This window comes from Gordonia sp. GN26, from assembly GCF_054823965.1.
On the sequence record NZ_JSYC01000003.1, the window covers coordinates 1 to 57,457 of the forward strand.

Annotated in this window: 56 protein-coding genes, 1 tRNA gene and 1 other RNA gene (1 of these 58 cut by a window edge); 24 read left to right on the forward strand and 34 right to left on the reverse strand. The window is 68.0% G+C overall.

Features of this window, described 5'->3' with window-relative positions; translation table 11 throughout:
* The 4 genes from OK17_RS00475 to OK17_RS00490 form a co-directional block, all read left to right on the forward strand.
* Positions 1–308 (forward strand): AMP-binding enzyme (locus OK17_RS00475; protein WP_461416347.1); only part of this gene is annotated, 308 nt, incomplete at its 5' end.
* Between the two features lie 178 nt (positions 309–486).
* Positions 487–1,617 (forward strand): NDMA-dependent alcohol dehydrogenase, encoded by a 1,131-nt coding sequence (locus OK17_RS00480; RefSeq protein ID WP_232716655.1) that lies wholly within the window; start codon positions 487–489, stop codon positions 1,615–1,617.
* A gap of 48 nt (positions 1,618–1,665) precedes the next feature.
* Positions 1,666–2,484: a serine hydrolase domain-containing protein gene (locus tag OK17_RS00485; protein WP_232716656.1), complete on the forward strand. Its 819-nt coding sequence runs from the start codon at positions 1,666–1,668 to the stop codon at positions 2,482–2,484.
* Positions 2,485–2,611: 127 nt separating this feature from the next.
* Positions 2,612–3,130, forward strand: coding sequence for a DUF3145 domain-containing protein (locus OK17_RS00490; protein WP_005200180.1), 519 nt, complete (start codon positions 2,612–2,614; stop codon positions 3,128–3,130).
* Between the two features lie 229 nt (positions 3,131–3,359).
* Here OK17_RS00490 and OK17_RS00495 read toward each other — a convergent pair whose 3' ends face one another.
* The 6 genes from OK17_RS00495 to aceE form a co-directional block, all read right to left on the reverse strand.
* Positions 3,360–4,811 (reverse strand): acyl-CoA carboxylase subunit beta, encoded by a 1,452-nt coding sequence (locus OK17_RS00495; protein ID WP_006867895.1) that lies wholly within the window; start codon positions 4,809–4,811, stop codon positions 3,360–3,362.
* Positions 4,812–4,882: 71 nt separating this feature from the next.
* Entirely contained in the window at positions 4,883–6,151 is a 1,269-nt protein-coding gene (locus tag OK17_RS00500; protein ID WP_119032718.1) for a KasA/KasB family beta-ketoacyl-ACP synthase, read from the reverse strand.
* Entirely contained in the window at positions 6,151–6,453 is a 303-nt protein-coding gene (acpM, locus tag OK17_RS00505; RefSeq protein WP_006434904.1) for a meromycolate extension acyl carrier protein AcpM, read from the reverse strand. Before acpM ends, OK17_RS00500 begins: the two co-directional genes overlap by 1 nt.
* A 127-nt stretch (positions 6,454–6,580) precedes the next feature.
* The gene (locus OK17_RS00510) at positions 6,581–7,489 is read right to left on the reverse strand and encodes an ACP S-malonyltransferase (RefSeq protein ID WP_119032717.1); all 909 of its coding nucleotides are present in this window, start codon (positions 7,487–7,489) and stop codon (positions 6,581–6,583) included.
* 195 nt (positions 7,490–7,684) lie between these two features.
* Positions 7,685–8,959 carry a PucR family transcriptional regulator gene (locus OK17_RS00515; protein ID WP_119032716.1) on the reverse strand — a complete coding sequence of 425 codons (1,275 nt, stop codon included), beginning with the start codon at positions 8,957–8,959 and terminating at the stop codon, positions 7,685–7,687.
* A gap of 74 nt (positions 8,960–9,033) precedes the next feature.
* Positions 9,034–11,862: a pyruvate dehydrogenase (acetyl-transferring), homodimeric type gene (gene aceE, locus OK17_RS00520; protein WP_461416348.1), complete on the reverse strand. Its 2,829-nt coding sequence runs from the start codon at positions 11,860–11,862 to the stop codon at positions 9,034–9,036.
* 210 nt (positions 11,863–12,072) lie between these two features.
* Here aceE and OK17_RS00525 point away from each other — a divergent pair, with 210 nt between their 5' ends.
* The 3 genes from OK17_RS00525 to OK17_RS00535 all read left to right on the forward strand — a co-directional run bounded on the left by OK17_RS00525 (position 12,073) and on the right by OK17_RS00535 (position 13,775).
* Positions 12,073–12,693, forward strand: coding sequence for a hypothetical protein (locus tag OK17_RS00525; RefSeq protein ID WP_119032715.1), 621 nt, complete (start codon positions 12,073–12,075; stop codon positions 12,691–12,693).
* Between the two features lie 174 nt (positions 12,694–12,867).
* Positions 12,868–13,296 carry a DUF3052 domain-containing protein gene (locus tag OK17_RS00530; protein WP_119032714.1) on the forward strand — a complete coding sequence of 143 codons (429 nt, stop codon included), beginning with the start codon at positions 12,868–12,870 and terminating at the stop codon, positions 13,294–13,296.
* A complete protein-coding gene (locus tag OK17_RS00535; RefSeq protein ID WP_232716657.1) occupies positions 13,293–13,775 on the forward strand; it encodes a peroxiredoxin in 483 nt (160 codons plus the stop codon). The genes OK17_RS00530 and OK17_RS00535 overlap by 4 nt, the downstream gene beginning before the upstream one ends.
* 92 nt (positions 13,776–13,867) lie before the next feature.
* On the opposite strand, the gene OK17_RS00540 is transcribed toward OK17_RS00535, so the two are convergent.
* From OK17_RS00540 to OK17_RS00570, 7 genes are read right to left on the reverse strand one after another with little or no spacing between them, the layout of a single operon-like run.
* A complete protein-coding gene (locus tag OK17_RS00540; RefSeq protein ID WP_232716658.1) occupies positions 13,868–14,065 on the reverse strand; it encodes a CsbD family protein in 198 nt (65 codons plus the stop codon).
* A 32-nt stretch (positions 14,066–14,097) separates the two neighbouring features.
* The gene (locus OK17_RS00545) at positions 14,098–14,646 is read right to left on the reverse strand and encodes a hypothetical protein (protein WP_461416349.1); all 549 of its coding nucleotides are present in this window, start codon (positions 14,644–14,646) and stop codon (positions 14,098–14,100) included.
* Positions 14,643–15,227 carry a hypothetical protein gene (locus OK17_RS00550; protein ID WP_461416350.1) on the reverse strand — a complete coding sequence of 195 codons (585 nt, stop codon included), beginning with the start codon at positions 15,225–15,227 and terminating at the stop codon, positions 14,643–14,645. The genes OK17_RS00545 and OK17_RS00550 overlap by 4 nt, the downstream gene beginning before the upstream one ends.
* On the reverse strand, positions 15,224–15,673 hold the full coding sequence (locus tag OK17_RS00555; protein ID WP_461416351.1) for an Asp23/Gls24 family envelope stress response protein: 450 nt from the start codon (positions 15,671–15,673) through the stop codon (positions 15,224–15,226). Before OK17_RS00555 ends, OK17_RS00550 begins: the two co-directional genes overlap by 4 nt.
* On the reverse strand, positions 15,666–15,845 hold the full coding sequence (locus OK17_RS00560; protein ID WP_232716662.1) for a DUF2273 domain-containing protein: 180 nt from the start codon (positions 15,843–15,845) through the stop codon (positions 15,666–15,668). The genes OK17_RS00555 and OK17_RS00560 overlap by 8 nt, the downstream gene beginning before the upstream one ends.
* Positions 15,842–16,189 carry an Asp23/Gls24 family envelope stress response protein gene (locus OK17_RS00565; protein WP_461416352.1) on the reverse strand — a complete coding sequence of 116 codons (348 nt, stop codon included), beginning with the start codon at positions 16,187–16,189 and terminating at the stop codon, positions 15,842–15,844. The genes OK17_RS00560 and OK17_RS00565 overlap by 4 nt, the downstream gene beginning before the upstream one ends.
* Entirely contained in the window at positions 16,186–16,695 is a 510-nt protein-coding gene (locus OK17_RS00570) for an Asp23/Gls24 family envelope stress response protein (RefSeq protein WP_461416353.1), read from the reverse strand. The genes OK17_RS00565 and OK17_RS00570 overlap by 4 nt, the downstream gene beginning before the upstream one ends.
* 114 nt (positions 16,696–16,809) lie before the next feature.
* Here OK17_RS00570 and OK17_RS00575 point away from each other — a divergent pair, with 114 nt between their 5' ends.
* A complete protein-coding gene (locus OK17_RS00575; protein ID WP_461416354.1) occupies positions 16,810–17,448 on the forward strand; it encodes an RNA polymerase sigma factor in 639 nt (212 codons plus the stop codon).
* Positions 17,441–17,893 (forward strand): hypothetical protein, encoded by a 453-nt coding sequence (locus OK17_RS00580; RefSeq protein WP_461416355.1) that lies wholly within the window; start codon positions 17,441–17,443, stop codon positions 17,891–17,893. The genes OK17_RS00575 and OK17_RS00580 overlap by 8 nt, the downstream gene beginning before the upstream one ends.
* Positions 17,894–17,950: 57 nt before the next feature.
* Here OK17_RS00580 and OK17_RS00585 read toward each other — a convergent pair.
* The 4 genes from OK17_RS00585 to OK17_RS00600 all read right to left on the reverse strand — a co-directional run bounded on the left by OK17_RS00585 (position 17,951) and on the right by OK17_RS00600 (position 21,128).
* Positions 17,951–18,025: transfer RNA gene (locus OK17_RS00585), tRNA-Val, on the reverse strand.
* A gap of 240 nt (positions 18,026–18,265) precedes the next feature.
* Entirely contained in the window at positions 18,266–18,973 is a 708-nt protein-coding gene (locus OK17_RS00590; protein WP_232716702.1) for a CPBP family intramembrane glutamic endopeptidase, read from the reverse strand.
* A gap of 40 nt (positions 18,974–19,013) precedes the next feature.
* Entirely contained in the window at positions 19,014–20,090 is a 1,077-nt protein-coding gene (locus OK17_RS00595; protein ID WP_461416356.1) for an NAD(P)H-binding protein, read from the reverse strand.
* Between the two features lie 54 nt (positions 20,091–20,144).
* Positions 20,145–21,128 (reverse strand): helix-turn-helix transcriptional regulator, encoded by a 984-nt coding sequence (locus OK17_RS00600; RefSeq protein ID WP_461416357.1) that lies wholly within the window; start codon positions 21,126–21,128, stop codon positions 20,145–20,147.
* Positions 21,129–21,284: 156 nt separating this feature from the next.
* On the opposite strand from OK17_RS00600, the gene OK17_RS00605 reads away from it, so the two are divergent.
* The gene (locus OK17_RS00605; RefSeq protein WP_461416358.1) at positions 21,285–22,109 is read left to right on the forward strand and encodes a maleylpyruvate isomerase family mycothiol-dependent enzyme; all 825 of its coding nucleotides are present in this window, start codon (positions 21,285–21,287) and stop codon (positions 22,107–22,109) included.
* A 237-nt stretch (positions 22,110–22,346) separates the two neighbouring features.
* Here the strand turns inward: OK17_RS00605 and OK17_RS00610 are convergent, their stop codons facing one another.
* Together OK17_RS00610 and OK17_RS00615 are read right to left on the reverse strand one after the other, a co-directional pair.
* Positions 22,347–24,377 carry a protein kinase domain-containing protein gene (locus OK17_RS00610; RefSeq protein ID WP_461416359.1) on the reverse strand — a complete coding sequence of 677 codons (2,031 nt, stop codon included), beginning with the start codon at positions 24,375–24,377 and terminating at the stop codon, positions 22,347–22,349.
* Positions 24,378–24,481: 104 nt separating this feature from the next.
* Entirely contained in the window at positions 24,482–25,309 is an 828-nt protein-coding gene (locus OK17_RS00615) for a spermidine synthase (protein WP_461416360.1), read from the reverse strand.
* 40 nt (positions 25,310–25,349) lie between these two features.
* Between OK17_RS00615 and OK17_RS00620 the strand changes: the two genes are divergently transcribed.
* The gene (locus OK17_RS00620) at positions 25,350–26,327 is read left to right on the forward strand and encodes a cobalamin biosynthesis protein (protein ID WP_461416361.1); all 978 of its coding nucleotides are present in this window, start codon (positions 25,350–25,352) and stop codon (positions 26,325–26,327) included.
* Here OK17_RS00620 and OK17_RS00625 read toward each other — a convergent pair.
* Entirely contained in the window at positions 26,305–27,357 is a 1,053-nt protein-coding gene (locus OK17_RS00625; protein ID WP_232716672.1) for an SURF1 family cytochrome oxidase biogenesis protein, read from the reverse strand. The two genes, OK17_RS00620 and OK17_RS00625, sit on opposite strands and share 23 nt — an antisense overlap.
* Positions 27,358–27,393: 36 nt before the next feature.
* Here OK17_RS00625 and OK17_RS00630 point away from each other — a divergent pair, with 36 nt between their 5' ends.
* Positions 27,394–28,398, forward strand: coding sequence for a zinc-binding metallopeptidase family protein (locus tag OK17_RS00630; RefSeq protein WP_461416362.1), 1,005 nt, complete (start codon positions 27,394–27,396; stop codon positions 28,396–28,398).
* A gap of 27 nt (positions 28,399–28,425) precedes the next feature.
* Here the strand turns inward: OK17_RS00630 and OK17_RS00635 are convergent, their stop codons facing one another.
* Both OK17_RS00635 and OK17_RS00640 read right to left on the reverse strand, forming a co-directional pair.
* Positions 28,426–28,905, reverse strand: coding sequence for a low molecular weight protein-tyrosine-phosphatase (locus OK17_RS00635; protein WP_461416363.1), 480 nt, complete (start codon positions 28,903–28,905; stop codon positions 28,426–28,428).
* Between the two features lie 53 nt (positions 28,906–28,958).
* A complete protein-coding gene (locus tag OK17_RS00640; RefSeq protein WP_461416364.1) occupies positions 28,959–29,645 on the reverse strand; it encodes an HAD hydrolase-like protein in 687 nt (228 codons plus the stop codon).
* A gap of 30 nt (positions 29,646–29,675) precedes the next feature.
* Between OK17_RS00640 and cobC the strand changes: the two genes are divergently transcribed.
* The 6 genes from cobC (at position 29,676) to OK17_RS00670 (ending at position 35,338) form a co-directional block, all read left to right on the forward strand.
* On the forward strand, positions 29,676–30,770 hold the full coding sequence (gene cobC / locus OK17_RS00645; RefSeq protein ID WP_461416365.1) for an Rv2231c family pyridoxal phosphate-dependent protein CobC: 1,095 nt from the start codon (positions 29,676–29,678) through the stop codon (positions 30,768–30,770).
* Entirely contained in the window at positions 30,748–31,887 is a 1,140-nt protein-coding gene (locus OK17_RS00650; protein ID WP_232716677.1) for a Nif3-like dinuclear metal center hexameric protein, read from the forward strand. Before cobC ends, OK17_RS00650 begins: the two co-directional genes overlap by 23 nt.
* 102 nt (positions 31,888–31,989) lie before the next feature.
* A complete protein-coding gene (locus tag OK17_RS00655) occupies positions 31,990–32,727 on the forward strand; it encodes a zinc ribbon domain-containing protein (RefSeq protein ID WP_232716678.1) in 738 nt (245 codons plus the stop codon).
* Between the two features lie 5 nt (positions 32,728–32,732).
* The gene (locus tag OK17_RS00660) at positions 32,733–33,383 is read left to right on the forward strand and encodes a histidine phosphatase family protein (RefSeq protein ID WP_232716679.1); all 651 of its coding nucleotides are present in this window, start codon (positions 32,733–32,735) and stop codon (positions 33,381–33,383) included.
* 47 nt (positions 33,384–33,430) lie between these two features.
* Positions 33,431–33,846, forward strand: an RNA gene (rnpB, locus tag OK17_RS00665) — RNase P RNA component class A.
* Positions 33,847–33,919: 73 nt separating this feature from the next.
* The gene (locus OK17_RS00670) at positions 33,920–35,338 is read left to right on the forward strand and encodes an RNB domain-containing ribonuclease (RefSeq protein WP_232716680.1); all 1,419 of its coding nucleotides are present in this window, start codon (positions 33,920–33,922) and stop codon (positions 35,336–35,338) included.
* 175 nt (positions 35,339–35,513) lie between these two features.
* On the opposite strand, the gene OK17_RS00675 is transcribed toward OK17_RS00670, so the two are convergent.
* From OK17_RS00675 to panB, 3 genes are all read right to left on the reverse strand, one after another.
* Positions 35,514–37,007, reverse strand: coding sequence for a CYTH and CHAD domain-containing protein (locus tag OK17_RS00675; RefSeq protein WP_232716681.1), 1,494 nt, complete (start codon positions 37,005–37,007; stop codon positions 35,514–35,516).
* 72 nt (positions 37,008–37,079) lie between these two features.
* Entirely contained in the window at positions 37,080–38,045 is a 966-nt protein-coding gene (pip, locus tag OK17_RS00680) for a prolyl aminopeptidase (RefSeq protein ID WP_461416366.1), read from the reverse strand.
* A gap of 80 nt (positions 38,046–38,125) precedes the next feature.
* Positions 38,126–38,980, reverse strand: coding sequence for a 3-methyl-2-oxobutanoate hydroxymethyltransferase (panB, locus tag OK17_RS00685; protein ID WP_461416367.1), 855 nt, complete (start codon positions 38,978–38,980; stop codon positions 38,126–38,128).
* Between the two features lie 328 nt (positions 38,981–39,308).
* On the opposite strand from panB, the gene glnA (OK17_RS00690) reads away from it, so the two are divergent.
* The 4 genes from glnA (OK17_RS00690) to OK17_RS00705 all read left to right on the forward strand — a co-directional run bounded on the left by glnA (OK17_RS00690) (position 39,309) and on the right by OK17_RS00705 (position 45,361).
* Entirely contained in the window at positions 39,309–40,649 is a 1,341-nt protein-coding gene (glnA, locus tag OK17_RS00690; RefSeq protein ID WP_040536757.1) for a type I glutamate--ammonia ligase, read from the forward strand.
* Between the two features lie 66 nt (positions 40,650–40,715).
* On the forward strand, positions 40,716–43,727 hold the full coding sequence (locus OK17_RS00695) for a bifunctional [glutamine synthetase] adenylyltransferase/[glutamine synthetase]-adenylyl-L-tyrosine phosphorylase (protein WP_232716684.1): 3,012 nt from the start codon (positions 40,716–40,718) through the stop codon (positions 43,725–43,727).
* 27 nt (positions 43,728–43,754) lie between these two features.
* Positions 43,755–44,705 (forward strand): endonuclease/exonuclease/phosphatase family protein, encoded by a 951-nt coding sequence (locus OK17_RS00700; protein WP_461416368.1) that lies wholly within the window; start codon positions 43,755–43,757, stop codon positions 44,703–44,705.
* A complete protein-coding gene (locus tag OK17_RS00705) occupies positions 44,702–45,361 on the forward strand; it encodes a biliverdin-producing heme oxygenase (protein ID WP_232716686.1) in 660 nt (219 codons plus the stop codon). The genes OK17_RS00700 and OK17_RS00705 overlap by 4 nt, the downstream gene beginning before the upstream one ends.
* 22 nt (positions 45,362–45,383) lie before the next feature.
* Here OK17_RS00705 and OK17_RS00710 read toward each other — a convergent pair whose 3' ends face one another.
* Entirely contained in the window at positions 45,384–45,569 is a 186-nt protein-coding gene (locus OK17_RS00710; RefSeq protein ID WP_006867855.1) for a hypothetical protein, read from the reverse strand.
* A gap of 79 nt (positions 45,570–45,648) precedes the next feature.
* Positions 45,649–46,419 carry a TetR/AcrR family transcriptional regulator gene (locus OK17_RS00715; RefSeq protein ID WP_461416369.1) on the reverse strand — a complete coding sequence of 257 codons (771 nt, stop codon included), beginning with the start codon at positions 46,417–46,419 and terminating at the stop codon, positions 45,649–45,651.
* 97 nt (positions 46,420–46,516) lie between these two features.
* On the opposite strand from OK17_RS00715, the gene OK17_RS00720 reads away from it, so the two are divergent.
* Entirely contained in the window at positions 46,517–48,046 is a 1,530-nt protein-coding gene (locus OK17_RS00720; RefSeq protein ID WP_461416370.1) for an MFS transporter, read from the forward strand.
* A 13-nt stretch (positions 48,047–48,059) separates the two neighbouring features.
* Here OK17_RS00720 and glnA (OK17_RS00725) read toward each other — a convergent pair whose 3' ends face one another.
* Complete coding sequence (glnA, locus tag OK17_RS00725) at positions 48,060–49,493, reverse strand: type I glutamate--ammonia ligase (RefSeq protein ID WP_232716689.1); 1,434 nt, start codon at positions 49,491–49,493, stop codon at positions 48,060–48,062.
* A 324-nt stretch (positions 49,494–49,817) separates the two neighbouring features.
* Here glnA (OK17_RS00725) and OK17_RS00730 point away from each other — a divergent pair, with 324 nt between their 5' ends.
* Positions 49,818–50,321: an RDD family protein gene (locus OK17_RS00730; protein ID WP_461416371.1), complete on the forward strand. Its 504-nt coding sequence runs from the start codon at positions 49,818–49,820 to the stop codon at positions 50,319–50,321.
* 183 nt (positions 50,322–50,504) lie between these two features.
* On the opposite strand, the gene OK17_RS00735 is transcribed toward OK17_RS00730, so the two are convergent.
* The 6 genes from OK17_RS00735 to OK17_RS00760 all read right to left on the reverse strand — a co-directional run.
* Positions 50,505–51,248 (reverse strand): DUF4191 domain-containing protein, encoded by a 744-nt coding sequence (locus OK17_RS00735; protein ID WP_006867850.1) that lies wholly within the window; start codon positions 51,246–51,248, stop codon positions 50,505–50,507.
* A gap of 66 nt (positions 51,249–51,314) precedes the next feature.
* Positions 51,315–52,427: a lipoyl synthase gene (lipA, locus tag OK17_RS00740; protein ID WP_232716691.1), complete on the reverse strand. Its 1,113-nt coding sequence runs from the start codon at positions 52,425–52,427 to the stop codon at positions 51,315–51,317.
* A complete protein-coding gene (lipB, locus tag OK17_RS00745; RefSeq protein WP_461416372.1) occupies positions 52,424–53,140 on the reverse strand; it encodes a lipoyl(octanoyl) transferase LipB in 717 nt (238 codons plus the stop codon). Before lipB ends, lipA begins: the two co-directional genes overlap by 4 nt.
* The gene (locus OK17_RS00750; protein ID WP_461416373.1) at positions 53,137–54,033 is read right to left on the reverse strand and encodes a TIGR01777 family oxidoreductase; all 897 of its coding nucleotides are present in this window, start codon (positions 54,031–54,033) and stop codon (positions 53,137–53,139) included. The genes lipB and OK17_RS00750 overlap by 4 nt, the downstream gene beginning before the upstream one ends.
* Before the next feature lie 33 nt (positions 54,034–54,066).
* Entirely contained in the window at positions 54,067–55,818 is a 1,752-nt protein-coding gene (sucB, locus tag OK17_RS00755) for a 2-oxoglutarate dehydrogenase, E2 component, dihydrolipoamide succinyltransferase (protein WP_461416374.1), read from the reverse strand.
* 219 nt (positions 55,819–56,037) lie between these two features.
* On the reverse strand, positions 56,038–57,457 hold the 3' portion of the coding sequence (locus OK17_RS00760; RefSeq protein ID WP_119032672.1) for a leucyl aminopeptidase. Its footprint extends 134 nt past the window's final position; 1,420 of the gene's 1,554 nt are visible here — the last part of the coding sequence; the start codon falls outside the window, past its right edge; it ends in the stop codon at positions 56,038–56,040.

Sequence of the window (57,457 nt, forward strand, 5' to 3'; positions counted from 1 at the left end):
AGAACATCTACTGCGCCGAGGTCGAGAACGCGCTGTTCGGACACCCGAGCATCAGCGAGGCCGCCATCATCGGACGTGCGCACGAGAAGTGGGGCGAGGTCCCGGTCGCGGTCGTCGTCCTCGCCGAGGGGGTCGCCGACCTGACCCTGGCCGACCTCGAGCCGTACCTGAACGAGAACCTGGCCCGCTTCAAGCACCCCAAGGACCTGGTCATCGTCGACGAGCTGCCGCGCAACGCCGGCGGCAAGGTCGTCAAGCCGACCCTGCGGGCGAGCTACGGCTCCAAGGACGCCGGTCTGGCCGACTGACCCGGTCGCGGTGTCGCGGCGCCGGATTCGGAGATGCGCCGTGTGAGCCGACCGATGGAACACAGACTAGAACACGTTTCACTTTTGTGATTGAGTGACTACAGTCACAAGCGGCGGCGACGTCGCTCGATGGACTTCCCGGGGCGAGATTGTTGCCGGGTTCGAACGGAGGAGACCAGTGAAGACAAAGGGCGCGCTACTGCGCGAGCACAACAAGCCGTGGGCGATCGAGGAGATCGAGATCGGCGACCCCAAGGCGCACGAGATCAAGATCAAGATGGAAGCGGCGGGCATGTGCCACTCCGACCATCACTTGATGACCGGCGGCATCCCGATGGCCGGCTTCCCGATCCTGGGTGGCCACGAGGGCGCGGGTGTCGTGGCCGAGGTCGGCGAGGGCGTCACCGACTTCGAGGTCGGCGACCACGTTGTGCTGTCGTTCATCCCGTCGTGCGGCAAGTGTCCGTCGTGCCAGTCGGGCATGGCCAACCTGTGCGACTTCGGCGCCATGCTGCTGCAGGGCGAAGCGGTGTCGGACAACACCTTCCGCATCCACACCGCAGCCGGTGAGAACGTCTACCCGATGACCCTGCTGGGCACCTTCGCGCCCTACATGGTCGTCCACGAGGCGTCGGCGGTGAAGATCGACAAGGACATCCCGTTCGAGATCGCGGCCCTGTGCGGTTGCGGCATCCCCACCGGTTACGGCTCGTCGACCCGCAGCGGTGACGTCCGTCCCGGCGAGGACGTGGCGATCGTCGGCGTCGGTGGCGTCGGTACGGCAGCCCTCCAGGGTGCCGTCATCTCGGGTGCCCGCAACGTGTTCGCCATCGATCCGGTGGAGTGGAAGCGCGAGCAGGCGCTGAAGTTCGGTGCCACCGCGGCATTCGCGTCGATCGAAGAGGCCGCCATGGCCATCGCGGAGACCACCCACGGCGGTATGTGCCAGAAGGTGGTCGTCACCGTCGGTGAGGTCCACGGCAAGGACGTCGACTCGTGGATGGGCATCACCGCCAAGGGCGGCACCTGCGTGCTGACCGGTATGGGCAACATGCTCGAGAGTGACGTGACGCTGAACCTCGCGATGCTGACGCTGCTGCAGAAGAACCTGCAGGGCTCCATCTTCGGCGGCGCCAACCCGAAGCTCGACATCCCGCAGCTGCTGTCGATGTACAAGATCGGCAAGCTCAACATCGCCGACATGATCACCCGCCAGTACCGCCTGGACCAGATCAACGAGGGCTACCAGGACATGCTGGACGGCCGCAACATCCGTGGCGTCATCCGCTACACCGAAGAGGATTGGTGAGCCCTGTGCCCACCGGCCGGCACGCGTGCACGGGTAACGTGACCCGATGTGTCGGTCCTTGAATCTCTGACTGAATGGCCCGTCGACAATGTGTCGGCGGCGATCATCACCCGCGACGGGGTCGCCGAGGAATTCGGCGACCCCGTTCGCGTCTACGAACTCGCCTCGGTCACCAAACTCCTGGTCGCCGAGGCGATTCTGGTGGCCGTCGAAGAGGGGGCCGTCGAACTCGACGATCCGGCCGGGCCTCCCGGGGCGACCATCCGGCATCTTCTCGCCCACGCGTCTGGACTCGCCTTCGACTCGCGAGACATCGAGGCCGGGGTGGGGGAGAAGCGCATCTATTCGAGCGCGGGTTTCGAGATCCTGGCCGAGACGGTGGAACAGGCCGCGGGCATCGGCTTCGCGGAGTACCTGGCCGACGCCGTCTGCGCGCCGCTAGGCATGGAGTCCACCGAGCTGTACGGGCCTGCCGGCCATGGGGCGCGGTCCACTGCCGCCGATCTGGCGCGTTTCGCACAGGACCTGCTCGAGCCCCGACTGCTTGCAGCGGAGACCCTCGCCGATGCGACATCGGTCCAGTTCCCGGGACTCGACGGCTTTGTGCCGGGCTACGGCAGGCACCGCCCCAACGATTGGGGACTCGGATTCGAGATCCGAGCCGAGAAGTCCCCGCACTGGACCGGTACGGCGAACTCGCCCCTGACCTTCGGCCATTTCGGTCAGGCCGGCACCTTCCTCTGGGTCGATCCGGAACTGCAGGCAGCATGCGTCGTCCTCACCGACCGTGCTTTCGGACCGTGGGCGAAACCGCTGTGGACCGAGTTCAATGACCGAGTCGTCAGTGAACTTTCGTCACAGAAATGAACCTTTCTCGCACGAGAAACTAGCGCAACACGCGCATCATGGGGCACAATGAATCCCACGAGTGTGATATCCGAAGTCGCGAGGTGTGTTGGGGAAGACGTTCCTCGTCGACAACGGAGGTGAAAAGGTGCGCAATCTGAACCAGTTTGCGGACATGACAACAGGAGTGGTCTACATCCACTCGGCGCCGGTGGCGCTGTGCCCGCATGTGGAGTGGGCTCTGTCGTCGACCCTGAATGCACGCGCGAACCTGAAATGGTCGGCACAGGACGCCGAACCGGGTATGCAGCGTGCGACTGTCGACTGGGCAGGGCCGGTCGGGACGGCGGCACGTCTGGTGACCGCTCTGCGTGAATGGTCGGCGCTGCGTTTCGAGGTCACCGAGAACCCGAGCGAGGGCGTCGACGGTGAGCGCTACAGCTACGTGCCGGGTCTGGGACTCTGGCGCGGATCGACCAGCGCCAACGGCGATGTCATCATCGGCGAGAACCAGCTGCGTTCGATGATCGAATCCCAGCCCGACAGCGCCGGTCTCGCCGGCGAACTCGAAGCCGCTCTCGGCACGGCCTGGGATGACGCCCTCGAGCAGTACCGCATGGGCGGTGCCGGGGCCGAGGTCACCTGGCTGCAGCAGCGCGTCGGTTAGTGCTCCGGTCGCTCCTCGGGGAGCGTGATGACGTTACCGAGGAGTGAGGAGCGACACGCTCGGCAGGCGCGCGACGCGGTTTGGCCGAGGCGAGAAGTGGGAATCCTCCTGACGCTGCGGAGAATACAGACTTCCCAGGGAGCGCGGTGAACAGTCCCGCGAGCTCAGGGACACACGAGAAACGCCACCGGTGAGAACCGGTGGCGTTCTTCGTCTGGACGTCCGCTGATCAGAGCGGGATGTTCTTGTGGCGGCCGCGTCGGGCGGGTGCGGCCGCAAGTGCTTCGGCGATGATGCTGCGTGTGCGGGCCGGGTCGATGATCTCGTCGACGACGCCGATCGACTGGGCGCGTCCCACACCGCCGGCGATGGCCTCGTGTTCGGCGGCCAGTCGGTCGTGGAGGGCTTCGCGCTCGTCGTCGGGAGCGGCGGCGAGGGCCTTCTTGTGCAGGATGCCGACGGCGGCCTTGGCGCCCATGACGGCGACTTCGGAACCGGGCCAGGCGAACACGGCGGTGGCGCCGAGCGCCCGCGAGTTCATGGCGATGTAGGCGCCGCCGTAGATCTTCCGGGTCACCAGGGTGACGCGGGGGACCGAGCACTCGGCGAAGGCGTGGAGGAGCTTGGCGCCGCGTCGGACGACACCGTTCCACTCCTGTCCGACGCCCGGCAGGTAACCGGGGACGTCGGTGAGGACGATGAGGGGGATGCCGAAGGCGTCGCAGAGGCGGACGAACCGGGAGGCCTTCTCAGCGCTCTCCGAGTTGAGGCAGCCGCCCATGCGCAGTGGGTTGTTGGCGATCACGCCGACACTGCGACCGGACAACCGGCCGAACCCGATGACGATGTTCGGCGCCCACTTGGCCTGCAGCTCTTCGAAACTGGAGATCTCGGTCTCGCCGTCGGCGGCAAGAGCGGTGTCGAGCAGCTTCTCGACGACCGGGTGGACGTCGTAGGCGCGGCGGGCGGATTCGGGCAGCAGGGCCTTGAGGTCGGTGTCGCCGGCGGCGGCCAGCTCACGGTTGAAGTGGCCCTGCCGGCTGAACGTCGAGACGAGGCGTCGTGCGCGCCACAGGGCGTCGGGCTCGGAGTCGGCCACGATGTGGCAGACACCGGACTTCTTGCCGTGGGTGGTGGGGCCGCCGAGCGACTCCATGTCGACGTCCTCGCCGGTGACGCTGCGGACCACATCGGGTCCGGTGACGAAGACGCGACCGGCCGGAGCCATGATCACGATGTCGGTGAGGGCGGGCCCGTAGGCCGCGCCGCCGGCGGCGAAGCCGACGACCACGGAGATCTGCGGGATGTATCCGGAGGCCCGGACCATCGCCTCGAAGACCTGACCCACGGCGTGCAACGCCTCGACACCCTCGGCGAGGCGGGCGCCACCCGAGTGCCAGATGCCGATGACCGGCGCCTGCTCGGAGATGGCGGTGTCGATGGCGTTGACGATGTGAGCACACCCGACGACACCCATGGCACCACCCATGACGGTGCCATCGGTGCAGTAGGAGACCGTGCGAACGCCGTTCACCAGGCCGACAGCGGCCTGGACACCGGACTTGTCGCGAGGATGCAGCAACGACATGGTGCCTTCGTCGAAGAAGTTCGTCAGCCGCAACAGTGGGTCGCGGGGATCGGCGGCTTCTTCGTGGCCGGCCATGGGGGCCAAGGTCGTCATCGCAGTCTCCTACCAGGGTGTCGGGGCGTGGTTCGTCTCAGGCACTACCGAGATCGGCGAAAAGCCGACGCTCAGTAGCGACCGAAGGCGAGCGCCACGTTGTGCCCACCGAAACCGAACGAGTTGTTGATCGCGTAGTCGATCTGTCCGTAACGGGGTTCACCGTGGACGACGTCGATGTCGCATTCCGGGTCCTGGTTCTCGAGGTTGAGGGTCGGCGGGATGACGCCTTCCTCGACGCTCTTGATGGTCAGGACCGACTCGAGCGCACCCACCGCACCGATCGAGTGTCCGAGAGCGGACTTCGGCGCATAGATCGCGGCGTGCTGACCGATGGCGGCGGTGATGCCCGCTGCCTCGGCGGTGTCGCCGATCGGGGTCGACGTCGCATGCGCGTTGATGTGGGTGATGTCGGACTTCTGGAGACCGGCGGTCTGCAGGGCCCGCGTCATCGCGCGAGCGTTGCCCTGACCGCTGGGGTCCGGGGCAACCAGGTGGAAGCCGTCGGAGGTGATGCCGGAACCGAGCAGGCGTGCGTGGATGTGCGCACCGCGGGCCCGAGCGTGCTCCTCGCGTTCGAGGATGAGCATCGCGGCACCTTCGCCGAAGACGAAGCCGTCGCGGTCCTTGTCGAACGGACGAGAGGCGGCAGCGGGGTCCTCGTTGCGGGTGCTCATGGCACGCATCATCGAGAACGCCGCGATCGGCACTGCGTCGATGTGTCCCTCGACGCCACCGGTGACGACCATGTCGGCGTCACCCATGACGATGTGGCGCCATGCGTGTGCGATCGCCTCGGCACCCGACGAGCACGCCGAGACCGGGGTGATGACGCCGGCGCGGGCGCCGATGTTCAGGCCGACGACGGCAGCCGGGCCGTTGGGCATGGCCATCGAGACGGCCAGCGGGGACACCTTGCGGTAGTTGCCGGTGCCTTCCATGGCCTTGACGGCGTCGATCATCGCGTCGCCGCCACCCTGGCCGGTGCCGATGACGACGGCCAGACGGTCGGGATCGACCTCGGGCTCGCCGGCCTGCGTCCAGAGACGCTTGCTCAGCACGTGGGCGATGCGCTCGACGTAGGCCATCCGACGAGATTCGACTCGCGTGACCTCTTCGGACGGATCCTTGAGCAGTCGACCGCCGATGCGCACCGGCAGGTTGTACTTGGTGATGAACTCGTCGGTCAGCTCGCGGATGCCCGACTCACCCGCCAGCAGGTTTTTCCACGTCGAGTCGAGATCCTCGCCGAGCGAGGTGGTCGCCACCATGGAGGTGACGACCACGCTCGGGAAGTTCCCACCCAGCGTCGAGTAGTCGCGGAGGGAGGGGGAGCTCATCAGTTCTGGTCTGCCTCGACCTGGGCCTTGATGGCAGCCGCAGCCTCGGGGTTCTCGCTCTCGAGCTTCTGGATGTACGAGACGGCGTCGCCGACGGTGCGCAGACCGGCGAGGTCCTCATCGGGGATCTTCACGCCGTACTTGTCCTCGGTCTGGACGGCGATCTCGACCATGGACAGCGAATCGATGTCGAGGTCGTCGACGAACGACTTCTCGAGGGTCACCTCGGACGGCTCGATGCCGGTGACTTCCTCGATGATCTCGGCGATGCCGGCAATGAGTTGTTCCTGGGTGGCAGCCACTGTGTGGTTCCCTTTCGTGTTCGGGTTGATGAATTCCGGAGCGTCTGACGGACCGGGTCGGTCCGCGCGCTTGGACAGATCGGCGTCGGGCACCGATCTTCCGGGGGTCGCGGACTAACCGCGACCGCTATCCAAGTTCTGCGATCTTCGCGATGTCGCCGGGCTCCTTGAGAGCCAGCGATGGGGTGCCCTTCAGCTCACGCTTGGCGATCCCCACGAGCGTGCCCGCCGGCGGCAGTTCCACGACGGCGGTGGCCGAGTTGTCCCGCAGGTACGCCGAGCAGAGATCCCAGCGGACCGGCCTGGTGACCTGGCCTACCAGTTTTGTCAGTGCATCGGCGCCATTCGTTACAGGCTGACCGTCCGAATTGGACAGCAGCGTGCGATTCGGGTCGGCCGGCGTGATCTTCGCGGCCGCGGCGGCGACCGAGTCCTGCGCCGGGGCCATGAAGTGGGTGTGGAAGGCGCCGGCGACCGCGAGCTTGCGGATACGGGCCTTCTCCGGCGGGTTGGCGATGAGCTCGTCGATCTTCTCGACGGCGCCCGCCGCCACGATCTGGCCGACCGCGTTGCGGTTGGCGGGGACGAGTTCGAGTTCCTCGAGGCGTGCGAGCACGGCGGCTTCGTCGCCACCGAGGACGGCGGCCATGGTGGTCGGCACGAGCGCGCAGGCCTTGGCCATCTCCGCGCCGCGGATGGCGGCGAGGGTGACGGCCTCGTCGGCCGAGATGACGCCGGTGATGGCGGCGGCGGCGAGCTCACCGACCGAGTGGCCGGCGACGACCGCGTCGGCGGGCAGTTCACCGTTCTTGCGGACCTCGTCGAAGGCGAGGAGGGCGGCGACGACGACCAGCGGCTGGGTCACCGCGGTGTCGGTGATCTCCTCTGCGGTGGCGGTGGTGCCGAGTCTTTCCAAGTCCAGTTGAGTGAGCTTGGACCACGTGGCGATCTGATCACGGTTGCCGGGCAGGTCGAGCCACGGCGTGAGCATGCCGGGTGTCTGGGAACCCTGGCCGGGAGCAAGCAACGAAAGCACGTGACCAGAGAACACCCTTTGCTCGCCCTATGTGGGTGTAGAGAAGCATGAACCTTGTCGCCGGGTTTTGTGGGGTTCCCACAAACTTGACCTCAGTGTCACCTGCTTCGTCATCAGGCTGAGATTCGTTACCGAAACGTGCTCTTAAGGCTCCTATCAGCATAAATCCCGAATCGGACATGTGGCGCGTGTGACTCATGGTGCAGGAGAGTCCGTTTTGTGCCGTAAGTGTGTCAGACGACCGACAGTCGTCGCGATCCGTAGTACATACGCATCTCGTGGATTTGTCGGATCGCGTCGTGTGATTTCCGCAATTTTCTTCAGTCTGTACCGGACAGTATTTGGATGTATGTACAGAACGCGCGCGCAGGATTCGACCGATCCGCCAGAGTCGAGGTAGGCCTCGAGCGTCGTGGTCAGCGTGGTGCCCCCTGCGGAGAGCGGACGGACCACCGATTCGACCAGTGCAGCGACCGCCGATTCGTCACCGTTGAGGGCTCGTTCGGGTAGCAGTTCGAGGCTGTGGACCGGGCGGGGTGCACTCGGCCAGCCCACCACCGCCTCGATCGCCGCCATGGCCTCGGCCGCGCTGGCATGGGCGCTCCCGAGGTTCGGCATGGTCGGTCCGATGACCACCGGCCCGTCGGCGAAGTGGGAGAGAAGAGCCGAGACGAACTTCTCCGTGGGGCGGGCGGGACCGCTGACGATGGCGACGAGCACCGAACCCTGGACCACAGATAGAGCCGACCGGTCGAACTGACGGGCCGTGTTGTGGATGGCCAGCGGCACCGACACGTTCTGCTCGGGCGGCGGGGTTCCGACGATCACGGTCGCCGGGGCGTCGGAGTCCCAGTTCAGGGCTGCCGCGCGGGAGAGGAGCTGAGGACCGGTGTCGCCGCGGACCACGGCGTCGACGACCAGGGCCTCGAGTCGGGAGTCCCAGGCGCCGCGGGATTCCGCGGCCGATGCGTAGATCGCGGCGGCCGCGAAACCGATCTCTCGTCCGTAGCGCAGGACCGACTCGGTGAGCGCTCGGAGCTGGGCGTCGTTGCGGGCGAGCAGCGGCAGCCATTTCTCGAAGAACTCCATCGCCACGCGGACCATCTCGACGGTCTGCAACAGCGTGATGCGTCGGGCGAGGTCCTGCGGCACCACCTGGAAGGCCTGGACCGTGAACTTCACGTTGCCCTCGGGATCCTGGATCCACTCGACGAAGTTCACCACCGCCGTCTGCACGACGAGCTGAACACTCGCGCGCTGCGCGGCGTCGAGGTCGCCGAAGTAGGGCAGCTGATCCTGCATGGAGTGGACCGCCTCGGTGGCGAGGCGGCCGCTGTACTGCTTGACCCGACGCAGGAGCGTGTCCGGTAGCGCGTCGTGCACGGTGGCGGGGGCCGGTACATGGGCACCCCGCTCACCGAACACGTCAGCCGGTGGTGTTGTGGGCTGATTCACTCGCGCGTCGGACACGCTCTCAATCTAGTCCCCGGAAACCGCCGCGCCGGGATCGTCGGTCTCCCCGGGTGCGGCGGTTCGGTGTCGGACTAGGCCACGCCGGGATCGCCGGTCTGCTCCGGAGCGGCAGCGACGTCGTCGATCTTGTACTTGTCCGCGGCCTGCTTGGCCACCGACATGTCGATGTGACCGTCGCGGGCGAGCGCGACCAGCACCGCGACCGCGATCGACTCGGCGTCGACGTTGAAGAAGCGGCGTGCCGCCGGCCGGGTGTCGGAGAAGCCGAACCCGTCGGTGCCCAGCGTCAGGTACGTGCCGGGCAGGTAGGCGCGGATCTGCTCCTGGACGCCGCGCATGTAATCGCTGACGCCGACGAACGGTCCGGCCGCGTCGGCCATCAGCTCGGTCAGGTAGGCGGGCGCGGGCTCGCTACCCGGATCGCGCAGTGCCTGCCGGTCGGCGCGGATACCGTCGCGGGCCAGCTCGCTCCACGACGTCACCGAGTACACGTTGGCGCCGACGTTCCACTCCTCGGCTAGCAGCTCGGACGCACGCAGTGCGTCGGGCATCGTGATGCCGGAGACCAGGATGTTGGCCGGGTACTCCTTGTTCTCCGGTGCCTTCTGGAACAGGTATCCGCCCTTGACGATGCCCTCGTGGTCGACGCTCTCGGGCTTCGCCGGTTGGCTGATCGGCTCGTTGTAGACGGTGATGTAGTAGAAGACGTTCTCCGGGTCCTCGCCGTACATGCGCGTCAGGCCGTCGTCGATGATGTGGCCGAGTTCGTAGGCGAACGCCGGGTCGTACGCGACGACGGCCGGGTTGGTGGCGGCGAGCAGCGGCGAGTGGCCGTCGGCATGCTGCAGACCCTCACCGGTGAGCGTCGTACGTCCGGCGGTGGCGCCGATGACGAAGCCGCGCGCCATCTGGTCGGCGGCCGCCCAGAAGCTGTCGCCGGTGCGCTGGAAACCGAACATCGAATAGAAGATGTACAGCGGGATCATCGGCTCGTCGTGCGTCGAGTACGACGTGCCGACGGCGGCGAAACTGGCTGCCGAGCCGGCCTCGTTGATGCCCTCGTGCAAGATCTGGCCCTCGGAACTCTCCTTGTACGCGAGCATCAGCTCGGCGTCGACCGAGGTGTAGAGCTGTCCGTTGCGGTTGTAGATCTTCAGGGTCGGGAACCACGAGTCCATACCGAAGGTGCGGGCCTCGTCGGGGATGATCGGCACGATCCGCTTGCCGATCTCCTTGTCGCGCAACAGATCCTTGAAGACGCGGACCAGTGCCATGGTGGTCGCGACCTGTTGTTTGCCCGAACCCTTCGCGGTGGCCTTCAGCGCCGAGGAGGTGTCGGCCTTGAGCACCTTGGACTCGGTGCGCCGGCTCGGCAGGAAGCCGCCGAGGGTCTTGCGGCGGTCCAGCATGTACTGGAGCTCCGGGGAATCCTTGCCGGGGTGGTAGTACGGCGGCAGGTACGGATCCTTCTCGAGCTGCTCGTCGCTGATCGGGATGCGCGTGCTGTCGCGGAAGGCCTTGAGGTCGTCGAGCGTCAGCTTCTTCATCTGGTGGGTCGCGTTGCGGCCCTCGAAGTGCTTGCCGAGCGTGTAGCCCTTGATCGTGTGCGCCAGGATGACCGTCGGCTGGCCCTTGTGGGTCATCGCGGCGGCGTAGGCGGCGTGGATCTTGCGGTAGTCGTGGCCACCGCGCTTGAGGTTCCAGATCTCGGCGTCGGAGAGGTCTTTGACGAGTTCCTTGGTCCGCGGGTCGCGGTTGAAGAAGTGTTCGCGGACGAACGCGCCGTCGTTGGCCTTGTAGGTCTGGTAGTCGCCGTCGGGCGTCGTGTTCATCAGGTTGACCAGGGCGCCGTCACGGTCGGCGTGCAGCAGTGCATCCCACTCGCGGCCCCAGATGACCTTGATGACATTCCAGCCGGCACCGCGGAAGAACGACTCCAGCTCCTGGATGATCTTGCCGTTGCCGCGCACCGGACCGTCGAGGCGCTGCAGGTTGCAGTTGATGACGAAGGTCAGGTTGTCGAGGCCCTCGGTGGCCGCGAAGCTGGCGAAGCCGCGCGATTCCGGCTCGTCCATCTCGCCGTCGCCGAGGAACGCCCACACGTGCTGGTCGGAGGTGTCCTTGATGCCGCGGTCGTGCAGGTAGTGGTTGAAGCGCGCCTGGTAGATCGCGTTCATCGGGCCGAGGCCCATCGACACGGTCGGGAACTCCCAGAAGTCGGGCATCAGGCGCGGGTGCGGGTACGACGGCAGTCCGCCGCCCTCGCCGGCGTGGCTGTGCTCCTGACGGAACCCGTCCATGCGGGCCTCGTCGATGCGGCCCTCGAGGTAGGCGCGGGCGTAGATGCCGGGGGAGGCGTGGCCCTGGATGAAGATCTGGTCGCCGCCGCCGGAGTGGTTCTTGCCGCGGAAGAAGTGGTTGAAGCCGACCTCGTACAGCGACGCCGACGACGCGTACGTCGAGATGTGGCCGCCCACACCGACTCCCGGCCGCTGGGCGCGATGCACCATGATCGCGGCGTTCCAGCGGATCATCTGACGGAAGCGGCGCTCGACCTCCTCGTCACCGGGGAACCACGGTTCCGCCTCGGTGGGGATGGTGTTCACGTAGTCAGTGGAGGTGAGTGCGGGGATCGAGACCCGCTTCTCACCGGCGCGCTCGAGCAGCCGCAACATCAGGTAGCGGGCGCGGCCGGGGCCGGCGGCGTCGAGCAGGGCGTCGAACGAGTCGAGCCACTCGGCGGTCTCGTCGGGGTCGATGTCGGGCAGATAGGACGCGACGCCTTCGCGGATGACGCGGACGCGGTGTCCGCTTCGTCCGGCAGCACGTCCGTTGGAGCCCGGGCCGGCGTGCTCGCTGGGAATCGTGTCCTGCGTCGCCTGGTCCATCTGGTCGGTCACGGTGATGCCTACTCCCTCTGACAGGCCGGACTCGGGGGTGGTGGTCCGGCTGCATGGTGTACGACACCGCAACTCCTTTTGTTGTGCGGTGTCACCCCTCATCGTGCCCCATGTGAGGTGGCTTGGCACCGGGCGGATCCGGGTAGGCTGCCGCGACCGGAAAGGTGCTGTAGCTTCCTTGCAGCGTTACTGACGAGTAGGGGGAGGACGATGCTGGGCACAGGGGAGGCCGGGCCCGGCCGCACAGGACACAGGGGTGTCCGGACGAGCGTGATCGTCGGCATGGCATTCGGGGGAATCATGTTGTCGGCGTGTACGTCCACGGTCGGGGGTACGGGTGTCGCGGCACCCGGTGAGGTGGCGATCTATCGGTCGGAGGTGTCGGCGTCGGCAGCCGCGCAGGTGCGGACCGAGGGCGTCGAACTCTGTCGGGAGTCGATGTCGTCGATGGTCGTGATGGTGCGCGGCTACAACACCTTCATCAAGCGGCTCAACACGACGCATTCGTATCCGGAGGTCGGGGATCTCGCCGACAAGGCGCGGGCGAGCCTGATCGCCGGTGCCGATCAGATCCGTCCGAAGATCACCGAGAGTGCGCCCGTCGACGTCGCGACGCCGGCGCGGACGTTCCTCGACTCGACGGCGCGGCTCGAGAACGCGATCCGCAAGGAGCAGCGCACCGAACTCAACCCGGTGTCCGGGCAGTGGACACGTGACAAGGCGCGTCTGCTCGAGGTGTGCGGTGAGTACACGCCGGTGCCGGCGGCGTCGTCGGCGACGCCCCGTTCCTCGGTCACCACCACCCCGGCGCCGACGAGCCCCGGGCGTTGAGCGATTTCCGGTGGTGCGGTCGGTGAAAAAGAAACGCCCGAAATCGAGTGACGTAGGTCGGCTTGCAATGTGAGGCTCTAGGCTGTTGCCTATGCTGACAAGCGAGTTGGCGTACACCGATGTACACAACGGCGACGGAAAGAACGTCCCATCACCCTCAGGAGGTCACGCGCGGTGGTAGCCGCCACAGACGGTACGGGCAGCAACGCCCAAAAACTGGGCTTCAAGGCCGGCTTGGTCGTGCAGGAAGTCGGCTGGGATGAGGACACGGACGACGAGCTCCGAGCCGCCATCGAGGACGCAATCGATGCCGAGATGGTCGATGAGGATGCCGACGACGTCGTCGACGTCGTCGTCCTCTGGTGGCGCGAAGGCGACGGAGACCTCGTCGACGCGCTGATGGACGCCATCGGACCGCTTGCCGAAGACGGATACGTGTGGGTGTTCTCGCCCAAGACCGGGCAACCGGGATACGTGGATCCGAGCGAGATCGCCGAGGCGGCCCCCACTGCGGGCCTCACCCAGACATCGGCGATCAGCCTGGGGGATTGGTCGGCAGCCCGACTCGTCCAGCCCAAGGCACGCTCGGGCAAGAAAGCATGAGCGATGCTCTGCCCACCGCGCCGCTGAGCGTCGGTGACCAGGCACCTGATTTCGAACTCCGGGATCAGAACAACCAGCTCGTGTCCCTGAGCGCGTTGCGTGCCGAGCGCAACGTGCTCGTGGTCTTCTTCCCGCTCGCCTTCACCGGCACCTGCCAGGGCGAGCTGGGCTACATCCGCGACCAGCAGCCACGTTTCGAGAACGACGACGTGACCACCGTGACGATCTCGGTGGGTCCCTCCCCGACGCACAAGGTCTGGTCGGCGGCACAGGGCTTCCTGTTCCCGCTGCTGTCGGACTTCTGGCCGCACGGCGAGGTCGCCAAAGCCTATGGCGTGTTCAACTCCGATCGCGGGTACGCGAACCGCGGCACCTTCCTCGTCAACCGCGAGGGCGTCATCGTCTACGCCGACATGGTCGGGCCGGGCGAGGTGCGGGAGAACAACGTCTGGGACAAAGCTCTCGGCGCTGCCGGCTGATCTCGATTCACAGCTCCCAGTCGCGCTGGGCGCGGGTGGGGCTATGAAAGTGCCGGGCCGCCCGTAGGCGACCCGGCACGGTTGCTGGGGAGTCAGTTGCCGGTCAGTTTGTCCTTGATGTTCTCGGCGGCGTCCTTCACCTTCTCGGCGCCGTCCTTGACCGCGGCCGAGAGCTGGTCCCCTTTGCCCTCGTTCTTCAGCTGATCGTCACCGGTGACGTCGCCTGCCGCCTCCTTGGCCTTGCCGCCGAGGTCCTCGACCTTGTTGCTGACCTTGTCGTTCAATCCCATTTCTCTCTCCTTCTCTTTGTTGATCGGCTTCTTCACTTCTCGAAGTGGACGAACGCCTGCACATGCACGTCCGACCTTCCGAGAGCTGTGGTGATCGAATCCACGGCCGCCTCGACCGGAGCGTTGATCTCGTCGTAGGAGCGGTTGGGCCGGGCGGTGACCACGACCCGGATGATGCTGCGGGCACGATCGTCGATCGCCGTGGCGGACACCTTGTTCAAGAGGGGGTTACCCTCCAGCTCGGCGGTGACCGCGGACGCGATCAACTTCGGTGCGATGGTGAGGACGCCGGTCTCGTCGGAGTCCGGGAGTTCGATGTCGTCGACCGCTCGCGGGGCGATGTTGGTGGAGATCAACAGCAATCCCCACCCCAGCGCGACGACCGCCACCGCGACGAGCACCCACAGCCACCACGCTTGTTCGGTGGCACGCTCGATCGCGGTCTCGTCGACCCGGTCGATCCACTCGTGCACCGGGTCGATGTCCGTGCGCCAGGCGATCGCGCCGCCGCCGACAGCGATCATGGTCAGCGCGACGAGCGCCACCGACAGACGGTGTAGAGAAGCCGGTAGCCGGTTCATCGGACCTTCCTCCCGTCCCGAAGTCGAAGGCGTACAACGACACGAGGTGGCGACTCGAGGACGGACACGACGTCTTCGAGTGTCGAGGCGATCAGGTCCCGGTCGGCGACCGAGGAACGTCCCTGAACGAGGGCCTTCACCTTGCGGCGGGTGACGATCGTGTCGGCGTCGTAGACGCCGGGTAGTTCGGTCACCGCCGCACTGCATCGGCGGGCCAGGTCGCTCGGGCGGGTCCACAAGCCGGGAGCGGTCAGGCGCAGATGCGATCGCTGCCGTGGCTTGACGGCGATCCAGACCAGTGCCAGTCCGACGACGAGAAGACCTGCCGCCGCCGGCCACATCCAGTCCTGCCAGCTCAGCTCGGCGATCCAGTCCGCTGCGGTGCGCGACCACTGCTGCCCGTCGAGCAGTTCGGCTTGCACCGCGATGTCGCGGATCGCGGTGACGCCCACTCCGATGAGTGCGAGTCCGAGGACGGCGCCGGCGATTGCCGCGCCGGGATGCCGTGCGGGAGTAAACGGGTGCGTCGCGGTCTCGGATTCGGCCCGATGCGATTCGGTCTGTGTGCTGGTCTGGGTCACGACGGCACCGCCCCTTCGCTCACGGGTTGTTCAGGTGACGCGGGTAGGTCTATGAACCCGCTCTTGCGGCGTTGCACCTCGCCGCGAGGGACCAGCTGACACACGGTGACGTCCACCCGTACCGGCCTTGTGCCGGTGAGCCTTTCGACCTCGTCGATGACATGGTCGCGTGTACGGCGGCTCACGTCGGCGACCGCGCATGGCCATACGAGGGCGATGTCCAGGGAGATCCGCAGCGCAGTACCGGAGGACCGCAGTGTCGCGCGCGGAAGATCGGTGCCGAGGATCGAGCGACCGGCCGTCGAGCCGAGTAGCGAGCCGACGGTGCCCTGATGCCTTGTGGCACCGGGGATGTCGAGGACCGCGCGGGTGGCGATCCGTTCGATGACCCGGTCCTCGATCGTGAGGGTGCCGGCCGGGCCCGCGGGCGCCGTCAACTCAGCCACGTCCTCGGCTCCGCAGCAGCGCACCCAGGTCGATGGTGCCGTCGCGGTTGAGTCCGAGGACGAGTCCCAACGCACCGAGCGCGAGGGCGAGGAGGAACCCGGCGAGGCCGCCGGCGACCGCCGCGAGTGCGAGCAGTAGTCCGACGAACATCCCGATGATCGCGTTGTTCACTGTGCGTCACCTTCTTTCGATGTTGGAGTGGGGCCGGTCGCGATGTCTTCGACAACGACGGCAAATGTGCGTCCGGCGATGCGTTCGGCGGTGTCTCGCACAGTGGCGGCCACGGTCTGCAGATCGAAGGACATGTCGGCGACGATGTGCACTTCGCCGATGTCGGCGTCGAGCACGATCCCGGCGACGCGTCGCCCGGGCAGATAGGTGGCCACTTCGCCGAGCAACCCGCCGTGGAGTGCTGCCACCCCGGGGACGGCAAGGACCGCATCGGCGAGGTCGTCGACGGGGTCTCGTGGCCTCGAGTTCTCCGCGTGTGCCTCGGGGAGATCCCCGGTTGTCACTGGACCCGGGGGGCGTCGTCGGTCTGTTCGTCGTCGTCGAACGCGATGTCGTGGACGGTGACGTTGACCTCGGTCACCTCGAGACCGGTCATCTGCTCGATCGCGGAGATGACATTGCGGCGGATCGCGGCGGCCAACTGGTGGATGGCGACGCCGTATTCGGCGACGATCGAGACGTCGACCGCGGCCTGACGTTCCCCGACCTCGACCTCGATGCCCTGAGTGGTGCTCACCGAGGTGCCGGGCAGGACGTCGCGCACCTTGCCCACCACGCGCTCGGTGGTCCCACCCAGGTCGTGGACGCCGTCGATCTCACGTGCGGCGATCCCGGCGACCTTGGCGACGACGACGTCGGCGATCGAGGTGCGGCCGCGGTCTGCGGTGGTGTCGCGTCGGGCCAGGGCGCGGCCGGTCGCCGCGTCGGCGTCCGAGGACACGGTGGCCTTGCGTGCGTCGCCGTCGGTCGGGGCGTCCTTGGTGGCCGTTCCGGTCGAGTTCGCAGCCATGTCGTTCTCCTTCGGTCGAGGTTCTCGTGGGCGAACCGCACCGATGCGCTATCGCAAAGGTTCTGTGCAATCCGTCTGTAGGGTGAGTCGGGTGGGACGGGGGGAGTTGCACGCATGAACTGGAGTGATTCGGCTCACAGAGAGTCGATCGACCTGGACGACCTGGGCGACGACGAGCTGGCCGGGGCGGCTGCGGTCGGGGACACCGAGGCATTCGCGGTGCTCGTTCGCCGAGTGACGCCGCCATTGGTCCGGTACCTGGGGCGAATGGTCGACGACCCCCAGACCGCAGAGGACCTCACGCAGGAAGCGCTGCTTCACGCGTGGAAGGGCCTGCCGAACTTCGCGTTCCGCAGTACGTTCCGGACCTGGGTCTTCACCATCGGACATCGAAAGGCGGCTGACCATCACCGACGTCGCCGGGATACGCCGTTCGACGACGAGCGCTTCGCAGATCTCGAGGCCGCGGGCCCGCTTCCGGTGGAGGAGGCCGAGCGGCAGGAGTTGATCGACGCGCTACGCGCCGAACTCGACAACCTGCCGTCCAATTCGAGAGCCGCCTGGTGGCTCAAGGAAGTGGAGGGCCTTACCCTCGAGGAGATAGCCCAGGTGCTGCGCATCAGCACGGGATCGGTTCGCGGGCACCTGCAACGGAGCCGCAAATTCCTCCACACCCGCCTGGCGCCGTGGGACCCTGGAAAAAGATCATCGAGGCCGAACTCGGACGAGCGGGAAGGAGAGGTCCATGCCTGACGCACACGACCTCACCGATGCCTGGCTCGTCGACGCCACCCGGCAACTCGCCGATCCGCCCGGCGACGTCGACAGGTTGATCTCGTCGATCTCCGCCGGACTCAGTCGAATTCGACGACCCGCCCGCGCGTTGGCGTCGGATGGTCGGCGCATCAAGATCACCGACGCGGTCGTCAAACAGATGATCGCGATCCGGACCCGGCGGCAGCTCGGACGCCTCGTCGTGTTCGCGGCCGTCGACGGCGCCGACGACACGATCACCGGAATCCGCGTCGGGTTGATCGCGCGCTACGCCGACGACCTCATCGCCCTGTCCGACCGGGTGCGCGACGTCGTCGAGGACGTCCTCCTCGAGACGATCGGACCCGAAAGCAGCGCTGAGGCGCGACGGAACATCGCGGTTCGCTGGCAGGACGTCTACACGCGGGAATGGCTGAGCAACTGAGCGTTTTACAGCTCGAAACCGCGCTGAGCGCGGGTTGGGGCCATGGATCGGCTGATGTGGTGCGCGCAAAGGGATTCGAACCCCTGACCGCTGGTGTGTAAGACCAGAGCTCTACCGCTGAGCTATACGCGCGTGCGCCGTCACGTTCGGCACCTGCGAGAACGAATCTAGCGGGTCGGCGTCGATCGCCCAAAACTGCCCTTCGATACGCCCCTCCGCAGGCTCCGGGGCTACTCAGGGAGCGAGGGGGGTACGCCCACCTGCAGGCTCCGGGGCTACTCAGGGAACGAAGGGGGGACCGGCGAACCTCACTTCGACCTGCAGACTTCGGTCGACGTCTGCAGGTCGAGATGAGGTTCGCCGGTCGAGGACTCAGGCGAAGATCGGCGGGAGCGCAAGCACCATGATCGCGCCCCAGATCACGTGGGTGATCGCGGGCGCGAGGACGCCTGCGGTGCTGCGACGCAGAATCGCGCAGACGGTGCCCAGGACGGCGCCGGCGAAGCCGAGCATCACGTTGCCGCTGGCCATGGTGACCAACACGTAGATGACCGTCGACACCAGGACCGGATTGTGGGGGCGGGCCGCCGAGTAGACCGACCCGCGGAAGAACAGCTCCTCGGCGAGGCCGTTGACCACGGTGATCACGGTGACGATGGCGAGGCTGCCGTAGTCGGCGAAGGCGAGCACCTGGTTCGCCAGGTCGCTGACGCCGGGGATCATCCGGGCGATCAGACCACCGACGACGAACGCCGCACCGACCGCGAGACCGACGACGGTGCCCAGGCCGATGGCCCCGAGACGGTCCGGGGGACGCGAGGCGACCGGGCTATAGGCACCGAGCCGCAGCGGACCGGAGACAAAGGCGCCGACAATCCACACCACGGCCATGCCGACCGTCAGCGGGTAGAAGGCGGTGTCGCCGGGCTCCACGCGCAGCGAGATGCCGAGCATGACGGCCCCGATGACGAGGAAGGCACCGACCAGCCAGCGGCGTCGTACGTAGTGGGAACCCGGATCGGGATCACGATCCAGTGCTATCGAGTTGTAGAGGTCGCGAGCCAGTGCAGTCACCAGCAGTCGTCACCACCTAGGTCGGTCGTCAGCGGACACAGGTCGGTCAGGGACGGGTCGGCAGAAGAGCTCCGGCGATCTTCGCCGACACACGCAGCGTGCCACCGATCGTCCCGACGGCGCGGCGTTTGACGCGCAACCAGTCGCCGCCGGCCCACGCGGGATCGGTGTCGGCGAGATGGTGCAGGTCGTGCAGATCGCAGACGGACCGGGGATACGGGGATTCGACGGACGCGCGCACGGCGTCGCGCATCGGTGTCAGGCCACCTTCGGGTGGTGGCACCAGCTCGCGGATGCTGTGCTCCGACGCCGTCATCGAGTGGTTCAACGACGTCACGAGTTCCTCGGTGAGTGACGCCGGGACCGGCACGAACATGCCGCCGAGGCGGCCGGCGAGACGGGTGCTCACCCCGAAGACGGGGAGCCGCAACCGCGGGAAGCGGACCGCGGAGATGTACTCGTGGAGGATCGAGATGTAGCGCGCGTGGTCGGGTCCGGAGATGTCGTATTCGCCTGGCGGAAGCGATGACTCACACGCGGCGACGAGGTAGTGGATGGCGTCGCGGATGGAGATCGGGTCCATCTCGTTGGTGATCCAGTCGGGTTCGGGGATCACCGGCAGGCGGTCGGCCATGTAGCGGATGATCTCGAACGACGTCGATCCGGCGCCGATGATCACCGCCGCACGCAGCCAGACGAGTTCCGGACCGTCCTCGATGACGAGCCCCTCGGCGACGTCGGCGCGGCTCTGCAGATGCGACGAGAGTTTGTCGTCGCCCGGCACGAAGCCGCCGAGGTAGATGATCCGGCCGACGCCGGCATCTCGCGCGGCCTCGGCGACGTTGCGTGCCGCGTCGCGATCGCCGTTCGCGAAGTCCGCCTGCCCGATCGCGTGGACCAGGTAGTAGATCGCGTCGACGCGCCCGGCGTCGGAGATGGCCTTCTTGACCGAGATCGGGTCGTCGGCGTCCATGGCCACCTTGGTGACGTCTGCCGACCAGCCGAACCGGTCCAGTTTGCGGGTGTCTCTGGACGTCACCACGACCTCGTGACCCTGCCTCAGCAATGCGCATACGAGCCGGGAACCCACATACCCGGTCGCCCCCGTGATGAGTAGCCTCATGCCTTCGACCGTAGAGAATATTCGACGATCCGGTCGGAACCGCAGGTCAGCGGGTCAAGGACGAGCGGACATCGCGCGTCGATAACGTTCGGCGACCTGGTCGTGATACTCCGCGACGGCGCCCAGTTCGACACGTAATTCGTCGGGTTCGATGACGGTGAAGTCGGCATCGAAGGCGTGCATCCAGCGTGCGATCGATGTCAGCGAGGTGCTGTAGACGGTCACCTCGCAGCTGTTCTCGTCACCGGATTCGAGGGCGCCCCAATAGTGGTGGATCATCGGCGCGACCTCGTCGAGGGGCAGGTGGATGCGGACCCGCGCGATCGCCTGTTGCTGCAGTGCGCCGAGGCCACGGGCGACGAAGGCCGCCGCGCCGCCCTCCGGTGGCTCGCGCGGGCTGAAACGGGGGCCGGTGGGGATCTTCGGCTCCATGCGGTCGACGCGGAAGGAGCGCCAGTCGTCGCGGGCGAGGTCGAAGCCCACGAGGTACCAACGGTTCCCGTTGCGCACCAGACGGAACGGCTCGACCTCGCGTCGACTCTCCTCGCCGTCGTTGCGCCGGTAGTCGAATCGCAGGCGTTCGTTGCGATGGCAGGCAGTGGCGATGTCGGTGAGGCGTTCGGCTGGGACCGCACTCGTCGGAGCCTCGCGCGGGATGGCCTCGATCCGCAGCGCGTCGAGACGGTGCTGGAGTCGCGACGGCATGACCTGACGCAGTTTCGCGAGCGCCCCGGCCGAGGCCTCGGCCATGTCGGCGACCGCGCCCGTCGTCACCGCGTCGAGCCCGAGCGCGACAGCGAGAACCTCCTGGTCGTCGAGGAGCAGGGGCGGCATCTCCGCACCGGCCCCGAGCCGATACCCGCCGCGCGCACCGACATTCGCGTCGACGGGGTAACCGAGCTCGCGGAGCTTGTCGATGTCGCGCCGCACCGTGCGGGTCGTGATGTCGAGGCGTTCGGCGAGCTCTCGGCCCGACCATTCCCGCCGTGTCTGCAGCAGCGACAGCAGAGCCAGCAGCCGGGCCGAGGTTTCCAACATGCAGACATCCTGCCGCAAGATGCGGACAGGTTCTGTCCTTGTTCGGTGAATCGGGCGCTGCTCGTCGCGGTGCGTCATGCGGTCGTGGTGCACACCGACCCCGATAGGGTTGGTGCGGTCCGGGTCTCGCCGGGCGCACGACGCAAGGAGCATCACATGCCGACGACCATCCTGCCGCTCGCCGAGGTCACCGAAGGCCTGATCGCCCAGTGGGCCGCGATCGCCGACGTCGCCGCCGGACTCACCGACGAGCAGTGGGCGGCGGCCTCGGTGCTCCCCGGATGGACCAACGCCGACATCGTCGCGCACATCATCGGCACCGAGAGCATGCTCGACGGCCGTGATGTGGAGGCCACCCGCACGGTCAGCGCACTCGACCACGTGCGGAATCCGATCGGCGAGCTCAACGAGAAGTGGGTCGACCACTACCGTCCGACGCCGCGCGCCGAGGTCCTCGCCGCGCTCGACGAGATCATCACGGTGCGCACCGCGGCGCTGAAGGCGATGACGCAGGAGCAGTTCGACGCCCCGTCGATGACTCCGGCCGGCGCCGACACCTATGGACGCTTCATGCGCATCCGCGTCTTCGACTGCTGGATGCACGAGATCGACCTGCGCGACGGCACCGACGGTTCCGCCGTCACCGATCCCGTCCCCGCATCGTTGGCACTGGACGAGATCAGCGCGTCACTGCCGTTCGTCGTCGGCAAGCGCGCCGACGCACCCAAGGGCAGCAAGGTGCTCTTCGACATCACCGGTCTGTCGGCGCGAACCGCTCGGATTCTCGTCGGCGACCGCGCGTCGCTGGTCGAGGAATTCGACGGCGGCGACGCGTCGGCCGATGTGCGTCTCCGGATCGACGCCGCCAACCTCGCCCGCTGCGCCGGTGGTCGCCGGGACGCCGACCCGAATGCAGTGGATATCGACGGCGACGCCGCGCTGGGGAACGCGATCCTCGATCGGATGAACTACGTGATCTGAGCGGTTCGCACCTCGACCTCCTATACCGCCGAGTGCTGCGAAATTTCGTCCCCCTCACGGTGATTCGAGGGCATATTGCCCTCGGATGGCCCTGAGGGGGACGAATTTCTCGGTCGATGCGGAGAATTGCGGTCGACTCACCAGGCCTTCGAGGCTCGTCGCTTGCGCTCCTCGCACCTCAGGCAGCGAGGTGGTGGCTCGTCGCTTGCGCTCCTCGCATCTCAGGCAGCAGGGGCGCTACTCGCCGACCGTCGCCTTCTGGATCAGGAGGTTCTGGTTCGGCGGTCCGGACTGGGCGCCGGGTTTGGCGGGGGTGAACCCGCCCGCGACGATCTTGTCCAGGACGGCGAGTCCGGACGGGTCCATGGTGCCGACGATGGAGTAGGTCAGCGGGAGGTCGGTGTCGTCGGCGAGCATGAAGAACGTCGTCGAGCCGGTGGCACCCGTGTCGTCGGGGAGGTCGAGGATGCCGACGGTGCCGCGTGGGTAGGTGACCTGCGGGATGCCGTTGTTGTCGGTGCCGGCCGACGGGAGATCCTGGGGCAGTTCGTCGGGGCTGGTCCAGCCGGGGTTGGTGCCCTCCTTGCCGCCCGACGAGCCGCAGATCAAGTACTTCGCCGACGCCCGGTGGCACTTGCTGCCGTCGTAGAACCCGGACTTGATCAGCGACACCATCGCGCCGACGTTGCACGGGGCCTCGGCCCGGTTGAGCGTCATCGTGATGGTGCCCTGAGCGGCGATCGGGATCTGGGCGTCCACGGTGCCGGTGTTCGGCTGGGTCGACGCAGGTGCCGGCTGGGTGATGCCGCCGACGACCGTGCGCGTCGGGTAGTCGCAGGCGACGGTGCCCGCAGGCATCGCCTGCTTGGAGGTGTCGGGGTCCGGCGGTTCATCCCCGCCGTTCGACAGTGCGACGACGATGCCGGTGACCGCGAGGGCGATCACCACCACGCCCACGGCTACGGCGATCGCGATGTTGCGGCCGGTGTTCGACTTCCGTGGCGGCGGGGTCGGGGAGCCGCCCCACTGGTTGGGCCCGGAGAACGCCTGGGGTCCCGAGAACGACTGCGGACCCGAAAACCGCTGCGGTCCCGAATACGACTGCGGCCCGGAGTGGGGCGGTCCGGAATAGGGCTGCGGCCCCGACGGACCTGAGAATCCCTGCGGCCCGGAAGTTCCCGGGGGAGGGCCGTATCCACCGGCGGAGCCGGGAGAATGCTGCGGCCCGTGGACATTCGGGCCGGAGTTCAGGCCGCGGACCATCGTCGGGTCGGATGCCATGGAGCCGCCCGGCGTCGGGTGGGCACCCGGCGGTTGGTGCTGCGGCGTGGGGGATTGGGGCGGGCGGGGAGTGTGGGGCGGCGGGGTCAGGCCCGCGGGTGGGATCGGCTGGGGTACGACGGTCGGTGGTGCCTGCTCTGCCGGAGGTGTCTGAGGTTGGGTCGCCGGGCTCGATGCTCTGCCCGCCAACGCGTCGGAGGCCGCGTGGATGAGTTCGCGCGCGCTCGGGAAGCGCTGACCCGGGTCCTTGGCGAGGCCGCGCGCGATCACCGGGTCGAGCGGGCCGCCCGTCTGCGGTGGCGGCTTGGTGATGTGCGCGGTCATCAGGCCCTGATCGGTCTTCGCCGGGAACGGGGTCTGGCCGGTGACGCATTCGTACAGCACGCAGGCGAGGGCATAGTTGTCCGAAGCCGGGCCGGCCGGCTCGTCGCCGAAACGCTCCGGCGCCATGTAGGCCAGTGTGCCGAGCGCGGTTCCCACCTGTGTCAGGCGACTGTCGGTGGTGCCCTGCGCGATTCCGAAGTCCACGAGGTAGGCGAAGTCGTCGGAATCGACGAGGATGTTGTCTGGTTTGATGTCACGGTGGACGAGGCCGTCGCGGTGCGCGGCGTCGAGCGCTGCGGCGACCTGGCCCAGGATGCGGACGGCTCGATCCGGCGGGAGGGGACCGGAACCGAGCACCTTGCGCAGATCCTGACCGTCGACGAGGCGCATGTCGATGAACAGGACGCCGTCCTTCTCGCCCCAGTCGTGGATCGGGATGACGTGCGGATCGGACAGTTTCGCCGCGGTCTTCGACTCGCGCTCGAACCGTTCGCGGAAATCCTTGTCGTGCACCAGATGCGGCGGGAGAACCTTCAGGGCGACGCGTCGTTCCTTGACGGTGTCGTAGGCCTCGTACACCTCCCCCATGCCGCCGCGACCGAGGAGTCTGTCGATGCGGTACGGGCCCAGTGTGGTGCCCGCTCTCGACGATGGATCGGTCACGTCATCCTCGGTTCTACGATCGTCAGATCTCGGCCGGCGGTCGAAACCACCCTAACGACTGGCGAGAGACTTCGTACATCGACCGGACGCGCGACCGTCGGTAATCACGGCCGCTCCGATGCGACGTCGGCGTCCGTGAGACCCGGGCCGCGGGCGAAGTCGCGGGCCTTGGCGCCCGAGAGGATCTGTGCAGGTAGGGGATCGCTGAGCAGGGTGCGGACGAGGGTTGCCGACGCGTCGAGCGGGGCGTCGCTGCCGACGATGACGATGTTGCCGGTGCGACGGCCCTTGAGCATCGCGGCGTCGGCGATGAGCAGGAGGTGGTCGAAGACCGATGCGACGGTGGCGGCCTCGGCCCGCGCTCCCGCGAGATCCCGGCTGTCACCGCAGTTGGCGAGGTACAGCCCGCCCGGCACGAGCACGTCGCGCACGGCGGTGGTGAACTCGCGGGTCGTCAGATGTGCGGGCGTGCGGTCGCCGGCGAAGGCGTCGCGGACGATCACCTCGCGTGTGCCCGGCTGCAGCGAGCTCACGACCTCGCGCGCGTCGCCGACCCGGATTCGCAGCTTGGGGGCACGGGGTAGGTCGAACCACTCGCGCACGAGGCGGGCCAGCTCGCCGTCGACCTCGACCGCCACCTGCCGCGCGTCGGGGTACTGGTGGTCGAGGTAGCGGGCGAGTGCGCAGGCCGCCCCGCCGAGATGGAGGACGCGCAACCGGTCCGAGGTGGGGTGGCGTTCGGCGATGACGGCGGCCATCTGGCGCAGGTACTCGAAGTCGAGCACGGTCGGGTCGTCGGGGTCGATGTGCGAACTGTGCGCACCGTTGACCGTCAGCAACCAGCCGCCGGCGATGGTGTCGCGCGCGAGTTCGGCGACACCGGTGTCGATGACGTGCCGACCCGGGGTCGGTTCCGCGGTTGACCTGGCCACGGGTCGAGTCTGGCACGAGCACGGTCGATACCATCGCGCGGTGCCCCTGACCCGTGAGCAGCGCAACCGACCCGCACGACGAGCCCTGTCGACCGCAGCCGGGCTCGTCGCGGGCTTCCTCCTCGACAAGGCACTGGGCGACCCGTCGACGGGGCATCCGGTCGCCGGTTTCGGTCGGCTGACGTCGGCGCTCGAACGTCGCATGTACCGCGATTCGCGGACCGCCGGTGCCGGCCTGCTCGCGGTGGCCGCGGGCGGCGTCGTGGTCGCGGGAGCCGCTGCGACGGCTGGGCGTCGGGCACCGGCCCTGGTGACGCTGACCGCTGCCTCGACCTGGATCGCGCTGGGCGGGACCTCGCTGTGCCGGGTGGGCGATGCGGTCGCCGATGCCCTCGAAGCCGACGACATCGACGCGGCGCGCGCCTTGATCCCGAGCCTCTGCGGCCGGGACCCGGAGTCGCTCGACGAGGCCGGGATCTGTCGGGCGGCGCTCGAGTCGATCGCCGAGAACACCTCGGATGCGACCGTCGGACCGTTGTTCTGGGGAGCGGCCGCCGGCGTACCCGGAATCCTCGGCTACCGCGCGGTCAACACCCTCGACGCCATGGTCGGGTACCGCAACGAGCGCTATCGCGACTTCGGCTGGGCGGCCGCGCGGCTCGACGACATCGCCAACATCGTCCCCGCGCGTCTCGCGGGTGCGCTGATAGTCCTGGTCTCGGGCGAGCCCCGACGTGCCGCACGAGCCTGGCGACGCGACAGTCACGCGCACCCGAGCCCGAACGCCGGGGTCGTCGAAGCTGCGTTCGCCGGAGCCCTGGGGGTGCAGCTCGGGGGTCGGACCGTCTACCCGCACGGCGTCGAACAACGGCCGACGCTGGGTTCCGGGCCGGCGCCGAAACCTGCCGATCTACGCGCTGCGGTCCACTTGTCGCGGCGGGTTCAACGGGCGACCCTGGCCGCGGGCGTGGCGGGGTGCCTGATCCGGTTCGGGATCAGCCGCCGTAGCGCCGGCTGAGCTTGTCCCGTACGTCGTCGTCCTGCCTGCGGGGGTCGGGCGTCGCGTCGCGGACATCGCCGACCGTGTCCTCGGCGACGGGACCGTGCCCGATGCGTCCGACGTTGTGGACCACCGTGGTGCCGCTCGCGGCGCGCAGTTCCTCGCGCATCTGCCGACGACGTTCGGCGCGGGAGGCGGCGGTACCCGGCTGTGTGGTCGATCCGGTATCCGCGGCATGGGTCGCGGTATCTGCGTCGACGACTTCACCGGTTCCGGCGGTGGCCTCCGCTGCGGGAGCGGACCGTGCGGCGGCAGCGCGCCGGCGTGAACGGATCTCGGCGACCAGGAAGTACAGGACGCCGAGCGGCGCCATGATCCCGAAGGCGAGCCACTGCAGCCCGTACGAGAGGTAGGGGCCGGTGTCGAGCTGGGGGAGCGGGATCTCTCCCAGGGAGCCCGGTTGGTCCGGGGACAACTGCAGGTAGAAGTCGTCCATCGACGTACCGGTCGCAGTCCCGACCAGCCCCGGGTTGATCGACGGGACCGTGAGTACACCGTTGTCGGAGAGCGAGCCGCGGTCGGCGCTGACGCTTTCCGCCGCGCGTATCCGTCCGTCGATGGTCTGCTCACCGGCCGGCGGCGCCGGGACGTCGGGGACCCCGCCCTCCACAGGTCGGACGAAACCGCGATTGATCAGGAGCACGCGATCGGAACCGGTCACCGCGAACGGCGTCAGGACGACCACGGCGGGGCGTTCCTGGATGTTGCGCAGCCGCACCAGGGCCTGCTGGTCCGGCAGGTAGCGGCCGGTCACCTCGACCTCGCGCCACTCGGTCGACGGGTCGAAGGTCGACGAGGGCGCCACCTCGGCCAGCGGCGCGGTCTCGAGCGACGTCGCGGTACGGATCAGATCGTTGCGGCGTTCGGTGTCGGAGTTCTTCCCCAGCTGCCACGGCGCGAGGAGGGTGAAGCAGGCCACGGCGAACGCCACGACGACGACGCCGAGGGCAATCCACCCGGGACGCAGGATCGTTCGCAGCACGTGCACGATGCCCAGGTTACTCAGCGCATGTAGCGTGATCGAATGCGAGACTTCATCTGTTTGAACTGCGGCCAGCGTCTCTCCTTCGAAAACAGTCTCTGTCTGAACTGCAAGAGCCCGCTCGGGTTCTGGCTCGAGTCCCGCTCCATCCAGACCCTCGACGACACCGGGCGCGCCGAGGTCGACGGCGTCCTCCTCGAGCGATGTGCCAACACCAAGGTCGCGCAATGCAACTGGCTGGTGAAGTGGACGGGTAACCCCGAGCTCTGCCGGTCGTGCGAGCTGACGCGCACCCGTCCCGGCGACGACGATCCCGAGGCGCTGGTGGTGTTCGGCCAGGCCGAGACCGCCAAGCGACGTCTCGTTCTCGAACTCACCGAGCTCGGGTTGCCGATCGAGAATCGTGACGAGAATCCCACCACGGGTCTCGCCTTCGACCTGCTCTCCAGTGCCCAACAGAACGTCATCACCGGCCACGCCAACGGAGTCATCACCCTCGATCTCGCCGAGGGAGACGACGTCCATCGTGAGCAGATGCGCGTCGAACTCGACGAGCCGTACCGGACTGTCCTCGGACACTTCCGGCACGAGGTCGGCCACTACTACCAGCTCGTCCTGATCACCGACGACCGTCGGCCGGGGTTCGAGGAACTGTTCGGCAACCCCGACGACGACTATCAGGCCGCGCTCGACCGGCACTACAAGGAAGGTGCGCCGGAGGGGTGGCGGAAGAACTTCGTCTCCTCCTACGCCACGATGCACCCTGCGGAGGACTTCGCCGAGACCTTCGCGCACTACCTGCACATCCGCGACACCCTCGACACCGCCGCCGCGTTCGCGATGGCGCCCTCGGGTACGACGCTGGAGGGAGTCCCGCCGGGCGACGTGGGCTTCGACCGCATCATCGACGAGTGGCTGCCGCTGACCTGGGCGCTCAATCAGATCAACCGGTCGATGGGTCACCCGGACCTCTACCCGTTCGTGCTCCCGGCGCCGGTGCTGGAGAAGATCCGCTTCGTGCACAACCTGGTGGCACCGGTCGGCTGAGACCGGTCGGTCGGCTGGGCGTGGTCGTCAGGCCACGCCCAGCTGAATCCGCACCCAGTCGATCAGGCCGGGGACCGCGCTCTCGATCTGTTCGCGGGTCGCCACGAAGTCGTCGGTGCTGCCGTAATACGGGTCGAGCAGGGCGAGATCATCGGCGGGTGCCGACGGGTCGAACGACCGCAACAGTCGCGTCCGGTCGCCGAGCCGCTTCCGCTCGAGCTCCCGGACGTGGCCGTCGTCCATCGCCAGGAAGCGATCGGCGTCGAAGTGTTCGGGTCCGAGCAGCGCCGCCACGTGGGCGTCGGAGTAGCCGTGAGCGAGCAGTTCGGTGCGGGCGCGGTTGTCGGCCGGTTCACCGACGTGATAACCGGTGATACCGCAACTGCTGACGCGCACCTTGCCACCCAGGCCCGCGTCGTCCAAAGCGGTCCGGAAGATGTTCTGCGCCATCGGCGACCGGCAGATGTTGCCCGTGCACACGAAACAGATGTGTAGTTCTTCAACCACTGGTGTCTACCTCAGCTCGACGCGCCGACGCGCTCGGTGATCGAGGGCGTCGGTCACATACCCAGGACGTCGCGCAATTCGGCTGTGGACTCAACCGCCCAAGCGGCGTCCTGTTCCTCCCCGTGCAGAGAGTAACCCCATCTGACCAGGATCGCTGAGATGCCGAAGGCCGCAGCGCCGTGCACATCGTGACTGCGATCGCCGATCATCACGACCGGCGCGGTGACGTGGCCGGTGTCGGCGTCGACGGGCAGCCCCAGCTCGGCGACCGCGTGGGCGATGACGTCGGCCTTGTGGCGACGCGTGCCGTCGTCGCTGGCGCCGGCGATGTACTTGAAGTGGTCGGTGAGACCGAAGTGCTCGAGGATCTTGTGTGCGGTGGTCTGGTTCTTCGACGTCGCGACCGCCATCGTGCGCCCCGACGCGGACAGATCGGCTAGGACGTCGGGCATCCCGTCGTAGACCGCGTTCTCCCGCCAGCCGATCTCGGTGTAGCGCTCCCGGTAGGCGCGCATCGCCGCTTCCGCGACCTCTGGGGCGAGCCCCAGACCGTTGAGGGTGTCGATCATCGGCGGTCCGACGATGCCCGCGACGACCTGCGGGTCGGGCTCGGGCGCGTCTACGGCGGCGAGGGCGTGACGGAAGCTGTTGGCGATACCCGCGAAGCTGTCGGTGATCGTGCCGTCGAGGTCGAAGAGCAGCACAGTGTCGGGATGGCGGGGATCTGGCGGCGTCAACACGCGTCCATCGTGCACGTAAGGTCAATAGACATGACAGCTGGGTCTGGCGTCGCATCTCCATCCGACCTCTCCGATCCGGATCGGCACGGCGATCAGGACGCGGCACCCGGTCTCGTGGATTTCGCCGTCAATGTCCGTGGCACGCCACCGCCGTTCGTCCTCGACGCCATCACGCGCGGTCTCGGCGACCTGGCCCGGTACCCCGGCCTCGACGACGAGCGGCGCGCGGTCGAGGCGATCGCCGCCACCCACGGGCGCGCACCTGGCGACGTACTGCTGTTGTCCGGCGCGGCCGACGGTTTCGAGATGCTCCCGCGACTCGGCGTGCGCCATGCCGCGCTCATCCAGCCGTCCTTCACCGAACCGGAGATCGCCCTGCGCGCCGCGGGAGTGCCCATCACCCAGGTGACCCTCGACGAGCCGTGGCGGCTGTCCGGGGCGCAGGTGCCCGACACCGCCGACCTGGTGATCCTGGGCAACCCCACCAACCCGACGTCGGTGCTGCATCCGCGGGAGTCGATCGACGCGCTGCGGCGTCCGGGACGCCTCATCGTGGTCGATGAGGCCTTTGCCGATCTCACCCGTGGCGTAGACGGTGGACTCGAGCCGCAGTCGCTGGCATCGGCCAACTGGCCGGACCTCATCGTGATCCGCAGTGTGACAAAGACTTTCGGACTCGCCGGGCTCCGAGCCGGATATCTTCTCGCGGCGCCGGAGATCCTCGCACGACTGCGTGCGGGGCGTCGTCCCTGGGCGCTGTCGACACCCGCGTTGGCCGCCCTGACCGCCTGCCTCGGCGACGAGGGACACCGCTACTGCGCCGAGCAGGCCCGGCGGGTTGCGGCCGAGCGCGCCGAGATGGTCGACGAACTCACGCGGATCGGACTCGTCGTCGTGGCGGAGCCGGCCGCGCCGTTCGTCCTCGTCGAGGTGCCGCGGGCCACCGAGGTCAAGCAACGCCTCGTCGACCGCGGGTTCGCGGTGCGCAGCTGTGCCAACTTCGTCGGACTCGGCGACGGCCATCTGCGGTTGGCGGTACGTCCGGTTGATCAGGTCCGCGCACTGACCGCGGCGATCGAGCAGGTACGAGAGGAGATGAGGGATGGGAACCGAGTCGACGTCTGAGCGGGTCACCGTCGGGGAGGTGGTCGACGCCGTCGAGCGTGCGTATCCACCGGCGCTCGCCGAGTCCTGGGACGCCGTGGGGCTCGTGTGCGGCGACCGTTCCGAACCGGTGCATCGGGTCCTGGCGTGCGTCGACGTGACCGATGCCGTCGTCGAGGCGGCCGTCGCCGAGAAGGCGGATCTGGTGATCGCCCATCATCCGCTGCTGATGCGGGGCGTCACGTCGGTGGCCGCGGACACCCCGAAGGGGCGCATCGTGCACCGCCTGATCCGCAACGGCATCGCGCTGTTGTCGGCCCACACCAACGCCGACAGTGCGCGACCGGGTGTGTCCGACGCCCTCGCCGACCTGCTCGGCGTCGTCAACACCGTGCCCATCGAACCGAAATCCGCTGCACCGCTCGACAAATGGGTGGTCATGGTCCCCGAGGGCAACGTCGAACAGGTCAGTGAGGCGATGTTCGCCGCCGGTGCCGGTGCGATCGGCGACTACCGCGACTGCTCCTGGACGGTGGTGGGCACCGGCCAGTTCGAGGCCCAGGAAGACGCATCGCCGACGATCGGGGAGATCGGCACCCGCACCCACGTCGACGAGGCGCGGGTGGAGATGGTCGCCGACCGGTCCATCCGCGGGTCCGTGCTCCGGGCACTGCGCAACGCGCATCCGTACGAGGAACCGGCATTCGACGTCTTCGAGCTCGCCGACCTCGGCAGTGACCTGGGTCTGGGTCGGGTCGGATCGTTGCCGGAGCCGATGACGCTGCGGGACTTCACCGGGCTCGTCGCCCGTGCGCTGGGCGCGCCGTCGGGAATCCGGGCGGCCGGCGATCCGGATGCGCTGGTGCGCACGGTCGCGGTCTGCGGTGGAGCGGGCGATTCGCTGCTCGGGCGCGTGCGCGGGCTCGGCGTCGACGTCTATGTGACCGGCGACCTCCGTCACCATCCCGCCGACGAGAGTCTGCGCGACGGTGGACCGGCACTCGTCGACGCCGGCCACTGGGCCACCGAGTTCCCCTGGTGCGCCCAGGTTGCGGAGCTGGTCCGCACCGAATGGGACGTGCCGGTGGTGGTGTACGACACGCCCACCGACCCGTTCGTACTGCACAGCTTCGGATGACGCCCGCAGGACCGCATTATTAAACGCCATCCGCCCGCCGGGACGCCGGGACCAGCCGCGTACGGTAGGGGGACTTCAGAACTTCAGAGAGAGGAGGCCGCAATGAAAGTCGACGCCGGAGTGCAGCGTCTGTTGCTCGATCTCGCGGACTCCGATGCCGAGATCAACCGACTCGAGCATCGCCGCAAGAACTTGCCCGAGAACGCCGAGATCGCCGAGCAGGAGAAGGCGATCGACGCTGCCCGTGACGATCTGGTGCGCGCGGAGATCTCCGCCGAGGACCTGGGGCGCGAATACCGCCGCATCGAGTCCGAGGTGACCGGGATGGCCAACCGCGAGGCCAAGGACTCCAAGCAACTGGCGGCCGGCGGGCTGGCGCCCAAGGCATTGTCGGAGCTGCAGCACGAACTCGCCGGACTCGGACGCCGTCGCGCGGCCTTCGAGGAGGAGATGCTGACCCTCATGGAGCAGCAGGAGGCCGTCGAATCGGAGCGCGACCGCGCCGCCGCGACGATCTCACACCTCGAGGAGAAGATCGCCGACACCCGGGTCCGCCGGGACCAGTCCCTCGCGAGCATCGAAGAGGACCTCACGCGCGCCCACGAGAAGCGGGACACGCTCGCCGCGGAGATCGACGCCGACCTGCTGGCCGTCTACGACAAGCAACGCGCCAACGGTCGCATCGGCGCAGGACTCCTGCGCGCACGGCGTTGCGGCGCCTGCCGGATGGAACTCGACCGCGGCACCATCGCCTCGATCAGCGCGGCACTGTCCGACGAGGTCATCCGCTGCGAGGAATGCGGCGCCATCCTCGTGCGGACCGCCGAATCGGGGATCTGACCACTGTGGGCGAGAAGTCCCCGTCCTGGCAGGGGCAACGGAGTTCGCCGACCCGGTTCATCCTGCTGCGCCACGGCCAGACGGCGCTGTCGGTGGATCGTCGGTACTCCGGTCGCGGCAATCCCGAGCTGACCGCGGAGGGTCTGCGCCAGGCCCGCGCGGCGGCCCAACGGGTCGGGCGCGAGGAGGGCATCTCGGCCATCGTGACCTCGCCGCTGAGCCGCGCCCGCGCCACCGCCGACGAGGTCGCCGCGGTCACCGGGGTCGACGTCGTCGAGCATCCCGGACTCATCGAGAACGACTTCGGCGAGTGGGAGGGCCTCACCTTCGTCGAAGCGTCCGAACGGCATCCGGAGATCCACCGTGAATGGCTGTCGGACATCACCGTGCCCGCCCCGGGCGGCGAGAGCTTCGCTCAGGTAGCCGAGCGTGTCGCGGAAACGAAAGACGATCTGCTGCAACGGTATCCGGGGCAGACGGTCGTGCTCGTATCGCATGTCACGCCGATCAAGCTGATGCTGCGAGAGGCGCTGGGCGTCGGGCCGGAACTGTTGTTCCGTCTCCACCTCGACCTCGCGTCGGTGTCGATCGCCGAGTTCTTCCCCGACGGCGGTTCCGTCGTGCGTCTGGTCAACGACGCCGCGCACTGGCACTGACGGCTGCACGTCGGATTCCGACCCTGCCGTATCCTGGGTTCCGCGAACGAGTCGGCCGGGCGGCCGCGGTGAGCGGAACGGGCGGAAGACCGTCACGCCGCGCACCGAGGAAAGTCCGGACTCCACAGAGCAGGGTGGTTGCTAACGGCAACCCGGGGTGACCCGCGGGACAGTGCCACAGAGAACAGACCGCCGGCCGCGAGGCCGGTAAGGGTGAAACGGTGCGGTAAGAGCGCACCAGCGGCGCGGGTGACCGCGTCGGCTCGGTAAACCCCACCCGGAGCAAGGCCGAAGCACGCACCTCGCGGTGCGTGTGCGCGGGCGTTACGAGGGCTGCTCGCCCCAGCCCGCGGGTGGGCCGCTCGAGGTACCCGGCGACGGTGTGCCCAGATGGATGGTCGCCGCCCGCGACGGTCGAGAGACCACGCGGGTACAGGATCCGGCTTACGTGCCGACTCGTTCGCCCTCGGCCCGCGCGCTCCGGCTCGCACGCGCGCTCCGGCTCGACCGCGCGCACGCGCGCTAGGGTTCGAGGCGTGACGCGCTTCCTCTTCGCCCCCGACATCGACTTCGCCGGTATCCGCGATCAGCTCGGGGTGGACGAGTCCTACGGCGACGACGCACTCCGTGAGGCCCGCGACGCCGTCGACCGACTCGCGGACTCGCGCGAGGACCACACCGACGTCCCGTTCGTCACCATCGACCCACCGACGTCGCGCGATCTCGACCAGGCCGTGCACCTCGCCACCGACGGCGACGGGTTCGTCGTCGACTACGCCATCGCCGACGTCGCGGCCCTGGTGATCCCCGAGGGCGCACTCGATCAGGAGAGCCGACGCCGCGGGTCCACCGTGTACTTCCCGGACGGCTCGGTCCCGCTGCATCCGCGCGAACTGTCGGAGGGGAGCGGATCGCTTCTGCCCGAACAGGTTCGGCCGTGCGTGCTCTGGACGATCCGGGTCGCGGGGGACGGGACGGTCACCGACGTCCGGGTGCGGCGATCGCGGATTCGATCCGTGGCCCGCTTCGACTACGCGGGGGTCAGCGCCGACGCCGAGGCCGGACGCCTGCACCCGTCGATCGCGGCCCTTCCGGCCTTCGGCGAGCTGCGGCAGAACGTGGCGATGGACCGCGGAGCCGTCGAACTCGATCTGCCGGACCAGGAGGTGTCCCGCACCGACGCGGGCTGGCGCCTGGACCTCGAACCCCACACCCCGGCCGACATGTGGAACTCCCAGCTCTCGCTGCTCGCCGGGATGTGCGCGGGCACGATCATGGCCGAGGCGGGCATCGGACTGTTGCGGACGCTGCCGCCCGCCGAGCCCGAGGCGGTCGAGGACCTGCGTGCTGCGGCCAAGGCGCTCGACGTCGAATGGCCCGAGGGTATGGCGGTGGGTCGGTTCCTGGCGGGCCTGCCCGGAGCCCGGCCGAGCACGCTCGCCATCCAGTCGGCCGCGAGCGGACTCATGCGGGGCGCCAACTATCTCGTGCTCGACGGTTCGGACGAAGCACGCGCCATCCCGCACGACAAGAAGCAGCACGCCGCGATCGCCGGTCTCTACGCCCACGTCACCGCACCACTGCGTCGACTCGGCGACCGGTTCGCGACCGAGGTGTGCCTCGCGGCCACCGCGGGCGAGGAGGTGCCCGACTGGGTGATGCGCGCCCTGCCGACCCTCCCGAAGATCCTCCGCTCCGCCGACACCCTCGGCGCCACCGCCGATCGGGCCAGCATCGACCTCGCCGAGGCCGTCATCCTCGGTGACCGCGTCGGTGATCGCTTCGACGCCGTCGTCATGTCGGCCGCCACCGAACGCAAGCCCGCCCAGATCTTCATCGCCGACCCGCCCGTCGTCGCAGGATGCGAGGGAGACCTCCGACCGGGGACCAGGCTCGACGTCGAGCTGGTGACCGCCGACGAGGTGACGCGGAAGGTCGGGTTCCGGCCGGCGTAGACGCGCAAGATCGCTGGTTGGGTTACAGAAGCTCTGGTTTCAGGCCGGCGATCTTCCTGCGTGGCCGTCGGCGACTTCGTTCCGAGGCCGGGTCACCGAGTGGTTTCGACACGGCTCCTCGCTGCGCTCGTCGCCTGCTCAACCAGCGGAGGGGCGCCTGCTCCCAGCGGAGGGACTACAAGTCCTTGGCCGCCTTGCGGTACTCGGCGACCGCGCGGTAGGCGTCGGCTTCGAGGCGGGCGTCGAGCCGGCCGACGATGAACATGTCGGCGGGACCGAGCTTTCCGTCGGTGACGATGGCGGCGAGGTGGGCGCGGTTGATGCGGATGTCGTTGAAGTCGCCGAGAGCGGACTGGATTCTCTTCGCGACGGCACCGACCTCGCGATACTTCTTCTTGTTCAGCGGTTCGGTCGCATCGATGCTGTAGCGCAACCGCTTTGCCCGTTTGCGGATCTTGTGCAGCTGCTCCTGCCACTCGACCGAACCCTCGGTGAGGTCAGCGAGATCGGCCTGGGCCTTGCGGATGTGCTTGCGGCTCTTCGCGATCGCCTTGTCGACGACGACGGTTGCGGGGAGTTCGGCGTCGGGGCCGGGCGGGGGAGAGGCGAGCAGTGCATCGATGGAGTCGAGCAGGGCGAAGTAGCGCTTTGACGACATCGCGGCGTGCGCGGCGCGGATCGCCCGGTCGTGGGTCCGGGACTCGGCGCCGGCGAGGGCGGCGAGCAGCTCGGGGGAGGCGTTCTCGCTGCGGAGCAAGGACTGGTCGAGCTCGAGCTGAACCTCGGAATCGCGTGCGTCGCCGAGGATTCGGGCGAGCAGCTTGAGTTCGGCGCCGATGTGGGCGGTGCGCTCGGCGTCGAGCACCGTGGGGTAGCCCGACAGCACGCTGCGCAACCGGCGGCACGACACCCGCATCTGGTGCACGGCGTCCTCGGCGTCCTCACGCACGAGCGGATCGTAGGCGATCAGGCTGTTGCGGTGCAGTGCGATGTCGGTGATGACGAGCTCGAGTGCGGTGGGCCGCTTGGAGAGCCGGGGTTTGTGGACGGTCGGGGTCGAGCCGATGGCGCGGGCCAGCTTCGATGCACTCGACGCCGAGCGGCCGCCGCCGGCGCGCAAGGCCTTGTCGGCGGCCTTGAGCAACTTAGTGGTGCCGCCGGAGAGGAGTTCGAACTCCCACTCCGCCCACTGCTGGGAGTGTCCGCCCGGCAGCAACGACTGGGCGGTGACGAGGTCCTCGGCGAGTTCGGCGAGCGGCTCGTCGTCGACGCCGAGTAGACGCGTCACCGTGCGCGTCGTGGAGATGACGGCGACGGCGTCCAGCTTGCGGCACCGGGTGAGCGCGAGGACCGGCGTCAGGAGGGCCTCGGGGATCTCACCGTCGGCCGGCGCCTCGTCGAAGCCGACCTGGAGTTCGCGACGCGCACCGGGGATGTCGGTGGGGCGCTTGAGATGCCAGCCCTGATCGGTGCCGCCGGTGCGGCGTCGCATGGTGATCTTGTTGCCGGCGAGGTCGAGGTTCTCCGTGTCGAAGTAGGTGGCGTCGAGCGAGAACGTCTCGGGTTCGGTCGCCGACACGACTCCGGGGAGTGCCCGCAGGTCCGGGGCCACATGGCCGGGGTCCACGTCGAACTTGAGTTCCACCTCGACCTGCTCGGATGCGGCCACCTGATCCTCCTGACGCCGACGACACGGTACAGCTGACCCGAGTCTAGTGACCGCGGGGCCGGCGACTCCTCCTCATTCGGCGAAGCGGTCGGTCGCTTCGATGAGGTGGTGTTTGATGCCGGTCTCGAAAGATGCGTGCCCGGCGTCGTCGACGATGCGGAGATCGGCGGCCGGCCAGGCGCGGTGGAGGTCCCACGCGCTGCGCATCGGGCAGACGACGTCGTAGCGGCCCTGGACGATGACACCGGGGATGTGCGCGATGGCGTCGATGTTGTCGAGCAGCTGACCGTCGTCGAGGAAGCCGTGGTTGACGAAATAGTGGTTCTCGATCGACGCGAAGGCGAGGTCGAAGCGGTGGGCGTCGTCGGCGTCCTGGCCCGACTCCTCGTCGGGACGGGGGAGCAGGTAGCTGGTGGACTGCTCCCAGCCGGTCCAGGCGCGCGCCGCGGCGCGCGCGACCTCGCGGTCGTCGGAGGTCAGCAGTCGGTGGTAGGCGGCGACCAGGTCGCCGTCCCGCTCGTCCTCCGGGATCGGCTCGAGGTAGGTCTCCCAGACGTCGGGGAAGATGTGCGCGGCACCGCCGTTGTAGTACCAGTCGATCTCGCTGCGGCGCAGCAGGAAGATGCCGCGCAGCACCAGTTCGGTGACGCGGTCGGGATGCGTCTGCGCATAGGCGAGACCCAGCGTCGAACCCCAGGAGCCGCCGAAGACCTGCCAGCGGTCGATGCCGAGATGGGTGCGGAGTTTCTCCATGTCGGCGATGAGGTGCGGCGTGGTGTTGACGCTCAGGTCGGCACCGTCGGCGATGTGTGGACGCGACTGCCCGCAGCCGCGCTGATCGAACAGCACGATGCGGTACTTCGCCGGATCGAAGAAGCGTCGCTGCGCGGGTGACGTGCCGCCGCCGGGACCGCCGTGCACGAAGACCACGGGCTTGCCGTCGGGGTTTCCCGACGACTCCCAGTAGATCTGCTGGCCGTCACCCACATCGAGGTGACCGGACTCGTAGGGCTCGATCTCCGGGTAGAAGTCACGCATAATCATCGAGCCTAGGCGCAACCGGGATTCCGTAGAAGTCGTGGGGATATGGCGCGTCCACAACTTCTACGGATCGCCGCTCAGTAGCTGTGCTCGGGGCCGGGGAAGACGCTGCGACGGACCTCGTCGGCGTACTGCTCGGCGGCCGAACGCAATTCGGAACCCACGTCGGCGAAGCGCTTGACGAACTTCGCGGTCTTGCCGTGGGTGAGGCCGGCCATGTCCTGCCAGACCAGCACCTGGGCGTCGGTCTCGTTGCCTGCACCGATGCCGACGGTCGGGATCGTCAGCTTGCGGGTGATCTGACCGGCCAGCTCGGCGGGGACCATCTCCATGACGACCGAGAAGGCACCGGCCTCCTGGACCGCGATGGCGTCGGCGATGAGCTGGTCGGCACCGTCGCCACGACCCTGGACGCGGAAGCCGCCCAGGCCGTTCACGCTCTGCGGGGTGAACCCGATGTGCGCCATGACCGGGATGCCGGCGGCGGTCAGCGCCGCGATCTGCGGGGCGACGCGCTCGCCGCCCTCGAGCTTGACCGCATGTGCGCCGGTCTCCTTGAAGATCCGGAAGGCGTTTTCCAGGGCGTGCTGCGGCCCGATCTCGTAGCTGCCGAAGGGCATGTCGGCGACGACGAGCGCATGCGGGGCACCGCGCACCACGGCGCGGATCAGCGGGATCATCTCGTCGACGCTCACCGGGATGGTGGTGTCGTAGCCGAGGACGACGTTGGCCGCCGAGTCGCCGACGAGCAGCACCGGGATCTCGGCGGCGTCGAAGATGCGCGCGGTCGAGTAGTCGTAGGCGGTGAGCATCGGCCACTTCTCGCCCTCGGACTTCATCTGGGCGAGGTGGTGGATGCGGGTCACACGACGCTTGGGGGCGCCGGCGGCAGCGGTGGAGGTGGATGCACCATAAACCGAGGATTCGGACATCGTTGTCTCTTTTCTGCCTCGAGTCCCGGCTGGCCCGAAGGGGCGCGGCGGGTACCCGGGTTGAACACGGACAAGCGCCATTGTGTCACCGCGGATATGTTGTGTAACCGGCCCTGGTTATGCAATTGATCACACCGATCCGGGCGTGGAATCGGCACGTTCCGCGACGGTTGTCGCGCGGTGGTCGCATCCTGGCTGCTCCGGGCCTTCCCAGCCCGGGCAAATTTGTGTCCCATATGATGGGACGACCTCGGTAAACCCGCAGGACAGCGAGTTGGTGTTATGCGTGTAACACGGATTTAACAGCCGACTTCTAATGTCGGCGACCATGGATCGCCAAAAGGAATTCGTGCTGCGGACCCTCGAAGAGCGCGACATCCGTTTCGTTCGACTGTGGTTCACCGACGTACTCGGATATCTGAAGTCCGTGGCGATCGCGCCGGCCGAACTCGAGGGTGCCTTCTCCGAGGGCATCGGCTTCGACGGCTCGGCCATCGAGGGCTTCTCCCGTGTGTCGGAGGCGGACACCGTCGCCAAGCCCGACCCGTCGACCTTCCAGATCCTGCCGTGGACCACCTCGGCCGGCCGCCACCACTCGGCTCGTATGTTCTGCGACATCGCGATGCCCGACGGCACCCCGAGCTGGGCCGATTCGCGCCACGTGCTGCGTCGCCAGCTCAACAAGGCCGCCGACCTCGGCTTCAGCTGCTACGTGCACCCCGAGATCGAGTTCTTCCTGCTCAAGGACTCGCCGCTCGACGGTTCGGTGCCGACCCCGGCAGACACCGGCGGCTACTTCGACCAGGCCGTCCACGACGCCGCGCCCAACTTCCGTCGCCACGCCATCGAGGCCCTCGAGTCGATGGGCATCTCCGTCGAGTTCTCCCACCACGAGGGCGCGCCGGGCCAGCAGGAGATCGACCTCCGCTACGCCGACGCACTGTCGATGGCCGACAACGTGATGACCTTCCGCTACCTCATCAAGGAGGTGGCAATCAACGAGGGCGTGTGGGCGACCTTCATGCCGAAGCCGTTCAGCGAGCATCCCGGTTCGGCGATGCACACCCACATGAGCCTGTTCGAGGGCGACATCAACGCCTTCCACAACCCCGACGACCCGATGCAGCTGTCGGCCACCGGCAAGAAGTTCATCGCCGGCATCCTGCACCACGCGTCGGAGATCAGCGCCGTCACCAACCAGTGGGTCAACAGCTACAAGCGTCTCATCCACGGTGGTGAGGCCCCCACCGCCGCGACCTGGGGCGGCGCCAACCGGTCCGCGCTCATCCGCCTGCCGCTCTACACGCCCAACAAGGCGTCGTCGCGTCGCATCGAGGTGCGCAGCCCGGACTCGGCCTGCAACCCGTACCTGACCTTCGCGGTCCTGCTGGCCGCCGGCCTGAAGGGCATCGAGGAGGGTTACGAACTCCCCGACGAGGCCGAGGACGATGTCTGGGCCCTCACGACGGCCGAGCGTCGGGCGATGGGGTACCAGGAACTGCCCGGCAGCCTGGCGGACGCGCTCACGAAGATGGAGAACTCGGAGCTGGTCGCGGAAGCCCTCGGCGAGCACGTCTTCGACTACTTCCTGCGCAACAAGTGGAGTGAGTGGACGGGCTACCGCAGCATGGTCACCCCCTACGAGCTGAAGAACTACCTGCCGCTGTAAGGGGTCGGTTCCGGTTGTTCGGGACCGCGATGTCGTCTTCGGTGGTCGGGCCGCTATTTTTGTGATGTGACACGACGACCGGGACGCAGCGCGGTACCCAGTGCAGGACGGTTGGGTCTGCTCGACACCTCCGCGCCGCAGAATCTCGCCGAACTCGGCTGGAACACGCCCGAGTCCGTCGACGTGCTGTGGGCGCTGTCGCGGGCACCCGACGCCGACCTCGCTCTCCGCACGCTTGTCCGCCTGCGCGGCGCCGTCGAGGACGAGTGGTCCGAGATCGACGCGACGCTGCGCACGAACAAGTCGTTCCGAGGGCGTCTGTTCGGCGTCATCGGCTCTTCCGACGCCCTGGCCGACCATCTCGTCGCCGAGCCTTCGACGTGGCGTCTGCTGCTCGCCGAGGAGCTGCCCGACCGCGACGAGGTCGACCGCCGGATGCTCGAATCGGTCGGCGCCGAAGCCGTGCCGGGCGAGGTCGAGAAGGGCAACCGCGTCTACCGCGCAAAGCTCACCGGGCCGAAGTCCGTGGTCGCGCTCCGGCTGGCGTACCGCAACCTGATCCTGCAGCTGGCCGCGCACGACGTCGCCTCCACGGTCGAGGACGAACCGGTGATGTGGCTCCCGGAGGTTGGCGCCTACCTGTCCGACCTCGCCGACGCCGCGCTGACCGCGGCGCTCGCCGTCGCCTTCACCGAGGTGTGCGGCGACGATCCGATCCCGGTCCGTATCGCCGTCATCGCAATGGGCAAATGCGGTGCGCGCGAACTGAACTACGTGAGCGACGTGGACGTCATCTTCGTCAGCGATCCGGCCGACGGTGTCGCCTCCCGGATCGCCGGCGAGATGATGCGGATCGGTTCGCTGGCCTTCTTCGAGGTCGACGCCGCGCTGCGCCCGGAGGGCAAGTCGGGCGCACTGACCCGCACATTGGATTCCCATGTGGCGTACTACGAGCGGTGGGCCAAGACCTGGGAGTTCCAGGCGCTGCTGAAGTCCCGTGCGATGACCGGCGACATGGAACTGGCGAACGAGTACATCGCGGCGGTCAAGCCGATGGTGTGGAAGGCCGCCGAGCGTCCCGACTTCGTGCCCGAGGTGCAGAAGATGCGGCGCCGCGTCGAATCGCTGGTCCCGGAGGGGGAGCGCGACCGCAATCTCAAACTGGGACAGGGAAGTCTGCGCGACGTCGAGTTCGCGGTCCAGCTGCTGCAGATGGTCCACGGCCGCGTCGACGAGGAACTCCGGGTGATGCCGACGGTCGATGCCCTGGCGGCGCTGACCGCGGGTGGTTACGTCGGACGCGACGACGGCGCGAATCTCAGTGCGTCGTATCAGTTCCTGCGGCTGCTCGAACATCGGCTGCAGCTGCAGAGGATGAAGCGGACGCACCTGTTGCCGAAGCCCGACGACACCGAGGGGCTGCGCTGGCTGGCGCGGGCGGCCCACATCCGTCGTGAGGGTGAGCTCGACGCGACCGGAGTGCTGCGCGAACAGATCCGGCATCAGACCCTCCGTGTCCGGCGGCTGCACCAGAAGCTGTTCTACCGTCCGCTGCTCGAGGCGGTCACCCGTTTCAAGCCCGACGAGCTGACGCTGAGTGACGAGTCGGCCGAGAGGCGCCTGGCCGCACTGGGGTACGCCATGCCCGACCGCGCGCTCAGTCACATCCGAGCGTTGTCGAACGCCCCCGGGCGCCGCGGTCAGATCCAGCTGCTGATCCTCCCGCAGTTGCTCGAACACATCGGTGACACACCGGATCCCGACGCCGGTCTGCTCAACTACCGCCGGTTGTGCGAGGCGCTCGAGGACAAGGACTGGTTCCTACGACTGCTCCGCGACGACGGGGTGGTCGCCGAGCGCCTGATGAAGGTGCTCGGCACCTCGGAGTTCATCGCGAACATGCTCATGCGTTCGCCCGAGGTGATCCACCAGTACTCCGACGGTCCCGACGGGCCGAAACTGTGCGCCATCCGGCCCGAGGACGTGGCCAAGGGCCTCATCGCCTCGACCGTGCGTCAGGAGGACATGAAACGGGCTGTCGCCGTTGCGCGTTCGCACCGTCGTGCGGAACTCGTCCGCGTCGCGTCGGCCGACGTGCTCGGTCTGATGGACGTTCCGACCGTGTGCAAGGCGCTGTCGAGCGTGTGGGCCGCGGTCCTCAACGCCGCACTGACGGTGGCGATCAACATCTCCGAACGGGATCGCGGGAAGCCTGCGCCTGCACGCATTGCCGTGATCGGCATGGGCCGGCTCGGTGGTGGGGAGCTCGGGTACGGGTCGGACGCCGACGTGCTGTTCGTGTGCCAGCCTGACCGTGAGGCCGACGAATCCGAGGCCGTCCGGTGGTCACAGACCATCGCCGAGACCGTCCGTTCGGCGCTCGGCAGCCCGAGCGCCGATCCGCCGCTCGAGGTCGACACCGGACTGCGTCCGGAGGGGCGCAACGGCCCGGTTGTGCGCACCCTGGCCGCCTATTCCGCCTACTACGCCCAGTGGGCGCAGGCGTGGGAGGTGCAGGCGCTGCTGCGTGCGCACCAGGTCGCCGGCGACGAGGCCCTCGGTATCGACTTCCTGCACATGATCGACCACGTGCGCTACCCGGTCGGCGGGGTCAGCAACGAGGCGGTCAAGGAGATCCGGCGCATCAAGGCCCGCGTCGACGCCGAGCGGCTGCCGCGTGGGGCCGATCCGGCCACACACACGAAGCTGGGCCGCGGCGGACTCGCCGACATCGAGTGGACGGTGCAGCTGCTGCAGCTGCGCTACGCCCACCGCTACCGCAGCCTCCACAACACCTCGACGCTGGAATCACTCGATGCGATCGGTGCGGCCGAGTTGTTGTCGGAGAACGACGTCGCGCTGCTCAAGAACGCCTGGATCACCGCGACCAAGGCGCGCAACGCGCTGGTCCTGGTGCGCGGCAAGCCGGTCGACCAGCTGCCGGGCCCGGGCAAGCAGTTGCGACAGATCGCCTATGCGGCAGGCTGGCCGGAGGACCAGGCCGCGGACTTCCTGGAGAACTACCTGCGGGTGACGCGCCGGGCGAAGGCCGTGGTGCTCAAGGTCTTCGGCGCATAGAAGCGCTGCTGCCGTACGGGGGGACAAGTGAAGAGATTTCTGTGGGTGTCGGCGTACATCCTCGGCTGGGCGATGCTGGCCGGAGTGGTGCTGGCGGTGTGGCTGCACTTCTATCCCTCGCGGGGGAACGTCGCGCTGTATCTGACGAGCGGGGTGGCCTTCGCGCTCATCCCGGCCCTTGTCGCCGTCGCGATCTTCGCCGCGTTGCGCCGCTGGTTCATGCTGGCGATCGCGCTCGTCGCATCCGGTGTGCTGGCCTACACCCAGGTCCCGCTGGTGATCCCGGCAAGCACCCCGCAGGGCGAGGAGTTCACCGTCGTGTCCGCCAATCTGCTCTTCGGCGGCGGTGACATCGGAGCGCTGGAGGAGATCGTGGCGGAGGCGGATCCCGACATGCTCTCCCTGCAGGAGGTGACTCCCGAAGCGCTGCAACGAATCCGCGGCGGCGAGATCGCACGTCTTCTGCCGAACGAGTTCGCCATACCGTATTCGTACGCGGCGGGGACTGCGTTGTTCACGAAGGCGACCCTGTCGGATCGGTTCAACATCCCCGACACCATCCTCCACAACCTGCAGGCGCGCACCGACCTGCCCGGTGCACCCGGTACGCACGTGCTGGCCATTCACCCGGCCGCGCCGCTGTGGGGGGAGAAGGACGGCTGGTTCCATGACATGGGCATCCTGGCCGACCACTTCGCGAATCTGCCCGCGGGCAGGGTGATCGCGATCGGCGACTTCAACTCCACCTGGAACCACGCGACCTACCGCAAGCTGCTGACCAACGGGCTCGTCGACGGTACGGACGTGGCGGGCGCGGGTTTCCTGCCGACGTATCCGACGGACAAGAGGATCGGCAACCGTCCGCTCGTCGCCATCGATCGGGTCATCCTGCGCGGATTCGTGGCCACCTCGATGGACAGTCACTACCTGCCAGGTTCCGATCACCGGGCGCTGGTGGTATCACTGATTGCATCATGAGCGCCAGCATCTCCGGTCCCGACACCGCGGGCCCCAGCATTTCCCAACGCCTCCGCGAGGCGACCGCCGCCGCGCACCAGCGCGCCGAGACGGCCCCCTTCATCGACGATCTGATGTCGGGTCGTCTCGACAGCGGCGAGTACCAGAGGCTGGCTGTACAGCTCTACTTCGTCTACGAAGCCCTCGAGGCCGTCGGCGACGAGCTCGCCGACGATCCGATCGCCGGTGCCGTGATCGACGACAAGTTGCGTCGGCTCCCCAGGCTCGGTGCCGATCTGGCGTCGTTCGGCGTCGACCCGAGTGCGTTCGCGCCGCTGCCCGCCGTCGCGCGGTACGTCGAGGCCATCGAGGCCACACGAGATGACCCGGCTCGCTATGTGGCACACCACTACACGCGATACCTCGGCGACCTGAGCGGGGGACAGGTCGTGGCCCATCGCATGCGTGAGCACTACGGCGTCGACGCTTCGGCGCTGAGTTTCTACACGTTCGACGAGATCGAGAAGCTCAAGCGCTACAAGGATTCCTATCGCGCACGGCTCGACGCCCTACCGCTCGACGCCGCTGCGGTGGAACGGCTCGTCGACGAAGCGATTGCCGCATTCGGCCACAACCAAGCGGTCTTCGGCGATCTCGATTCGGCCAGCGCCGCCTGAGAGCGGCAATACCTGTTGGGGTTCAGTTCACCTGGAGCTTGACGGTGCGGTCCAGCACGACCTCGTGGAGGCCGTCGTTGCCCTTGACCAGTTCGATGCGCAACTGATTGTTGTCGAGTCGGCTGGTGGTGCGAACCACGCGCGGGGTGCCCTCGAGGCTGATGCGGTCACCGGGGACAAGGTCTTCGACATACACATCTCTGGTCATGCGACCAAACTAAGGCCGTACCTTGTGGTTTGGCAGAGTAAGAAGTCACATTTGTGCGGTAGATCACAGCACCGTCTGTTCAGGTCCTCGCAATGAGACGTTCGACTCCGTCGAGTATCACCGTCAGCCCGAAATCCAGTTCCGCGGAAAAGAAGTCGTCGGAGTTCTGCATCGCGGGGTCGGCGAACGCCGCGGCGAGATGCGGAAGTACTTCGGGGCGGGCGTATTCGGTCACCAGGCGCTCATAGGAGTCCTCGACGGACCCGGTGGTGCCCGGGGCGCCGAGCATGCCCATCTGGCTCGCCTGGCGCACGTGGTGGCGGACGAAGCCGTCGACGACGAGCAGTGCGCTGAGCTTCTGCTGCCCGGTCAGTCCGGTGTCCTCGAAGGCGCGCACACCGGCGTCGGACCACGACAGGACATTGGGGCCGACCGGCGGTCGTCGTAGGGGAATGGTCGCCAGCCACGGGCGCCGGCGCACGACGTCGGCGGCCGTCAGTGCCCACCCGGTGAGCCGCTCCCGCCAGGTCCCGGTGGCCGTCACGTCGGCGTCGAAGGGGCCGAAGCCGGTGTCGATCATGACCTCGAGCAGATCGTCTTTGCTGTCGACGTACCGGTACAGCGACATCGTCGTCAGGCCCAGACCGTTCGCGACCGCCTTCATCGACACCGCGTCCACGCCGTGCTGGTCGGCGATCTCGGCGGCCATCTCGCCGATGTCCCGGATGGCCAGGGTGGGGCGGGGGCCGCGCCGGGGCGTCGGGTCGTCGCGGCCCCACAGCAGGTCGAGATAGCGGGGGAACGGGCGCGCCGGTTCGGTCCCAGGGGTGGAGTGGCGGGGGTCGGGCATGGGCTCATCGTACTTTCTGCTTGTGGCATACACAGTTAGGACCTACGATCTGCGTACTACATAAATAGTCTATGTTGCATACAGAAAGCTGACGCTCATGCCGACTCGATCCCCGTGGTTCGCCCTGATCGCACTCTGTCTACCGATGCTCATCGTCTCGATGGACGTCTCCGTCCTGTTCTTCGCGGTGCCCTACATCGCCGCCGACCTCGGGCCCACGCCCGAACAGCAACTCTGGATCTTCGACGTCTACGGGTTCGTGCTGGCGGGTCTGTTGCTCACGATGGGATCGGTCGCCGACCGCGTCGGGCATCGGCGTCTGCTGATGATCGGCGCGGCCGGCTTCGGTGTGGCGTCGCTGGTCGCGGCATTCGCGTCGTCGGCGGAGATGCTGATCGGTGCCCGGGCGCTGCTCGCGGTGGCGGGCGCGACCCTCATGCCGTCGACCCTCGCGATGATCCGCCACGTCTTCGTCGACGCCGGGCAGCGTGCCAAGGCCATCGCGGCCTGGAACGCGGTACTCGCCGGCGGTGTCGCCGTCGGGCCGGTCATCAGCGGCCTGCTGCTCGAACACTTCTGGTGGGGGTCGGTCTTCCTGATCAACGTGCCGATCATGGCTGCCCTGCTCGTTGCCGCACCGCTGCTGCTGCCCGGCGACACCGCCACCCCGTCGCGGCGCATCGACGTCCTCAGTGCGGCATTGGCGCTGGCGGCCGTGCTGCCGGCGGTCGCGTCGATCAAGAACCTCGCCGCCGACGGCGTCACCCCTGGGCGTCTCGCGGTCCTCGGTGCCGGCGTGCTGGCGGGGGTGCTCTTCGTTCTCCGTCAGCGCCGGATCGACGAACCGATGGTCGACGTCGGACTGCTCGCCGAGCGCCGGTTCGGCGGCTCGATGTGGATGAACCTGATCTGCATGTTCGCCCTCCTGGGCAACGCCATCCTGATGACGCAGTATCTGCAGTCGGTACTGGGGTACTCACCGCTGCGCGCCGCCCTGTGGAGCCTGCTGCCGTCGGTTGCCGTGGCCGCGGTCGCACCGGCGGCGGCCGTGTTCGCGCAACGGGTCGGCCGGCAGGCGGTGATCGTCGCCGGACTCGTGACGGGTGCGGTCGGGTTCGTGGTCCTCGCGACCTGCACGGGGACCGACTCGATACTCCCGATCATGGTCGGGGCGTCGGTGTTGGCCGCCGGGATCGTCGCGACGACGTCGATGATCGCCGACTATGTGGTCGGTATCGCCCCGGCCGAGCGGGCGGGCGCGACCTCGGGGCTGCTGGAGACCTCGAGCGAGTTCGGTGGCGCGCTCGGCATCGCGATCCTGGGCAGCGTCGTCAACGCCGTGTTCCGAACCTCGTTCCCCTCCGGGCTGGCCGAGGGGGAGGCCTCACGGAGCCTCGCAGGTGCGGTCGCGACGGTGCGGCACCTCCCCGGCGATCAGGGTGCCGCGGTGCTCGACGCCGCCCGGCACGCTTTCGTCGACGGACTCGTCGTCGCCGCATGGACGGGTGCCGGCGTCCTCGTCGTCTCGGCTGCGCTGGCGGTGTGGATGCTCCGGGGCGAGGAGTCTGCAGAAGCCCCCGCAGACGACGAACGCCCCGTCCGCGAGAACGCGGACGGGGCGTCGTAGTCGAGTGCTGGGATCAGCAGTCGTAGTAGAGCGAGAACTCGTACGGGTGCGGACGGATCTGCACCGGCTCGATCTCGTTCTCACGCTTCAGCGCGATCCAGGTCTCGATGAGGTCCTCGGTGAACACGCCACCGGCGGTGAGGTACTCGTGATCCTCTTCGAGGCGGTCGATGACAGCGGCGAGCGAGGTCGGCGCCTGCGGGATCGACTTGGCCTCCTCCGGCGGGAGCTCGTAGAGGTCCTTGTCGACCGGCTCGTGCGGCTCGATCTTGTTCTTGATGCCGTCCAGGCCGGCCATCATCATGGCCGCGAACGCCAGGTACGGGTTGCCCGAGCTGTCCGGGCAACGGAACTCGAGGCGCTTGGCCTTCGGGTTGTTGCCGGTGATCGGGATACGCACACAGGCCGAACGGTTGCGCTGGCTGTAGACCAGGTTGATCGGGGCCTCGTAGCCCGGGACCAGACGCTTGTAGGAGTTGACCGTCGGGTTGGTGAACGCCAGCAGCGACGGGGCGTGGTGCAGGATGCCGCCGATGTAGTAGCGAGCCAGATCCGACAGGCCTGCGTAGCCGGCCTCGTCGTGGAACAGCGGCTTGCCGTCCTTCCACAGCGACTGGTGGGCGTGCATGCCCGAGCCGTTGTCACCGAAGAGCGGCTTCGGCATGAAGGTGACCGACTTGTTGTTCTGCCATGCGGTGTTCTTGATGATGTACTTGAACAGCTGCACGTCATCGGCTGCGTGGAGCAGCGTGTTGAACTTGTAGTTGATCTCCGCCTGGCCCGCGGTGCCGACCTCGTGGTGGCCGCGCTCGAGCTCGAAGCCCGAGTTGGTCAGGTTGGTCGACATCTCGTCGCGCAGGTCGACGTAGTGGTCGTACGGAGCAACCGGGAAGTAACCACCCTTGGGGCGGACCTTGTAGCCCAGGTTGGGGCTGCCGTCGGGATCGGTCGGCGCGGCGGTGTTCCACCAGCCCGACTCCGACTCGATCTCGTAGAAGGTGCCGTTCATCTCCGAGCCGAAGGACACCGAGTCGAAGATGTAGAACTCGGCTTCTGCGCCGAAGAAGCAGGTGTCGGCGATGCCGGTCGAGGCCAGGTAGTCCTCGGCCTTGCGGGCGACGTTACGCGGGTCGCGGCTGTAGGCCTCGCGGGTGAACGGGTCGTGGACGAAGAAGCTGATGTTCATCGTCTTCGCCTTGCGGAAAGGATCGATCCGCGCGGTGGCCGGGTCGGGCAGCAGCATCATGTCCGACTCGTTGATCGACTGGAAGCCGCGCACCGACGAACCGTCGAATGCCAGACCGTCCTCGAACACGCTCTCGTCGAACGCCGAAGCGGGGATCGAGAAGTGCTGCATGACACCGGGCAGGTCGCAGAATCGGATGTCGACGTACTCGACACCTTCCTTCTTGATGCCCTCGAGTAGTTCTTCTTTACTGCTGTACACCGTGCGGTGACTCCTTCGTGATCGGGTGGTCAGTGGTACTGACACGCCACACACATCCGCCACCGAGAAACAGCAGCGGATCTCAGCGGCAACCGTATGGAGGCGAAGTTGCCCAGGCGTCAAGTCCGTGTTTCCCCCGTGTTACACACCCGGTGTTCTTGGCGACACACGGCTCATACCTCGGTGAACGCACTCGGCAGTTCCCACCCTAGCCCGCTGCGGCGACCGGGGCGGGCGGTAGGGGTAACGGCCCCGACTACGATGGACCACATTGAACGCCGTGGTCGTCGACGACGCGCCGCGGCCGCGAGAGGAGTCATCACGATGGGACGAGTAACCGGTTCCTGGCTGTCGGGACCGCAGATCGGTCCCGGCGACGGCGTCGACAACGATTTCCGCGGTCAGGACCTCGGTCTGCCCGCGTCCGGGCCGGGCTCGCTGGCCACCGGGTGGCCGCGCGTGGCCGGACTCCTCGTCGACTGGTTGATCGCCGGGGGCCTCGCGATCCTCTTCGTCGGGTTCGAGTCCTCTGTCCTGGGCACCACCCAGCTCGGTATCTGGTTCGTGATGGGCGTCTTCGCGGTCTCGCTGTTCGGTTTCACCCCCGGCCAGTTCGCCGTCGGCATGCGCGTGGCCCGCGTCGACTACGGGGTCGAGCGCAACGCCGCCGAGGCCGCCGGCAAGGAGAGCCCGGCGGCCGTCGGCATCGTGCGGGCGTTCTTCCGTCAGCTGTTGATGGTGTTCCTGGTGCCGGCCCTGATCAACGACTACAACGGTCGCGCGCTGCACGACCGCGCCACCGGAACGGCGATGCTCCGGACCCGCTGAGCCGCAGGTCCGAAAACCGCCCCTGAGATGCACCTCTGAGATCGTCCCTCCAGCGAACGACGGGCGACGTCACGCCGTCGGCGTAGCTGTGCAGGGTGCTTTCTGGGGGCGGGTTTCAGCAACGACGAGAAAACCCACGACCCGAGCGGGTCGTGGGTTTCTTCGTAGGTGGTGGGTCTCGCGTCAGCCGCGACGACGCGCGGTGCGCTGCATGCTCTTCATCTTCGCGTTGCCGGGCAGCGGGCCCTTGGGCATACCGGGGCCGGGGGCCTTGCTGCTGAGTGCGGCGAGACGACCCTCGAGGGTCTCCATGCGCTTGCGGTCGATGTTGCTGGGCAGCTTGTTGATGTGCCGCTCGAGCTTGGACAGCGGGACCTGGCCGTCGTCGTTGCCGACCATGATCTCGTAGATCGGGGTGTCGCCGACGACGCGGGCGGCCTTCTTCTTCTCCTGGTTCAGCAGGGACTTCACGCGGGTGGGGGAGCCCTCACCGACGAGGATCACGCCCGGCTTGCCGATCACGCGGTGCACGGCGTCGAGGTGCGAGGTACCCGAGACGGCCTGGGCGACGCGCCACTGGCCGCGCATGTTGCCCAGCGCCCAGCCTGCGGCACCGGGCTGTCCCTCGGCCTTGGTGTAGACGTTCTTCTGCACACGACGGCCGAACAGGATGAACGCGCCGAGCACACCCAGCACGACGCCGAGCGGGATCAGCAGCCAAGGCGAACCCAGCAGGAAGCCGAGCCCGGTGAACACGGCGATGGACAGGACGATCACACCCACCATGTAGGGGATGAGTCGCTTGTCTTCCTTGCGCTGCATCTGGAACGCCTGCCACAACTGCTGGCGCCGTTCCTTCGATGCAGCCTTGCGGGCCTGCTTCTTAGCGGCCTTTGCTTCCTTGCTCACGGACTGCGCCTTTGCCATACGGCCAGTTTACGTCCGGTCGTCTGGTGACCTGCCGCATGGTCGGCAGGCGGGGTGCGGGCGCGGTCAGCGCGCGAGGCGGGCCATCAGGCTGGACGCCTCCTGGCTGGCCGAACCCTCGGCGGCGAGATGCGCCAGGGCGGGCGAGATCTCCCGGCCGTGATGGGCCATGGCCTGCGCGTACAGACGCCCCGCACGGTAGGACGAGCGCACCAGCGGCCCGGCCATGACTCCGGCGAAGCCGATCTCCTGGGCGAACTCCGAATGGTCGACGAACTCCTCCGGCTTGACCCACCGCTCGACGGGATGGTGCCGCGGCGAGGGACGCAGGTACTGGGTGATCGTCAGGATGTCGCAACCGGCCTCGTGGAGGTCGATGATCGCCGACTGCACCTCTTCGGGGGTCTCGCCCATCCCGAGGATCAGGTTCGACTTGGTCACCAGGCCGAAATCGCGAGCGGCCGTGATGACCTCGAGGGAGCGCTCGTACCGGAACGCCGGACGGATGCGCTTGAAGATGCGGGGCACCGTCTCGAGGTTGTGGGCCAGCACCTCGGGCCGGGCCTCGAAGACCTCGGCCAGCAGATCGGGCTTGGCGTGGAAGTCCGGGATCAGGTTCTCGACGCCGGTGCCGGGGTTGAGCCGGTGGATGGCGCGGACGGTCTCGGCGTAGAGCCACGCACCCTCGTCGGGTAGGTCGTCACGGGCGACGCCGGTGATCGTCGAGTAGCGCAGACCCATGGCCTGGACGCTCTCGGCGACGCGACGCGGCTCGTCACGGTCGAGTTCGGCGGGCTTACCGGTGTCGATCTGGCAGAAGTCGCAGCGTCGGGTGCACTGCTCGCCGCCGATCAGGAAGGTGGCCTCGCGGTCTTCCCAGCATTCGTAAATGTTGGGGCAGCCGGCCTCTTCGCAGACGGTGTGCAGGCCCTCGCGCTTGACGAGTCCCTTGAGTTCGGTGAACTCCGGGCCCATCGTCGCGCGGGTCTTGATCCAGCTGGGCTTGCGCTCGATCGGGGTCTGCGCGTTGCGCACCTCGAGGCGCAGCAACTTACGGCCCTCGGGAGCGGGCGAGGCGGGAGCGCTGCTCTGGGGTGCGGGGGTCTTCGGTGCGGGTGCCGAGGCCGGGGGTGTGGCGTCGGGGGCACCGGGTCCGGGGGTGAGGGGGGACGCGGTCACCGGACCGATCCTACGCTCGCAGTCGCCGGCCCCTCGGACGCCGTCGGAGCGGCCTCCCGCGGGGTGTCCAGGGCGTCGAGCACATCGGCCGCGACGGTGTCGAGAAGAGAGGCGACCGAGATCGGTTGTGCCAGTTCACGCGACAGCGAGGTGACGCCGGCGTCGGCGATCCCGCACGGCACGATGGCCTCGAAGGCCGACATGTCCGGGTCGATGTTGAGTGCGAACCCGTGCAGCGCGACGCCGCGTGCGACGCGGATGCCGATCTGGCCGAGCTTGCGCTCACCCGCGTCGTCGACGATCCACACGCCCGAACGTCCTTCGACGCGTCCGGTGGTGACGCCGAGGCCGGCGCACACGGAGATGAGGGCGCTCTCCAGTCGGCGTACGTATTCGACGACGTCGAGCGGCTCGGCGAGCTTCACGATCGGGTAGCCGACGAGCTGTCCCGGTCCGTGCCAGGTGATGCGGCCGCCGCGGTCGACGTCGATGACGGGCGCGCCGTTGGTGGGGCGGTCGGCATCCTCGGTGCGCTTGCCCGCGGTGTAGGTCGACGGATGTTCGAGCAGGAGGAGCACGTCGTGGTCGAGGGTGCCGTCGGCACGCTCGGTGGCGAGTCGGTGCTGCATCTCGTAGGCATCGCGGTAGTCGACGGTGCCCAGGCGCCGGACCTCGACAGGTGCCGAGTCGGCGCGGACGGAACGGTGGGTCATGTTGCCGGCTTCATCGCGTAGGCCAGGGCCTCGCGGATCTCGGGGTGGTTGAACGTGAATCCGTGGTCGGTGAGCACGTGGGGTTCAACGCGTTGACTGAACAGAATCATTTCCTCGGCCATCTCGCCGCCGACGCGGCGTGCCACGAACTCGGGCACCTGCATCACGGCGGGCCGGTGCACGGCCTTGCCGAGGGCCTTGCAGAACTCGCCGAAGGGCAGCGAACCGGGCGCGCTCAGGTTGACCGGGCCGGCGATGTCGGGGGTGTCGAGGAGGAACTCGATCGCCCGCACCTCGTCGATGAGGCTGATCCAGGAGAAGTACTGCTTGCCGTTGCCGATCGGACCGCCGAGGCCGAGTTTGAACAGCGGACGGAGCTTGCCGAGCAGACCGCCCTGGGAGCTGAGGACCGGTGCGGTCCGGAGCAACACGACGCGGGTGTCGGGGCCGACGTTGGTGGTCGCGGCCTTCTCCCAGTCGATCACCAGCTCGGCGAGGAAACCCTCACCGGGACCGTCGGTTTCGACCGCGGCCCGGGTTCCGGTGTCGCCGTAGTAGCCGGTGGCGCTGGCGCTGATGAATGTCGGGATGCCCAGGTCGCGCACCGCCTCGGCGAGAACCTCGGTCGGCGTGATGCGGGAGTCGCGCAACTCCTGCTTGAACCGGCCGGTCCACCGGCCGTTACCGACGCCGACCCCGCCGAGCGAGACCACCGCGTCGACACCGTCGAGACTCTCCGGCGGCATCCCGATGGTCTCGGGATCCCAGCTGAACTCGTCGTCGGCGAGTGCCTCGCGGCGGACCAGACGGATGACCGTGTGGCCCGCCGCGCGCAGCGACTTGACCAGGGCGTTCCCGATGAGGCCCTGTGAACCTGCGACGGCTATGCGCATCGCTTGCCTCGGCGTCGTCGGCTCGGCGGTTGCCTAGAGACCCAGGTCCGCGGCGAACGAGGCCTCTTCGAGGCGCTTCTTCACGGTGGTGAGGAAGCGGCCCGCGTCGGCACCGTCGATGAGGCGGTGATCGTAGGTCAGCGGCAGGTACGACATCGACCGCACCGCGATCGACTCCGAACCGTCCTCGTCGGTGATGACGACGGGACGCTTGACGATCGCACCGGTGCCCAGCATCGCCGCCTGCGGCGGGACCAGGATCGGGGTGTCGAACAGCGCGCCCTGGCTACCGATGTTGGTGATGGTGAAGGTGCCGCCGGCGAGCTCGTCGGGCTTGAGGCCGTTGGAGCGTGCGCGCGCCGCGATGTCGGCGATGGCGCGGGCGAGGCCGGCCACCGACAGGTCGTCGGCGTTGTGGATGACCGGCGACAGCAGACCCTGCGGCGTGTCGACCGCGATGCCGAGGTGCACCTTGTCGTAGTAGGTGATCTCCTTGGCGTCCTCGTCGATCGACGCGTTGACGTTCGGGTGCGCCTTCAGCGCCTCCACGACGGCCTTCGCGATGAACGGCAGGAAGGTCAGGTTGACACCCTCGGACGCCTTGAAGTTGTCCTTGGCGGCCTTGCGGAGGCTGACGATCTTGCTCATGTCGACCTCGAACACCTGCGTGAGCTGAGCGGACTGCTGCAGCGACTCGCGGGTCTTCTTGGCGGTGATCTGGCGGATCCGGTTGATCTTCTGGGTGGTTCCGCGCAGCTCGGCGAGCTCCGGACGGATCTCCGGCGAGGCCGACGACGACGAAGCAGACGCGGCGGCGGCCGGCTCGGCCTTCTTCTCCGCTGCGGCGGCCGGCTTCTTGGCGGCCTCGGCTGCGGCCAGCACGTCCTGCTTGCGGATACGACCACCGACGCCGGTGCCCTTGATCGAGTTCAGGTCGATGTTGTTCTCCGCGGCCAGCTTGCGCACCAGCGGGGTCACGTACGGAGTCGACTCGACCGTCGGCGGGTCCGACTTGGCGGGGGCCTGCGCCTTCGGCTCTTCCTTGGGCTCGGGCTTCGGTTCCGGCTTGGGCTCTTCCTTCGGCTCTTCCTTGGCCTCCGGCTCGGGCTCGGGCTCCGGTTCCGGTTCGGGCTCCGGCTCCTTCTTGGACGGCGCGGCCGAGGCGTCACCGATGACGGCCAGCTTGCCGCCGACCTCGACGACGTCGTCTTCCTGGGCGAGGATCTCGAGCAGGGTGCCGGCGACCGGCGAGGGGATCTCGGTGTCGACCTTGTCGGTGGAGACCTCGAGCAGCGGTTCGTCGGCAGCGACCTCGTCGCCGACGGCCTTGAGCCAGTTGGTCACCGTGCCCTCGGTGACGGACTCGCCGAGCTCGGGCATCAGGACGTCGGTGCCCTCGGCCGAACCGGAACCGGTGTCGGCGGTGGGCTTCTCGGCGGGTGCCTCTTCCTCGGTGGACGGCTCCTCGGCCGCTTCCTCGGGTTCGGGCTCGGGGGCGGCCTCGGTGGGCTCGTCGCCACCGGCCGAATCGTCCGAGCCGGCCTCGTCGGCGTCGCCGATCAGTGCGAGTTCGCCACCGACCTCGACGACGTCGTCTTCCTGGGCGAGGATCTTGGTCAGCACACCCGAGGTGGGGGCGGGGATCTCCGTGTCGACCTTGTCGGTCGACACCTCGAGCAAGGGCTCGTCGGCCTCAACGGTGTCGCCCTCCTCCTTCAGCCACCGGGTGACTGTCCCCTCGGTGACACTTTCACCAAGGGCGGGCATCTGGACGGAGAAGGCCATCGTTGTGAACTCCTGAACTCGACGTGGTGGTCTGTAGGGGGTGGCCCGTCGGTGTGTGCTCCGTGGGCACGGGGGTGGGAAGCGGTCGGGGGGACCGCCGAGACGGGTGGCGGATCAGCCACGCGTCCCCGCGGATCACCCTACCCGTACGCCGCTTCGTGGACCGGATTCGGCTCGTACTCGCGGGTAACGATTCTCAACCGTCGCCGGCATGACACCTCAGCCGTTGGCCGCGATGTCCTCGAGGACGGCTGCGATCGTGCGGACGGGTACGCCCGTGCCGCCCTTGGTGGTGTAGCCCCACGGGCCGCCGGTGTTGAATGCCGGTCCGGCGATGTCGATGTGGGCCCACTGCACGTCCTCCGGTACGAACTCCTTGAGGAAGATGCCCGCGGCGAGCATTCCGCCCCAGCGGTGCGGGGTGACGTTGGCGAGGTCGGCGACCCGGGACTTGAGGTCTGCGCGCAGCTCGGCGGGCAACGGCATGGCCCAGGCGTTCTCGCCGACGTCGGCCGACCGGGCGGCGACCCGGTCGCGGAACTCGTCGGTGCCCATGACGCCTGGGGTGCGGGTGCCGAGCGCGACCATCTGAGCACCGGTCAGGGTGGCGGTGTCGATGAGGTAGTCGGGGTCGTCCTCGGCCGCGCGCACGATCGCGTCGGCAAGGATCAGCCGGCCCTCGGCGTCGGTGTTGAGGACCTCGACCGTGCGTCCGCCGTATTGGGTCAGCACGTCGCCGGGACGCTGGGCCGTCGACGACGGCATGTTCTCGGCCATCGGCACGGTCGCGGTGACCGAGACGTCGAGGTCGAGGCGGGCGGCGAGGATGGTCGCGGCGATGACCGCGGCCGCACCGCCCATGTCCGAGGTCATCTGGTCCATGTTCGCGGCCGGCTTGATGGAGATGCCGCCGGTGTCGAAGGTGATGCCCTTGCCGACGAGGGCGACCTTCTTGGTCGCCTTCTTGCCGGCGTGGGTCAGGCGGACGAGGCGGGGGAGACGCGAGGAGCCCTTGCCGACGCCGATGATGCCGCCGTAACCCTGCGCCTCGAGTTCCTTGTCGTCGAGGATCTCGACCTTCAGGCCGGCCTTCGACCCGAGCGTGCGGGCGCGGGCCGCGAACTCCTCCGGGAACAGGTGGCTGGGCGGGGTGTTGACGAAGTCGCGGGCGATGGCGACCGAATCGGCGACCGCGATCGCGCGTTCGAGTTCGGCCTTGGCCTCCTTGGACTTCGACTCCACCAGCAGGGTGATGTGTTGCGGCGGTGTCTTCTTCGGCTTCGACGACTCCGAGCGGAACTCGTCGAACCGGTACGCGCCGAGGAACAGACCCTCCGCGGCGGCGGCGAGGTCGACCGACGAGAGGGTGGTCGCGACCGACTCGAGGCCGTCGAGTTCGCGGACGACGATGCCGGCGGCCTGACGGACCTGGTCGGCGTCGTCGAGGTTGTCGGCGTCGCCGAGGCCGACCGCGACGACGAGGTCGACGGGCAGCGACTCGGGTGCGGCGAGGCGGGTGACCTCGCCGTGCTTCCCGGCGGCGCCGAGGGCCGTCAGCGCGGAGGTGATCGCCGCGGCCTGGGCGTCGTCGAGCACGCCGTCGCCGATGGCGAGTGTCGGCTCGGCGGTGGACTCACCC

Bases quoted from the DNA above. Each gene is read 5' to 3' on its own strand.
- OK17_RS00495 (WP_006867895.1), bottom strand. From the start codon at position 4,811: ATGACGACCTTGGCCCCCATGGCCGGCCACGAAGAAGCCGCCGATCCC.
- OK17_RS00500 (WP_119032718.1), bottom strand. From the start codon at position 6,151: ATGAGCTCCCCCTCCCTCCGCGACTACTCGACGCTGGGTGGGAACTTC.
- OK17_RS00525 (WP_119032715.1), top strand. From the start codon at position 12,073: ATGCTGGGCACAGGGGAGGCCGGGCCCGGCCGCACAGGACACAGGGGT.
- OK17_RS00535 (WP_232716657.1), top strand. From the start codon at position 13,293: ATGAGCGATGCTCTGCCCACCGCGCCGCTGAGCGTCGGTGACCAGGCA.
- OK17_RS00540 (WP_232716658.1), bottom strand. From the start codon at position 14,065: ATGGGATTGAACGACAAGGTCAGCAACAAGGTCGAGGACCTCGGCGGC.
- OK17_RS00545 (WP_461416349.1), bottom strand. From the start codon at position 14,646: ATGAACCGGCTACCGGCTTCTCTACACCGTCTGTCGGTGGCGCTCGTC.
- OK17_RS00570 (WP_461416353.1), bottom strand. From the start codon at position 16,695: ATGGCTGCGAACTCGACCGGAACGGCCACCAAGGACGCCCCGACCGAC.
- OK17_RS00575 (WP_461416354.1), top strand. From the start codon at position 16,810: ATGAACTGGAGTGATTCGGCTCACAGAGAGTCGATCGACCTGGACGAC.
- OK17_RS00580 (WP_461416355.1), top strand. From the start codon at position 17,441: ATGCCTGACGCACACGACCTCACCGATGCCTGGCTCGTCGACGCCACC.
- OK17_RS00595 (WP_461416356.1), bottom strand. From the start codon at position 20,090: ATGAGGCTACTCATCACGGGGGCGACCGGGTATGTGGGTTCCCGGCTC.
- OK17_RS00600 (WP_461416357.1), bottom strand. From the start codon at position 21,128: ATGTTGGAAACCTCGGCCCGGCTGCTGGCTCTGCTGTCGCTGCTGCAG.
- OK17_RS00605 (WP_461416358.1), top strand. From the start codon at position 21,285: ATGCCGACGACCATCCTGCCGCTCGCCGAGGTCACCGAAGGCCTGATC.
- OK17_RS00630 (WP_461416362.1), top strand. From the start codon at position 27,394: ATGCGAGACTTCATCTGTTTGAACTGCGGCCAGCGTCTCTCCTTCGAA.
- cobC (WP_461416365.1), top strand. From the start codon at position 29,676: ATGACAGCTGGGTCTGGCGTCGCATCTCCATCCGACCTCTCCGATCCG.
- OK17_RS00650 (WP_232716677.1), top strand. From the start codon at position 30,748: ATGGGAACCGAGTCGACGTCTGAGCGGGTCACCGTCGGGGAGGTGGTC.
- OK17_RS00655 (WP_232716678.1), top strand. From the start codon at position 31,990: ATGAAAGTCGACGCCGGAGTGCAGCGTCTGTTGCTCGATCTCGCGGAC.
- pip (WP_461416366.1), bottom strand. From the start codon at position 38,045: ATGCGTGACTTCTACCCGGAGATCGAGCCCTACGAGTCCGGTCACCTC.
- panB (WP_461416367.1), bottom strand. From the start codon at position 38,980: ATGTCCGAATCCTCGGTTTATGGTGCATCCACCTCCACCGCTGCCGCC.
- glnA (WP_040536757.1), top strand. From the start codon at position 39,309: ATGGATCGCCAAAAGGAATTCGTGCTGCGGACCCTCGAAGAGCGCGAC.
- OK17_RS00705 (WP_232716686.1), top strand. From the start codon at position 44,702: ATGAGCGCCAGCATCTCCGGTCCCGACACCGCGGGCCCCAGCATTTCC.
- OK17_RS00710 (WP_006867855.1), bottom strand. From the start codon at position 45,569: ATGACCAGAGATGTGTATGTCGAAGACCTTGTCCCCGGTGACCGCATC.
- OK17_RS00715 (WP_461416369.1), bottom strand. From the start codon at position 46,419: ATGCCCGACCCCCGCCACTCCACCCCTGGGACCGAACCGGCGCGCCCG.
- OK17_RS00720 (WP_461416370.1), top strand. From the start codon at position 46,517: ATGCCGACTCGATCCCCGTGGTTCGCCCTGATCGCACTCTGTCTACCG.
- OK17_RS00730 (WP_461416371.1), top strand. From the start codon at position 49,818: ATGGGACGAGTAACCGGTTCCTGGCTGTCGGGACCGCAGATCGGTCCC.
- OK17_RS00735 (WP_006867850.1), bottom strand. From the start codon at position 51,248: ATGGCAAAGGCGCAGTCCGTGAGCAAGGAAGCAAAGGCCGCTAAGAAG.
- lipB (WP_461416372.1), bottom strand. From the start codon at position 53,140: ATGACCCACCGTTCCGTCCGCGCCGACTCGGCACCTGTCGAGGTCCGG.
- OK17_RS00750 (WP_461416373.1), bottom strand. From the start codon at position 54,033: ATGCGCATAGCCGTCGCAGGTTCACAGGGCCTCATCGGGAACGCCCTG.
- sucB (WP_461416374.1), bottom strand. From the start codon at position 55,818: ATGGCCTTCTCCGTCCAGATGCCCGCCCTTGGTGAAAGTGTCACCGAG.